At 76.2% G+C, this 56,055-nt stretch carries 46 protein-coding genes, 1 pseudogene and 1 CRISPR repeat array; of the genes and pseudogenes, 26 read left to right on the top strand and 21 right to left on the bottom strand.

What is annotated here, in order from left to right; translation table 11 throughout:
• Positions 1-32 precede the first annotated feature (32 nt).
• Positions 33-610: a CRISPR direct-repeat array (repeat unit 29 nt; unit sequence GGGCTCATCCCCGCGTGCGCGGGGAGCAG).
• 307 nt (positions 611-917) lie between these two features.
• Both NT8_RS05140 and NT8_RS05135 read right to left on the bottom strand, forming a co-directional pair.
• Complete coding sequence (locus NT8_RS05140) at positions 918-1,304, bottom strand: hypothetical protein (RefSeq protein ID WP_067964792.1); 387 nt, start codon at positions 1,302-1,304, stop codon at positions 918-920.
• A 138-nt stretch (positions 1,305-1,442) separates the two neighbouring features.
• Positions 1,443-1,793: a hypothetical protein gene (locus tag NT8_RS05135; RefSeq protein WP_067964790.1), complete on the bottom strand. Its 351-nt coding sequence runs from the start codon at positions 1,791-1,793 to the stop codon at positions 1,443-1,445.
• A 388-nt stretch (positions 1,794-2,181) separates the two neighbouring features.
• Between NT8_RS05135 and NT8_RS05130 the strand changes: the two genes are divergently transcribed.
• Entirely contained in the window at positions 2,182-2,979 is a 798-nt protein-coding gene (locus tag NT8_RS05130; protein ID WP_067964788.1) for a GNAT family N-acetyltransferase, read from the top strand.
• 40 nt (positions 2,980-3,019) lie between these two features.
• Here the strand turns inward: NT8_RS05130 and NT8_RS05125 are convergent, their stop codons facing one another.
• Positions 3,020-3,844 (bottom strand): SAM-dependent methyltransferase, encoded by an 825-nt coding sequence (locus NT8_RS05125; RefSeq protein ID WP_067964786.1) that lies wholly within the window; start codon positions 3,842-3,844, stop codon positions 3,020-3,022.
• A gap of 786 nt (positions 3,845-4,630) precedes the next feature.
• On the opposite strand from NT8_RS05125, the gene NT8_RS29770 reads away from it, so the two are divergent.
• The 3 genes from NT8_RS29770 to NT8_RS05110 all read left to right on the top strand — a co-directional run bounded on the left by NT8_RS29770 (position 4,631) and on the right by NT8_RS05110 (position 12,584).
• The gene (locus NT8_RS29770) at positions 4,631-9,070 is read left to right on the top strand and encodes an ATP-binding protein (protein WP_067964784.1); all 4,440 of its coding nucleotides are present in this window, start codon (positions 4,631-4,633) and stop codon (positions 9,068-9,070) included.
• Positions 9,067-10,143: an ATP-binding protein gene (locus NT8_RS31205; RefSeq protein ID WP_067964782.1), complete on the top strand. Its 1,077-nt coding sequence runs from the start codon at positions 9,067-9,069 to the stop codon at positions 10,141-10,143. Before NT8_RS29770 ends, NT8_RS31205 begins: the two co-directional genes overlap by 4 nt.
• Before the next feature lie 293 nt (positions 10,144-10,436).
• Positions 10,437-12,584 (top strand): prolyl oligopeptidase family serine peptidase, encoded by a 2,148-nt coding sequence (locus tag NT8_RS05110; RefSeq protein ID WP_067964780.1) that lies wholly within the window; start codon positions 10,437-10,439, stop codon positions 12,582-12,584.
• Between the two features lie 22 nt (positions 12,585-12,606).
• Here NT8_RS05110 and guaD read toward each other — a convergent pair whose 3' ends face one another.
• Both guaD and NT8_RS05100 read right to left on the bottom strand, forming a co-directional pair.
• Positions 12,607-14,925, bottom strand: coding sequence for a guanine deaminase (guaD, locus tag NT8_RS30360; protein ID WP_217999069.1), 2,319 nt, complete (start codon positions 14,923-14,925; stop codon positions 12,607-12,609).
• A gap of 192 nt (positions 14,926-15,117) precedes the next feature.
• On the bottom strand, positions 15,118-15,786 hold the full coding sequence (locus NT8_RS05100) for an AIM24 family protein (protein ID WP_067964778.1): 669 nt from the start codon (positions 15,784-15,786) through the stop codon (positions 15,118-15,120).
• A 286-nt stretch (positions 15,787-16,072) separates the two neighbouring features.
• Between NT8_RS05100 and NT8_RS05095 the strand changes: the two genes are divergently transcribed.
• Positions 16,073-17,482 carry an FAD-binding oxidoreductase gene (locus NT8_RS05095; protein WP_067964776.1) on the top strand — a complete coding sequence of 470 codons (1,410 nt, stop codon included), beginning with the start codon at positions 16,073-16,075 and terminating at the stop codon, positions 17,480-17,482.
• 10 nt (positions 17,483-17,492) lie between these two features.
• Here the strand turns inward: NT8_RS05095 and nrfD are convergent, their stop codons facing one another.
• From nrfD to fdh, 3 genes are all read right to left on the bottom strand, one after another.
• Entirely contained in the window at positions 17,493-18,629 is a 1,137-nt protein-coding gene (gene nrfD, locus NT8_RS05090) for an NrfD/PsrC family molybdoenzyme membrane anchor subunit (protein ID WP_067964774.1), read from the bottom strand.
• Positions 18,626-19,474 (bottom strand): 4Fe-4S dicluster domain-containing protein, encoded by an 849-nt coding sequence (locus NT8_RS05085; protein WP_067964799.1) that lies wholly within the window; start codon positions 19,472-19,474, stop codon positions 18,626-18,628. The genes nrfD and NT8_RS05085 overlap by 4 nt, the downstream gene beginning before the upstream one ends.
• A gap of 71 nt (positions 19,475-19,545) precedes the next feature.
• Entirely contained in the window at positions 19,546-22,794 is a 3,249-nt protein-coding gene (fdh, locus tag NT8_RS05080) for a formate dehydrogenase (RefSeq protein WP_067964772.1), read from the bottom strand.
• A gap of 336 nt (positions 22,795-23,130) precedes the next feature.
• Here fdh and NT8_RS05075 point away from each other — a divergent pair, with 336 nt between their 5' ends.
• Positions 23,131-23,526, top strand: coding sequence for a hypothetical protein (locus NT8_RS05075; protein ID WP_067964770.1), 396 nt, complete (start codon positions 23,131-23,133; stop codon positions 23,524-23,526).
• A 3-nt stretch (positions 23,527-23,529) separates the two neighbouring features.
• Positions 23,530-24,273: a class F sortase gene (locus NT8_RS05070; RefSeq protein ID WP_067964768.1), complete on the top strand. Its 744-nt coding sequence runs from the start codon at positions 23,530-23,532 to the stop codon at positions 24,271-24,273.
• Positions 24,274-24,311: 38 nt separating this feature from the next.
• Here the strand turns inward: NT8_RS05070 and NT8_RS05065 are convergent, their stop codons facing one another.
• Positions 24,312-25,727: a glycoside hydrolase family 16 protein gene (locus tag NT8_RS05065; protein WP_067964766.1), complete on the bottom strand. Its 1,416-nt coding sequence runs from the start codon at positions 25,725-25,727 to the stop codon at positions 24,312-24,314.
• A gap of 187 nt (positions 25,728-25,914) precedes the next feature.
• Between NT8_RS05065 and NT8_RS05060 the strand changes: the two genes are divergently transcribed.
• Positions 25,915-26,904, top strand: a complete 990-nt coding sequence (locus NT8_RS05060) for a LacI family DNA-binding transcriptional regulator (protein WP_067964764.1) — start codon at positions 25,915-25,917, stop codon at positions 26,902-26,904.
• A gap of 133 nt (positions 26,905-27,037) precedes the next feature.
• Here NT8_RS05060 and NT8_RS05055 read toward each other — a convergent pair whose 3' ends face one another.
• From NT8_RS05055 to NT8_RS05030, 6 genes are all read right to left on the bottom strand, one after another.
• On the bottom strand, positions 27,038-28,660 hold the full coding sequence (locus NT8_RS05055) for a solute symporter family protein (RefSeq protein WP_067964762.1): 1,623 nt from the start codon (positions 28,658-28,660) through the stop codon (positions 27,038-27,040).
• The gene (locus tag NT8_RS05050; RefSeq protein ID WP_067964760.1) at positions 28,657-29,001 is read right to left on the bottom strand and encodes a DUF485 domain-containing protein; all 345 of its coding nucleotides are present in this window, start codon (positions 28,999-29,001) and stop codon (positions 28,657-28,659) included. The genes NT8_RS05055 and NT8_RS05050 overlap by 4 nt, the downstream gene beginning before the upstream one ends.
• A 158-nt stretch (positions 29,002-29,159) precedes the next feature.
• On the bottom strand, positions 29,160-30,857 hold the full coding sequence (locus NT8_RS05045) for a sodium/solute symporter (protein WP_067964757.1): 1,698 nt from the start codon (positions 30,855-30,857) through the stop codon (positions 29,160-29,162).
• On the bottom strand, positions 30,857-31,207 hold the full coding sequence (locus NT8_RS05040; RefSeq protein ID WP_067964755.1) for a hypothetical protein: 351 nt from the start codon (positions 31,205-31,207) through the stop codon (positions 30,857-30,859). Before NT8_RS05040 ends, NT8_RS05045 begins: the two co-directional genes overlap by 1 nt.
• Positions 31,204-31,995, bottom strand: a complete 792-nt coding sequence (locus tag NT8_RS05035) for a LytR/AlgR family response regulator transcription factor (RefSeq protein ID WP_067964754.1) — start codon at positions 31,993-31,995, stop codon at positions 31,204-31,206. The genes NT8_RS05040 and NT8_RS05035 overlap by 4 nt, the downstream gene beginning before the upstream one ends.
• A complete protein-coding gene (locus NT8_RS05030; protein ID WP_394326566.1) occupies positions 31,995-32,993 on the bottom strand; it encodes a sensor histidine kinase in 999 nt (332 codons plus the stop codon). Before NT8_RS05030 ends, NT8_RS05035 begins: the two co-directional genes overlap by 1 nt.
• Positions 32,994-33,284: 291 nt before the next feature.
• Here NT8_RS05030 and acs point away from each other — a divergent pair.
• From acs to NT8_RS04990, 6 genes and pseudogenes are all read left to right on the top strand, one after another.
• A pseudogene (acs, locus tag NT8_RS28340) lies at positions 33,285-35,240 on the top strand (acetate--CoA ligase); the annotation flags it as partial.
• Between the two features lie 73 nt (positions 35,241-35,313).
• The gene (locus NT8_RS05010; protein ID WP_067964747.1) at positions 35,314-35,880 is read left to right on the top strand and encodes a hemerythrin domain-containing protein; all 567 of its coding nucleotides are present in this window, start codon (positions 35,314-35,316) and stop codon (positions 35,878-35,880) included.
• Positions 35,881-35,986: 106 nt separating this feature from the next.
• Positions 35,987-36,451 (top strand): hypothetical protein, encoded by a 465-nt coding sequence (locus tag NT8_RS05005; protein ID WP_157515533.1) that lies wholly within the window; start codon positions 35,987-35,989, stop codon positions 36,449-36,451.
• A complete protein-coding gene (locus tag NT8_RS05000) occupies positions 36,448-37,677 on the top strand; it encodes an NRAMP family divalent metal transporter (protein WP_067964743.1) in 1,230 nt (409 codons plus the stop codon). Before NT8_RS05005 ends, NT8_RS05000 begins: the two co-directional genes overlap by 4 nt.
• Positions 37,674-38,090 carry a hypothetical protein gene (locus NT8_RS04995; RefSeq protein ID WP_245646034.1) on the top strand — a complete coding sequence of 139 codons (417 nt, stop codon included), beginning with the start codon at positions 37,674-37,676 and terminating at the stop codon, positions 38,088-38,090. The genes NT8_RS05000 and NT8_RS04995 overlap by 4 nt, the downstream gene beginning before the upstream one ends.
• Positions 38,068-38,406 (top strand): PRC-barrel domain-containing protein, encoded by a 339-nt coding sequence (locus NT8_RS04990; RefSeq protein WP_067964741.1) that lies wholly within the window; start codon positions 38,068-38,070, stop codon positions 38,404-38,406. The genes NT8_RS04995 and NT8_RS04990 overlap by 23 nt, the downstream gene beginning before the upstream one ends.
• Before the next feature lie 89 nt (positions 38,407-38,495).
• Here NT8_RS04990 and NT8_RS04985 read toward each other — a convergent pair whose 3' ends face one another.
• Positions 38,496-39,578 (bottom strand): peptidoglycan recognition protein family protein, encoded by a 1,083-nt coding sequence (locus tag NT8_RS04985; RefSeq protein ID WP_067964739.1) that lies wholly within the window; start codon positions 39,576-39,578, stop codon positions 38,496-38,498.
• Positions 39,579-39,794: 216 nt separating this feature from the next.
• Between NT8_RS04985 and NT8_RS04980 the strand changes: the two genes are divergently transcribed.
• Entirely contained in the window at positions 39,795-40,283 is a 489-nt protein-coding gene (locus NT8_RS04980) for an inorganic diphosphatase (protein ID WP_067964738.1), read from the top strand.
• A 45-nt stretch (positions 40,284-40,328) separates the two neighbouring features.
• Here NT8_RS04980 and NT8_RS04975 read toward each other — a convergent pair whose 3' ends face one another.
• Complete coding sequence (locus NT8_RS04975) at positions 40,329-41,819, bottom strand: carboxylesterase/lipase family protein (protein WP_067964736.1); 1,491 nt, start codon at positions 41,817-41,819, stop codon at positions 40,329-40,331.
• Positions 41,820-41,976: 157 nt separating this feature from the next.
• Between NT8_RS04975 and NT8_RS04970 the strand changes: the two genes are divergently transcribed.
• Positions 41,977-42,852 (top strand): SCO6745 family protein, encoded by an 876-nt coding sequence (locus NT8_RS04970; protein ID WP_067964735.1) that lies wholly within the window; start codon positions 41,977-41,979, stop codon positions 42,850-42,852.
• A 187-nt stretch (positions 42,853-43,039) separates the two neighbouring features.
• On the opposite strand, the gene NT8_RS04965 is transcribed toward NT8_RS04970, so the two are convergent.
• The gene (locus NT8_RS04965; RefSeq protein ID WP_067964733.1) at positions 43,040-43,624 is read right to left on the bottom strand and encodes a TetR/AcrR family transcriptional regulator; all 585 of its coding nucleotides are present in this window, start codon (positions 43,622-43,624) and stop codon (positions 43,040-43,042) included.
• A gap of 17 nt (positions 43,625-43,641) precedes the next feature.
• On the opposite strand from NT8_RS04965, the gene NT8_RS04960 reads away from it, so the two are divergent.
• Complete coding sequence (locus NT8_RS04960; protein WP_245646033.1) at positions 43,642-45,273, top strand: FAD-binding oxidoreductase; 1,632 nt, start codon at positions 43,642-43,644, stop codon at positions 45,271-45,273.
• 164 nt (positions 45,274-45,437) lie between these two features.
• Here NT8_RS04960 and NT8_RS04955 read toward each other — a convergent pair whose 3' ends face one another.
• Entirely contained in the window at positions 45,438-45,662 is a 225-nt protein-coding gene (locus NT8_RS04955) for a hypothetical protein (protein ID WP_067964728.1), read from the bottom strand.
• 197 nt (positions 45,663-45,859) lie between these two features.
• On the opposite strand from NT8_RS04955, the gene NT8_RS04950 reads away from it, so the two are divergent.
• The 4 genes from NT8_RS04950 to NT8_RS04935 all read left to right on the top strand — a co-directional run bounded on the left by NT8_RS04950 (position 45,860) and on the right by NT8_RS04935 (position 49,283).
• Positions 45,860-46,441 (top strand): sugar O-acetyltransferase, encoded by a 582-nt coding sequence (locus NT8_RS04950; protein WP_067964794.1) that lies wholly within the window; start codon positions 45,860-45,862, stop codon positions 46,439-46,441.
• A 58-nt stretch (positions 46,442-46,499) separates the two neighbouring features.
• A complete protein-coding gene (locus NT8_RS04945; RefSeq protein ID WP_067964727.1) occupies positions 46,500-47,345 on the top strand; it encodes a protein phosphatase 2C domain-containing protein in 846 nt (281 codons plus the stop codon).
• A gap of 37 nt (positions 47,346-47,382) precedes the next feature.
• On the top strand, positions 47,383-48,192 hold the full coding sequence (locus NT8_RS04940) for an enoyl-CoA hydratase-related protein (protein WP_067964725.1): 810 nt from the start codon (positions 47,383-47,385) through the stop codon (positions 48,190-48,192).
• A gap of 134 nt (positions 48,193-48,326) precedes the next feature.
• Positions 48,327-49,283 (top strand): quinone oxidoreductase family protein, encoded by a 957-nt coding sequence (locus NT8_RS04935; RefSeq protein WP_067964723.1) that lies wholly within the window; start codon positions 48,327-48,329, stop codon positions 49,281-49,283.
• A 27-nt stretch (positions 49,284-49,310) separates the two neighbouring features.
• Here NT8_RS04935 and NT8_RS04930 read toward each other — a convergent pair whose 3' ends face one another.
• Positions 49,311-50,147 (bottom strand): hypothetical protein, encoded by an 837-nt coding sequence (locus NT8_RS04930; protein ID WP_067964721.1) that lies wholly within the window; start codon positions 50,145-50,147, stop codon positions 49,311-49,313.
• 40 nt (positions 50,148-50,187) lie between these two features.
• Positions 50,188-50,883 (bottom strand): hypothetical protein, encoded by a 696-nt coding sequence (locus NT8_RS04925; protein WP_157515531.1) that lies wholly within the window; start codon positions 50,881-50,883, stop codon positions 50,188-50,190.
• A 392-nt stretch (positions 50,884-51,275) separates the two neighbouring features.
• On the opposite strand from NT8_RS04925, the gene NT8_RS29155 reads away from it, so the two are divergent.
• The 5 genes from NT8_RS29155 (at position 51,276) to kdpC (ending at position 56,001) form a co-directional block, all read left to right on the top strand.
• Complete coding sequence (locus NT8_RS29155) at positions 51,276-51,443, top strand: hypothetical protein (RefSeq protein ID WP_157515529.1); 168 nt, start codon at positions 51,276-51,278, stop codon at positions 51,441-51,443.
• 85 nt (positions 51,444-51,528) lie between these two features.
• On the top strand, positions 51,529-51,624 hold the full coding sequence (locus NT8_RS30645; protein WP_157515527.1) for a potassium-transporting ATPase subunit F: 96 nt from the start codon (positions 51,529-51,531) through the stop codon (positions 51,622-51,624).
• Positions 51,625-53,307 (top strand): potassium-transporting ATPase subunit KdpA, encoded by a 1,683-nt coding sequence (kdpA, locus tag NT8_RS04920; RefSeq protein ID WP_067964716.1) that lies wholly within the window; start codon positions 51,625-51,627, stop codon positions 53,305-53,307.
• Between the two features lies 1 nt (position 53,308).
• Complete coding sequence (kdpB, locus tag NT8_RS04915; protein ID WP_067964714.1) at positions 53,309-55,402, top strand: potassium-transporting ATPase subunit KdpB; 2,094 nt, start codon at positions 53,309-53,311, stop codon at positions 55,400-55,402.
• Positions 55,402-56,001: a potassium-transporting ATPase subunit KdpC gene (kdpC, locus tag NT8_RS04910; RefSeq protein WP_067964712.1), complete on the top strand. Its 600-nt coding sequence runs from the start codon at positions 55,402-55,404 to the stop codon at positions 55,999-56,001. Before kdpB ends, kdpC begins: the two co-directional genes overlap by 1 nt.
• The last annotated feature ends 54 nt before the right edge of the window (positions 56,002-56,055 follow it).

Below are 56,055 nucleotides of genomic sequence, written 5' to 3'. Positions count from 1 at the left end.
CTGGAAGACGGCGTCGCTGAACTCGTGTTGTCGGGCTCATCCCCGCGTGCGCGGGGAGCAGGTCGCCGGCGTCAGCGCCGAGCAGATCGCGGAGGGCTCATCCCCGCGTGCGCGGGGAGCAGGCGGCTGTGGTGGGCATCGTGGCCTACGCCTGGGGCTCATCCCCGCGTGCGCGGGGAGCAGCAGACCAAGGGGGCGCCGGCGCCCGCCCGCCCGGGCTCATCCCCGCGTGCGCGGGGAGCAGGTGCAGTCCAAGCGCAAGGAGCTGGCCAGCGCGGGCTCATCCCCGCGTGCGCGGGGAGCAGACCACGCCCGAGACCGAGGCTGTCATTGCGGAGGGCTCATCCCCGCGTGCGCGGGGAGCAGTGCTGGCCCTGGAGCAGGAGCGCACGGAAGCGGGGCTCATCCCCGCGTGCGCGGGGAGCAGTAGGAGTATCGCCGAATCCCGGCACTGAAATAGGGCTCATCCCCGCGTGCGCGGGGAGCAGACACTCTCCTTTGATTTACTGCTGCATATAGAGGGCTCATCCCCGCGTGCGCGGGGAGCAGGTGTCCTCGGCCAAGTCGGTCTCGATGGTGATGGGCTCATCCCCGCGTGCGCGGGGAGCAGTCTTGATGACCTGGGGCTTCACCTTACGACATCCCGGTTTTTGACCACTTCTTTCGAATGGGGCAAACGGCACAAAGACCTCAAATGGTGGCGGACGCATGCCGACATGACACCGTGCCCTGCTAGAGCCGTGGCCGAGCCTGAACGGCCTGTGGACAGGGGCATCCGGGGAGAAGCCGACGGGCACCTGACGTTCGAGGGCGGGTGCATGCGTGAGCGTCCGGCGTCGGAGGGTGGGCGCGGGCGTCCGGCCGTCCGGCGTCCGGCGTCCGGTGGCCGTGCGTCGTGCGGGCTCGGGGGCGCCCGGTCACCTCTTCGTGATGGGTGAGATGCCGCCCGCCGCGAGGGTGAAAAGCCGGGCGAGCGCCGTGCGGACGTCGGGGTCGCGGTCGATCCGCTCCAAGGCCGCGAACCTGGCCGGGGCGACGTCGATGGTGGCGATCCTTCCGCCGCTGTCCTCGGCGGACGCGAAGAGGGCGAGGCACCGGTAGGCCCGCACCTCCCCGCCCCGCTCCTCGCGCAGCAGCGACCGGAGGAGGACGCTCCCCTCCTTGACCTGGCCGCGCAGCGCGTCCGACGAGGACCACCGGGTCGCCCAGCCCCGCTCCTCCGCCTCCGCCTGGATGTCGAGCAGCGTCGCGAAGTCGATCCGGCAGACGCGGAAGTCGGGGTCGGACGAACGGATCACCGACATCGGAGCACTCATCCCCTTCCTGGACGTCGATACGGATCTGCGTGCCCGGATCGATGCGCCGATCCCCTACCATGGCCGCCCCCGCTGCGTGCCCCCAGCCGCCGCCGGGCGTCGCGGCGCTGGGATTCCGCTCCGTCGTCAACGGAGGAAGAAGGCGCGCGCTCTGGGCCGCAGGAGGAGGACGAGGATCGCCACGGGCAGGATGAGTTGGCCCAGACGCCCGTCGCCGCCGAGCGAGAGGAGGGCGTAGAGGGCGATCAGGACCTCCACGCCGAGGATGGACCAGAACACCACGCGCCCGTTGCGGCGGATGAACACCGCCAGCAGGATCTGGACGACCCCGGGCAGCGACGCCACCGCGTTGTAGCCGAGTTCGTAGGCGGAGACCCCGGTCAGCATCAGCATGGACACCGCGATCGGCAGCGTCAGCCCACCGGAGACGTAGAGGAGGGCGCGCAGCCAGCGCACGGACGCGGGGAGTTCGGTCACGACGTGTTCTCTCCTGGGCAGGGGCGCTGCCCTACCGGTGAGGTGCACGTGCCGTGTCCACGGTAGTAGAAGGGCTCCGGAATCCCCGAGGGCTGACCGTTCTCGGCTACAGCCGGACCGATCTGCCGATCTGCTGTTTCCTCCCCGGCTCGCTCCGCGCTCCGCCGCCCCGGACGGCCCCTGCGGACCGGGCCGGGTATGGGGCCTGCGCGTTCTCTCCATGGGTGCGCGGCCGGGTCCGCCCGGTCGTCCGGAGCCCCGACCGCCGTCCGGGTCGGCGGCAGGGGGACGGGGGGTGCGGCGGATCGCCGGACAGCGGGGCGCGGGAGGCGGCATACTCGGACGCGCTCGGTTCTGCGCCCGTTCGACCGTGTAAGGGGTTGCGACGATGGGACACCCGGAATCCGTCGAATCGGTGGAGCAGCTCGCCACGGTCTGGCGGGCCATGGTGCTCGACCGCGATCCCGGCGCCGACGTGCGGGACCTTCCGGGGATCGCCGTGCGCTGGGCCGACTGCCGGTTCCCGTTCTGGAACTGCGTCACCCTCACCACCGACGGCGTGGGCCCCGACACCCTGGCTCGGGACCTGGCCCGGGCGGCGGACATCATGCGCGCGAAGCGCCACCCCGGTTTCCTGTGGCTGTTCGAGGACCTGCTCGACGGCGACGCCCGGGCCGCGCTGCACCCGGCCGCCGAGCGCGCCGGGCTCGCCTACGCCTTCCCCGGCACCGGGATGGCCGGCGACCTGCCGCCCCTCCCCGAGCCGACCCACCCCGACCTCGTCTTCGCGCGGGTGGCGACCGACGACCAGGTGCTCGCCTACGCCGACCTCAACTCGCGCGCCTACGGGTTCGCCCTGGAGGACGGCCGCGACGGACTCGCCGGCTCGCGCCTGTGGAGGACCCGGGTCCACGCCTACCTGGGCCTGCGCGAGGGCGAACCGGTGACCTGCGCCGCCGCCGTGGAGGCGGACGGCCGCCTGTTCGTGGCCCTCGTCGCCACCGACCCGCGCTGGCAGCGCCGGGGCTACGGCGAGGCGGTCACGCGCAAGGCGCTGTACGAGGGCGGCCGGGGCACCGGGCTGACCCGCGCGACCCTGCACGCCACCGCCGCCGGAGCGCCGGTGTACCCCCGTATCGGCTTCACCCCGAACTCCCCGATCCACTTCCTCGCCCTGCGCGGGTGACCCCGCCGCGCCCCGGGCGCCGCCCTCCGGTGGGTGGGTGTCAGCCGACGCGGCCGACGCCGCCGAAGAGGTAGACCTCGGCGGGGGCGCCGATGTCGGTGGTCTCGGGGCGCCAGCGGGAGCAGGAGACCACGCCCGGCGGGAGGAGTTCGGTGCCGTCGAAGTAGCGTTCGATCTCCTTGCGGCTGCGGGCCGTGATGGGGGTGCCGCCGCGCTCGTTCATCTCGCGCATGACCTCCAGCATCGGCTCGCCGTGGACCTCGGCCGTGGAGTGGGTGAGCACCAGGTGGCTGCCCGGGGGCAGGGCGTCGACGAGCCGGGACACCACGGCGAGCGACTGCTCGGTGTCCACGAGGTGGTTGACCACGCCCAGGAGCATGAGGCCGATAGGCCGGTCGAAGTCGAGCGTCGCGGCGCTCGCCGCCAGGATGGCCTCCGGGTCGCGCAGGTCGGCCTCGATGTAGTTGGTGGCGCCCTCGTCGCTGCTGGTCAGCAGGGCGCGGGCGTGCACCATGACGAGCGGGTCGTTGTCGACGTAGACGACGCGGGACTCGGGCGCGAGCCGCTGGGCCACCTCGTGCGTGTTGTTCATGGTCGGCAGCCCGGTGCCGATGTCGAGGAACTGCCGGATGCCCGCCTCCTCCACCAGGTGGTGGATGACGCGGACGAGGAACGCCCGTTCGGCCCGGGCGCCGTCGGCGATGTCGGGCAGCGTGCGCAGCACCTCGTCGCCGGCCGCGCGGTCGGCCGCGTAGTTGTCCTTGCCACCCAGCCAGTAGTTCCACACCCGCGCCGAGTGCGGCACCGAGAGGTCGAGGGCGTCGGCGGCGCTCTGCGGGTCGCCGGAAGCGGCGGGCTGGCTCATAGAAGGCTCCAAGGGGGGTTCGGCGCGGCTGCGGGCGCGCGGTGCGGCGCGGGCGGGCGGGCCGCCGGGCTCGGGGACGCCCCGCCGTCGGACTGATGTGTCCGAGAATACTGAGGTTTGTGGTTCGGTTCGCCTTTGGTGCGCCGGAGGGGGTGGGTGGGGGGAACGGTGGGGTTCGAGGCGACGGGCACCATCGGGCCGACGCCGACAGCCTGCCGGAGGCGGCGCGCCGTCGCCCACGGGAGCCGGCGGCGCCGCCGTTCTACCGGTAGGGCGGACCGTGGCCGGCAGGACGCGGACGCCACCGCGCCTTGACCGGCCGACCCCGCCGCGCGGGCGGCCGCCGGAGAGGCGGCGCGCCGTCGCCCACGGGAGCCGGCGGCGCCGCCGCTCTACCGCTAGGGCGGACCGCGACCGCCAGGGGGCAGGTACCACCGCTCCTTGGCCGGCCGGTCCGACCCTCGCGTGGACGGGCGGGGGCAGGCCTGGCCTCCACTGTGGGTCGGCGGCTCCGGGGCCGGTGGCGGAAGGGCCGAAGGGGCCGGAGGGGCCGGAGGGGCCGGAGTGCACGTTCGGTTCGGGGGATTTCGTATATCCGAGGACTGGGGAAAAATGCTCGCGATTCCCCTCTGCCGGGAATGGCAACATTCCGCTACCGAGAATGCCAATCCGCCGCCGCAGAGGCGGAAAGACCCTATTCTGAAGGCTTGCCGGTTTCACGGCATGGGCGGGCCGCCGGCGCCGGTGATTCGTGGTGGAGGGTGCCGCCCCGAGTGGGGGAGGGGAATGGACGCGCAGTTCATCCAGTCCGCGGGGGCGGTCGGCGACCGGTTGGAGATCACCCTCGTCACGGGCGCCACCCATACCGGCGTGCTGGAGGAACTGACCCTCCAGCGGCTGCTCCTGCGCCGCGACGACGGCACCCCGGTGGCCGTCGCCCTGCCCGCGGTGGTGAGCGCGCTCCCCGCCGGCCCGGCCGCGGGGAACGCCGCCGCGCCGGTCGACGCGGCCGCCCCGGCGGCCGCGGGGGTCCCGGCCGTACCGGACAACGCCGCCGCGCCGGCCACGGCGGGCGCCACGGCTCCGATCGGGCGCCATGGCACAACGGACGTCCCGACCGACGCCGGACGAGACGCCGGCGCCGCCGCCGAGGCCGCGCCCGCCCCGGCCGCCGCCACGCCGGAGCCGGAGCCCCCCGCGCCCGACCCCCCGCCTCCCGCGGACCCCGCCGAGCAGGCCGCCGCCCTCGCGGAGGTCGGCGCGCTGCCGGTGCTGCCGGTCGACTTCGACATCTGGGTGGCCCCCGAGCACCGCAACCAGCTCCTCCAGATCCGCAACTCCTACGAGTACGCCGAGCGCGTCAAGGAGCTGGACCCGCGCTTCGGCCGCATCGGCGCGCTGCACTCGCGCACGCTCGTCCTGTGGAACGCCGACCAGTCCAACGCCGAACTGCTCCGCCTGCTCGGGGTGTTCACCCTGCTCAAGGGCGATCTCACCGTGGCGCACCGCAGGGCCGCCGCGGCCGTCGAGGACGGCGACCCCCCGGCGATGCGGCTGCAGGCCGTCACCTCCGCCCGGCTCGGCGACCCCACCGCCGCCGCCACCGCGCTGCTGCGCTTCTTCACCGAGGTGCCGCCCGCGGACGACCCCGCCGCGTGGCGGTCGCTGGTGCGGCTGCTCGACGCGCACGGCACCCGGTCGCGGCTGGGCGTGCTGCTGGACTCCCCCCGGCACGACGCCGCCGCCCTGGCCCCGGTCCGCGAGGCGCTCGCCGGCACCCGGCCCGACACCACCCCGCTGCCCCCGCCGGCGGCGCCGGCCGCCTACGGCCCGGTGCCCCGCGAGCCCGACCCCGCGCCGGCGCCGGCCCGGCCCGGCGGACCGCCCGGCACCCCCGGCGCCCTCGCCACCCCCGGCGCCTCCGCGCCGGCGGCCCGCTCCCCGCAGCTCGACCGCACCCTCCGGCGCGACCCCTACCAGCGCGCCAAGTACCTGGAGCACCGCGTCAAGGACCTCGTCGGCGCCAAGGCCGCCTACCGGAAGGCGATCCGCCAGGGCGGCCCCAAGCGCGAGAGCGCCATCAAGGACCTCGCCTGGATCACCCGGCGCACCGACGGCCCCGAGGCGGCGCTGCGGGTGCTGGAGGTGGAGTACCCCGACAGCCTCGCCCCCGGCAACGCGCGCGACAACATCCTCATCGACTTCCTCACCGGCGCCCGCCGCTACACCGAGGCGCTGCAGGTGCTCGACCGGCAGCGCGCCCGCCGCGACCTCACCGACCAGCGGCGCCTGGACCTGCACCACCAGATCGCCTACGTCAAGCTCGCCGACGGCCAGGACTCCATCGCCGACTGGGAGCTGCTCTACCGGCAGACGCCGCACCAGACGGGAATCCAGCGCGGCCTGGCGATGGCGCTCATCCAGCGGGGCACCTCCGACGACCTCGCGCGCGCCGAGCAGCTGATCACCGCGCACGACGACGACCGCGCCGCCGACATCCGCAAGCAGATCGAGGACCTGCGCCTGGGCCGGCGCAACTCGCCGGAGTGGGTCCCCACCCTGCTGGAGAAGCCGGAGAACGCCCCCATCCCGCCCCTCGTCGACTACATCATGCGCACCTACTCCGAGCACGCCGACCGGGTCCGGCGCCAGCTCGACACCGAGGACCGGGTCGTCAGCAGCCGCCACATCAAGACCCTCGCCAACCTCGCCCGGCAGTCGGAGTTCGGCGACCCGGAGAACAGCGCGAAGTACTACGTGTCGGCGGCCGTCCTCGCCCAGGACTTCAACCAGCCCGACCCCAACACCCACCTGTACCGGGGGCTGACCCAGCTCGCCGGCATCATGCTCAGCCGGCAGGCGCCCGAGGCCGCTCGCGACCTCTACTGCGCCGCGCTGGTCGCCTACGACGAGCGCGACGAGCGCGACGAGGACGACGAGGCCCCCGGCATCCGCTCGGCGCTGGTGGGGTTCCTGACCCTGCTCGACGGCCCCGGCGGCCGCAAGCGGCGCAAGAGCGAGCAGGACGAGTCGTCGATCCGCGCCTCCGACGTGTCGCGGCTGCTGCGCAAGGGCCTGAGCAAGCACGGCCGCGGACTGTTCGAACTGCTGCCCGTGCTCATCGCCACGACCGTCGCGGCCCGCGACCTGGTCCTGGAGGCGCTGTGCTCCGACACCAGCCTGCTCGCCGAGTCGAGCCGGTTCCTGCGGTGCGCCGAGGACGACGCGCGGACGGTCCGCTCCGCCTGGGGGCAGCGGGCCCAGCAGTGGATGCGCCAGGAGCGCCGGCTGGTCCACACCCTGGAGGAGCTGCCGCAGGTCACCGCCAAGGAGGCGGCCATCGGCGCGGCGCTGGACCGGGTGCGCGAGCACTCCCGGCAGGCCGACCCACGGCTCGCGGAGAGCCTGCACCGGATCACCGAGTCGCTCGACGAGATCCGCCGCTTCCTCAACGAGGAGTCCTTCGAGGCGCGGGAGCGGAGCCTGCAGCGGGTGGCGCGCAGCATGAAGGAGCAGCTGGCCGAGATCAACCGGGCGCCCACCGCGCTGGCCGTGGAGATCGTGGAGCCGACGGTGCGCCGCCTCCAGGAGATCACCGCCGAGGCGCAGCGCGACCTCATCGAGGGCGCGCCCCCGGTGCCGCGGCTCTCCCTGGCGCTGGAGCGCAGCAGCGGCGTGCAGAACGGGGTGGTCACCGTGCAGATCAAGGTGGCCAACCTGTCGGGCGCGCCCATCGAGTCGGCGGAGCTGACCGTCGGCGGCGACGACACCACGCTGTTCTCGGTGGTCGGCCCCCGCTCCGGCGCCCCGATCGCGCTCAAGAGCGCGGTGCCGAGCGGGGAGCACCGCATCGAGGCGATTCGGTTGCACGTCACCGAGCAGGGTCTGCGCGACGGCGCGTTCTCGCTGCCGGTGAAGCTGCGCTACCTGCCCCGGTCGAGCGAGGACCCGACCGAGTTCGGGGCGACGCTGCCCGTGCAGCTCGCCCGCGACGAGGAGTTCCAGCCGATCGCCAACCCCTACACCGACGGCGCCACGGGCCGACCGGTGGAGGACCCGGAGATGTTCTTCGGCCGGGAGGAGGTACTCGACCGCATCCGCGACCGGCTGCGCGGCGCGTCCTCCCCGGGGGTGGGGGTGGCGGTGTTCGGGCAGAAGCGCGCCGGGAAGTCGTCCATCCGGCTGCACCTGACCCAGCAGCTCCGCTACGACGACCACCTGCCCGTGGTCGACGTGCGCAACATCGGGGACATGACCCCCGATCCGACGGACCCGACCGGCATCCGGCTGATCCGGCTGCTGGTGTGGCGCATCCTGGAGGGCGCGAGCGCGGCGCTGCTGCCGCTGGCGCCGCCGGGCAGCGCCCCGCTGCTGCCGCCCGGCCTGACCCGCGACGCCTTCCTGGCCACGCCCGAGCCGGTGCAGGACTACGCCCGGCTGTACGAGGAGTACCGCGCCCGCACCCCGGGGCCGCACCCGCCGGTGGTGGTGCTGATCGACGAGTTCCAGTACTTCGACCGGTGGATCCGCGAGGGCCTGCTGTCGCCGTCGTTCATGCAGACGTTCAAGGCCATCATCGAGCGGCGCCTGTTCCACCTGGTGATCGTCGGGCAGGCGGCGCTGGACCGGCTGATCAAGGACGACCCGAACTCGTTCGGGGTGTTCTCCGCCGAGCGGGTCACCTACCTGAGCGACTACCACGCCCGGCGGCTCATCACGGAGCCCATCTGGATCGGCGGCGCGGAGTCCCGGATCAGCAGGTACCGCGAGCGGGCGTCGGACCGCATCCTCGACCTGACCGGCGGCAGCGCGTTCTACATCCAGCGCTTCTGCTACGAGATGGTCGAGTACATGAACGCCGAGCGCGTCCCGTTCGTCACCGAGGCCGACGTCGAACGGGTCCGCGACACCTTCCTCACCTCCCTGGAGGAGAAGGACTTCGACAACCTGGAGTCCCCCGGCTACACCGACCCGCAGGCCCCGTCGCGCGCCGAGTACCAGCAGGTCCTGCTCGCGGTGGCGCGGGCCTCGCGGCACCGCGCGGCGACCATCGACGCCATCCGCGCGCAGTACGCGGGCGGCACCCGGCTGCACGACCTGCTGGAGGACCTGGTCACCCGCGACGTGGTGCGCCGCGAGCAGGGGACGTACCGGATCGTGGTCCGCATCTACCAGGACTGGCTGCTGAAGTACTTCGGTTCGGCGGCCGAGGCGGGGGCGCCGTGACGGCCGGCGCGGAGCGGACGGCCGCCAACCCCTACCGCCTGGTGGGGCAGGTGGCCGGCGGGGACCGGTTCGTCGGGCGCGCCGACCTGGTCGAGCGCGTCCAGCGCACCTGGCGCGACCCGCGGCGGCCGATGAACCTGCGGATCGTCGGCCACCACCGCGTGGGCAAGACGAGCCTGGTGCGCCAGGCGGTGCGCACCTGCCCGGCCGACCGCGACGACCTGGTGCACGTGTGGCTCAACGTCGGCTCCTACGAGGCGGGTACCGACCTGTTCCGCGTGCTGTCGCGGCGCCTGCTCCAGCGGCTGCCGCAGCGGCGCCGCGACGCGGTCGGCCCCCTGGACGAGGTGATCCAGACGGCCCCGGAGTGGTACCGGCTGAACGAGGCCGTGCGCGACCTGCTCCGCGTGCTGCGGGAGGACGGCACCTACGTGCTGCTGGTGCTGGACGAGTTCGACCGGGCGTCGGTGACGTTCAGCGGGCTGGCCCAGTTCCAGCTGCTGCGGGACCTGGCGAGCGACGACGAGTACCCGCTGGGGCTGGTCACCGTCTCGCGCCGGCACATCGAGAAGATCGAGACCGACACCGCCGGCGGCTCGATCCTCGGCGGCGTGGTGCCCGACACCTGCCACGTCGGCATGTTCACCGACCCCGAGGTCGACGAGCTGCTGGCCCGGGGTGCCGCCGCGGGCGCCGACCTCGCCCCGCTGCGCGGCGCGATCCTGGAGCGGACCGGCGCCCACCCCTTCCTGCTGGAGCTGCTCTGCAACCGGCTGGTCGACCGGCACCTGGCGGGTGACCTCCTCGACGTCGGCGACGCCTACCGGCGCGAGGAGCACGCCATCGCCGGGTACTTCGACCGGATGCTGCGCACCATCGCCGACGACCTCGGCCCGCGCGGGGTGGCGGTGCTGCGCCGGGTGGCCGAGGGGGCGGGCCCGGTGCCGGAGTCGCGCGAGCTGGCCTGGCTGGCGCACACGGGGGTGGTGCTGCGGAGGGGGGAGCGCGCGGCCCTCTTCTCGCCCGCGTTCGGCCGTGCGGTCCTGGCGGCGGCCGGGCCCGACCCCGGCTGAGCCGCCGGAGCGGGGGCCGGGCGCCGATCCGGGGGGATTCGGGGAACCGGTTGCGGACCCTAGGCTCGGCCGATAACGTCGTGTAACGCAATGACCCCGAAGCGTTATCGGAGGATGCCATGAACGAGCTTCCCGGCCTGCCCATCGGCCTGCTGGCCGACGAGGTGGTCGAGGTCGAGGCCTGGCGCCTGGAGCTGGCCGAGGGCGACCACAACTAGCGGCCGCCCGACGTGCCACCCGGGCCCTCCGCCCGCCGGCGGGGGGCCCGTCCGTGTATCCGGAGGGAGACGCCCATGGACGCCACCGCGATCGCGGCCACCGCGCGCCGCGACCCCACGACCGACCTGCTGCACGGGTGCGCCGTGCCCGACCCCTACCGGTGGCTGGAGGACGGCGACGCGACGGCGTGCGCCGCCTGGCTGGCCGGGCAGGACGCCGCGTTCACCGCCGCCGCCCGCGCCTGGCCGGGCCGGGACGCGTTCCGCGCGCTCCTGGCCGACGCGGCCGGGGCCGGCGGGGCCGCCACCCCGGTGGCGTCGCCCCCGGTGTGGCGGCGGGGCCGGCGGTTCGCGCTGCGCCGCGCGCCCGGCCAGCGCCTGCCCGTCCTGGTGACCGCGCCGCCCGGCGGCGCCGAGCGCGTCCTGCTCGACCCGCTCGCCCTGGACCCCTCCGGGGCGGCCACCCTCGACTCCTGGCGCCCCTCCCCCTCCGGCCGCCTGCTCGCCTACCAGGTGAGCCGCGGCGGCGACGAGCGCCCGCTGCTGCGGGTCCTCGACACCGCGCGCGGCACCGCCGTCGGCGGCACGCTGGCGCCCGGCCGCGTCACCGCGGTCGCCTGGCTGCCCGACGACTCCGGGTTCTACTACGTCGACACGCCCGGCCACGTCCCGGGCCGCCGCCTGCGCCTGCACCGGGTGGGCGCCGACCCCGCCGCCGACCCCGTCCTGCTCACCACCGACCTGCCGCAGATGTCGGTCACCACCGCGCCCGGCGGCCGCCACGTCATGGTCAGCGCCGCGCCCGGGGCCACCTCGGGCAACCTGCTATGGCTGGCCGAGCACCCGCGCGCCCCGGCGGCGGGGCTGCGTCCGGTCCTCGTCCACGACGGCACCGCCGACGGCTCCCGGGCGGTGCTGCGGTTCGCGCCGGGCGGCCGCGTCTACGCGGTCACCGACTCCGGCGCCCCGTTCGGCCGGCTCTGCGCCGTCGACCCCGCGCGCCCGGGGTCCGCGCACTGGCGCGAGGTCGTGGCCGAGGACCCCGGCGCGGTCCTCGGCGACTGCGCCCCCCTGACCGACCCCGCCACCGGCGCGCCCGTCCTGCTCCTGCTGCTGTCCCGCGAGGGCGCGGGGGCGCTCCGCGTGCACACGGCCGACGGCGCCCTGATCGCGGACATCCCCGCCCCGGGGCCGGGCGGCGTGTCCCGGCTGACCGCGCCGCCCGACGGCGGGCCCGCCGCCTGGTGCGCCTACTCCGACTTCACCACCCCGCCCGCCGTGTACCGGGTCGACCTCGGCGCGCGCCGCTGCGTCCCCGATCCCGGCGGCCCGCCCGGCGCCCGCGGCCCCGCCCGGCCCGGCGGCCCGCGGCGGGCCGACCCGCCCGCCGGGGCGCGGCGGCCGGAGGTGCGGGCGCTCGACTACCCGTCGCACGACGGCGTCCCGGTGCGGCTGCACCTGGTCGCCCCGTCCGGCGCCGACGGCCCCCTGCCCACGCTGCTCACCGCCTACGGCGGGTTCGGCGCGTCCACCCCGCCCGCCTACTCCCCCGCCGCCGCGGCGTGGGTGCGGGCGGGCGGCGCGTACGCGGTGGCGCACGTGCGCGGCGGCGGCGAGCGCGGCACCGGCTGGCACGCCGCGGGCCGGGGCGCCGCCAAGCCCGTCGCCATCGACGACTTCACCGCCGCCGCCCAGTGGCTGGTCGAGCAGCGGTGGACCGCCCCCGACCGGCTCGCCGTGCGCGGCGCCTCGCACAGCGGGCTGCTGGTGGCGGCGGCGGTCACCCGCCGCCCCGACCTGTACGCGGCGGCGGTGTGCTCCGACGCCGTCACCGACATGCTCCGTTACCACCGGTTCGGCCAGGGCCGGCTGTGGACCGAGGAGTTCGGCACCGCCGACGACCCCGGCATGTTCGCCACCCTGCTCGGCTACTCGCCGTACCACCGGGTGCGGCCGGGCACCCCCTACCCGGCGGTCCTGCTGACCTGCGCCCGCACCGACCCCCGCGTCGACTCCCTGCACACCCGCAAGCTGGCGGCCGCCCTCCAGCACGCCACGGCGTCCGGGGCCGACCGCCCGGTGCTGCTGCGCTGCGAGGACGGGGTCGGCCACGGGCTGCGGTCGCTCGACCGGTGGCTCGCGCTGCAGACCGACGTGCTGGCGTTCTGCGCCGCGCACACGGGGCTGCGGCCGCCCGACGGCGCGGCGGCCGAGGCCGGCTGAGCGGGCGCGCGGCGCGTCCCGGTCACCACCCGTCGCGGCACAGGAACGCGTACAGCAGCCCGTGGTAGGGGGTGATGGACACCCCGGTTTCGGGCCCGTCCGGGCGGATCTCCGGGATCGGGGCGGGCCTCGTCCACACCGGCAGGTCGGCGCCCTGCCGCGCCCACCACGTCTCGCGGGGCGCCACGGCGCCCGTGGCGTAGAGCAGCCCGTTGTAGTGGCAGATCCGGACGGTGTGCGTGCCGGCGCTTCCGGGGATGGTCCGGTAGGGCCACCACCCCGGCCTCGGCACCTCCTCGGGGTCGTAGGCGGTCCACAGCACGTCGCCGCCCCCGGCCGGGACGACGGCGGCGTAGAGCCGGCCGGCGTAGGCCGCGATACTCGCACCACCGCGGATCTCCACCTCGGGATCGGGCAGGTGCCCCAGGTCGGCCCAGCCGTCCTCGGAGTGGCGGGCGAGCCAGGCCAGTCGGCCGTCGTCGTCGTGCACCACCACGTGCAGCCGGTCGGCGAAGGCGGTGGCGGCCGGGGCGTGCCCGGTCTCGGGCGCGCCCCGGACGTGCTCCGGCGGCGACCACCGCGATTCCGGGTCGTCGTCGTGCGTCAGGTAGCGCACCATGCGGTTCTTGTCGGCGAAGACGCAGTACAGGAGGTCGTGGTAGGGCGCGAGGGCGGGGGCGGTCGTGGTGAAGGTCTGCGTCGTCGCCACCGGACCCCACTCCCCTTCGCCGTCGTCCTGCCGCCGGTAGTACACCGAGCGGAGCATGTCGTCGGAGTGGGCGTACACGCAGTACAGGAGGCCGGCGTACGCCTCGGCCGCGGGCGTGCGGTGGGTGAGGTTGCGGAGCGGGCTGGTCTTCTCCCAGGTGCCGGACGCCCAGTCGAACCGGGACCACGCGACGCCGCGCGGGATGCGCGGCGGGTTCGGGTCATCCTTCTTCTGCTGCCGCCGGTGGACGGCCCGCCCGGCGACGTAGGTGGCCTCGACGGCGCGGTCGTCGCCGAGGAGCGCCAGCGTGAACAGCGCGTCGCCGATGGAGCCGTCGCCCGCCTCGACGCGCTTGGCCATGGCGGGGGTGGCCCGGGGGTCGAGCACGACGAAGTCGGCCTCGTGGCCCGCGGCGAGCGACCCCACCTGCCGCTCCATGCGCAGGGCCCGCGCCCCGGCGCGGGTGGCCAGGTGGAACAGGCGGAACCCGTCGACGGCGTGCCGGTCGAGCGCGGCCACTTTGTAGGCCTCGTTCATGGTGGAGAGCAGCGACAGGCTGGTGCCGCCGCCGACGTCGGTGCCCAGCGCCACCTCGACCGGGCGCGCCGGGAGCTTGGCGTCGCGCAGCCGGAACAGGCCGCTGCCGAGGAACAGGTTGGAGGTGGGGCAGTGGGCGACCGCCGACCGGGTGGTGCGGCAGAGGGCGAGTTCGCGGTCGGTCAGGTGTACGCCGTGGCCGAGGACCATCCCGCGGCCGAGCAGGCCGTGCGCGCGGTAGACGTCGAGGTAGCCGGAGCACTCGGGGAACCGCTTGCGGACCTCCAGCACCTCGTCGGCGTTCTCGGCGATGTGGGTCTGCATCAGCAGGTCCGGCCGCTCCCGCCACAGCGACCCGGCCGCCGTGAGCATGTCCCGCGAGCAGGCGAGCGCGAACCGGGGCGAGACGGCGTAGACGGTCCGGCCGCCCCGGGGGCGGTGCCACCGCTCGATCAGCCGCCGCGTCGCGGCCATGGCCGTGCCCACATCGGGGTCGAGCAGCCCCACGGGCGCGTCGCGGTCCATGAGGACCTTGCCGGCCGCCAGGCGCATGCCGCGCTCGGCCGCGCGGGCGAACACCGCCTCGGTGGAGTGCGCGAAGACGGAGGTGTAGGCGAGCGCGGTGGTGGTGCCGTTGCGCAGCAGGTCGCGGACGAACAGCTCGGCGCCGGTCTCGGCGTAGTCCCGGGACCGGTAGCGCAGCTCCTCCGGGTAGACGTGGCGCTGGAGCCAGTTGAGCAGGGTCTCGCCGTAGGACGCGAGCATGCCGATCTGCACCGAGTGGACGTGGGCGTCCACGAACCCGGGGGTGATGACGCGGTCCCGGTGGTCGGTCACCGGCAGGCCCTCGGCCGCTTCGGGGGTGTAGGGGCCCGAGTAGGTGATGAGGCCGTCACGGCAGACGAGCAGGCCGTCGGGCTCGTAGCGCACGGCGCGGTCGGTGCCCACCAGGAACGGGTCGTCGCGGAACCAGAGGAGCCGGCCGCGGACGGCGGCCGGCGGGGCTCCGGGGGTCGGGACGGCGGGGTGGCCGCAGTCCGGGTTCGGGTCGTCGTCGGCCGTGTACGGCGCCGCGGCGCCTTCCTGGCGGTCCACCGGTCCTCCTGGGTCAGCGGGTGCGGAAAGGAGCGCGCCGACGCGGATCGCGGTCGATCCGCGCCCGCACGCGTCCTCGGGTCCGGCTATCCGGGTCCGCGCACCGGCAACCATCCGCCGGGGAATCTCCCGCCCATGGAACCCAAGATCATCCCCCGCCACCGCCCCCTCCGCGGCGGCGGGGGACGGCGGCTACCCGGCCTGGACGGGCTGCGGGGCGCCCTCGGACGCCTGGACGAGGACGAAGCCCTGGCCCTCGAACGCCAGCTGGACGGCCTCGCCGCTGCCGCGGCCGATGAGCGCGCCCGCCTTCACGGTGCGGCGCACGCCGGTGCTCAGCGAGGAGGACCACGCCACCGCGGACTGGGTGTCGACGAACGTGGGCTGGTCGACGGTGAGGAGGGCGGGCTGGCCGTGGCAGGCGATGGCGATGCGGCCCTGGCCGCTGAAGACCGTGTTGAACAGGCCGCCGGCGGCGATGCCCGCGCCCTCGACGCGGCGGATGTCCCACTGCAGGCCGGGTTCGAACGCCAGCACGTTCTCGCCGTTGACCGTGACGGAGTCGCCGCCGCCCTCCAGGTCGATGACGTGCACGTCCCAGGCGTCGCGGGCGAGGAACACGTCGCCGCGCCCGGTGACCTTCATCAGCGGCATCCCCTCGCCGGTCAGGGCCTTCTTGAAGAACTTGCCGACCCCGCCGGCGCCCTGGTAGGCGAAGTCGACCTCGCCCTGGTAGGCGACCATGGCGCCCTGCCGGGCGAAGAACTCGCCGGCGAAGTTGACCCGGAGCATCCGGGGGTTCTGCAGGCTCATCCCGGGCTGGGTGTTCTCGCGGGCCTGCTCGAACAGGTGGCTGCGCATGGGGGTCCCCTCGTCGTTTCGTGGCTCTCCCTTATACAGACGTCCCCGGGGCCGGACGGTTCCCGCGACACCCGGCCGAGTGCCGGGAATGCCGCCGCCGGGCGCCGCGGTCCACTACCCTGACACTCGGGGTGACAGCGTGGTCACCCTCTGCGTCCGCGCGGCCGGGCCCTCCGGCTCGCGGGCCCGCCGCCCGGACGCCCGTCGCCCGGCCCTGACCCCGCCGCGGCGCCGGCCCCTCCGGGCGCCGTCCCGCGTCCGGCCCCGTCGCGAGGCAGGAGCCGTGGTGAACCCCGTCGCAGCGCAGCCCCCCGGTAGGACGCCCGTCCGCCGCACGCCCGATCCGGCCGCGTGGGCGGACCTGCGCGCCGAGGTCGCCGGCGAGGTCGTCCTTCCCGGCGACCCCGGCTACGACGCGGTCCGCGGCGCCGCCGACCCCCGGTTCCGGTTCGCCCGCCCGCGCGGTGTGGTGCGCTGCGCCGGTCCCGCCGACGTCCGGGCCGCGCTCGCGTTCGCCCGGCGGCACCGCCTCACCCCGCACCCGCGCTCCGGCGGCCACTGCCGCCTGGGCTCCAGCACCGGCCCGGGACTGGTCGTCGACGTCTCCGCCCTGGACGCGGTCGAGGTCGACGGCGACACCGCCCGCGTGGGCGCGGGGGCGCGCAGCGGGGCGGTCGCCCGCGTGCTGGCCGACCACGGCCGGATGCTGCCGCTGGGCGCCTCCCCGCACGCCGGGATCGCGGGGGCCGCCCTGGGCGGCGGTATGGGCGCCGTGGGCCGCCGCTACGGCCTCACCCTCGACAACCTGGTCGGCGCCGAGGTGGTGCTGGCCGACGGCCGCACCGTGGAGTGCGGCCCCGACTCCCACACCGAGCTGCTGTGGGCGCTGCGCGGGGCGGGCGCGGGCAACTTCGGCGTGGTCACCCGGTTCACCTTCCGCACGTACCCGGCGCCGCGGGTGCACGCCTTCGTGCTGGGGTGGCCGCTGGAGCACGCGGCCGAGGTGGTGTCGGCGTGGCAGTCCTGGGCGCTCACCCTGCCCGACCGGCTCTCCTCGCAGGTGGCGGTCCGCCCGGCGCACGGCGACGCCGTGGTCGGCGGCGCCTGGCTGGGCTCGGCGGACGAGGCCGCACCGCTGCTGGCCCGGCTCTCCGGCGCGGTGGGCCGTCCGCCCGCGGCCACCGGCACCACCACCGGCGGCCACCCCGACGCGGTCGACTTCCTGTGGGAGCGGCTGGCCCCGGCGCCCGGCCCCGGCGGCCCGTGCGTGTTCCGCCGGGGCGACCTGCTCGGCCGCCCGCTGCCGCCCGAGGCGGTGGGCCCGATGGTGCGCCGACTCGCCGGCGGCCCGCCCGCCGCCGGGGTCCCGTTCCTCACGATCGTCCACCTGGGCGGGGCGTGCGGCGGCGACCCCGCCACCGCGTGGGCGCACCGGGCGTGCCTGTTCGACGTGCGCTACTCGGCGGCCCCCGCGCCGGGCGCCGGGATCGCCGACGCGGTCGCCGCCCGCGACTGGCTCGCCGGGGTCGAGGCCGAGCTGCGCCCGTGGACGTCGGGCGGCTGCGCCCCGGACCGCCCCGCCGCCACCCGGGCCGACTGGGCGCGGTCCCACTACGGCGACCGGCTGCGGCGGCTGCGCCGCGCCAAGGACGTGTACGACCCCGACCGCCTGTTCCGCCGCGTCCAGGGGTTGTGACCGCCCGCCCTCAGGCGGACGCGCGGGGCACGGGGATGTCGGCGGCGCCGGCATCCCCGGCCGCGGAGCCCCCGGCGCCGGCCGCGCGGTCGGCGTCCGCCGCGTCGATCCGGGCGCGCTGCGGCGCCACGGTGTACTTGGGGTCGGCGGCCGACGCCGTTCCGGCGTGGAAGACGCCGAACCGGGTGCACGCCGACCCGGCGAGCAGCGCCGCGCCGGCGGCGGCCGCGGCGGCGCGGCTGCGCCGCCCCAGCAGGGCGCCGGTGAGCGCGCCGGCGGTGGTCAGCGCGGTGGCGGCGCGCATCAGCCGGCCCGCCCGGCCGGTGCGGTAGGTCTCGCCGACCATGCCCATGCGGCGGCGCATGCGCGCGGCCGCGGCCAGCTCCAGGCCGGCGCCCAGGACGGCGGCGGCGCGCGCCGGGCCGGCCTGCGCGACCGGCGCGGCGGCCATGCCCAGGCCACCCGCCGCCGCGGCTGCGGAGCCGACGAAGACGAACGGCATCTCGCGGTAGCCCTCGTGCCAGGCGGGCACGGCGGTGTCGCACAGGAGCGGCGCCGTGTAGGTGGCGACGGCCGGCCCGAGGAGGGCCGCGCCGACGGTGGCGGCCCGCCCGGGTCCCCGGAGGGCGCGGCCGAGGGCCGCGGCCCGGCCCGGCCCGCGCAGCCGCCCCGCGAGGTGGGCGGCCGCCGCGGCCCCGGCCAGCGGCCCGTACCCGGCGAGCAGCCACGAGCCGACGCTCATCGGGGAGGTCGGTTTGACCATCCGCAGCATGTTGAGGAACCGCTCGGGGCGGCCGAGGTCGTGCACGAGCGCGGCGACCGACCCGCCGATGGCGACGAGCGCCCCGGCCTTGAGGGGGCCGGCGAGGCCGGGCCGCCCGGTGAACTCGGCGCCGGCCGCCAGGACGGACGACGCGCCGGCCAGGCCGCCGAGGAACAGGTAGCCCGCGATGTCGTAGTCGGCCCACACGACCTGGTTGAGGACCGGCCGGCCGTAGTAGGAGCGGAAGTCGGCGTCGGGCACCATGAGCCGCTCGCCGCGGCCGCGCCCCTTGCGGCGGCCCGGCGCCCGCCGGCCGCCGGTCACCGCGTCGCGGCCGGGGCGCTCGCCGCGCACGCCCTGCCGGGTCACCTCGGAGGTGGTCACCGGGTCCTCCCCAGGATCGTCGCCGCGACGCCGCCCGCCAGGAGAGTGAGGGCGGCGAGTCCGGCGTGCTTCCACATGTCGGGCAGGTCGCGGGTGGTCACGACCGGGTCGGGCGGCAGCCCGTACACCTCGGGCTCGTCCAGCAGCAGGAAGAAGGCGCCGGCGCCGCCGACCCCGTCGTCGGGGTCGGCGCCGTAGAGGCGGGCGGAGGACACGCCCTCGCCGTGCAGGCGCTCGACGCGCGCGGCGGCGCGCCCCCGCAGCTCGTCGAGTTCGCCGAACTGGATGGAGTCGGTGGGGCACGCCTTGGCGCAGGCGGGTTCGAGGCCGTCGCCGATGCGGTCGTAGCACAGGGTGCACTTCCACACCCGGCCGTCGTCCTCGCGCTTGTCGATGACGCCGTAGGGGCAGGCGGGCACGCAGTACCCGCACCCGTTGCAGACGTCCTCCTGGACGACGACGGTGCCGAACTCGGTGCGGAACAGGGCGCCGGTGGGGCACACGTCGAGGCAGGCGGCGTGCGTGCAGTGCTTGCACACGTCGGAGGACATGAGCCAGCGGAAGTCGCCGAGCGTGGCGGGGTCGGGGTCGTCGCCGGGCCGGCCGACCGCGGGCATGCCCAGGTCGACGGGGGCGCGTCCGGCGCCGGTCTCCTGCGCGCCCAGGGGGCGCCGCTGCTCGATGAAGGCGACGTGCCGCCAGGTGTCGGCGCCCAGCCCGGTGGTGTTGTCGTAGGACATGCCGGTGAAGTCGAGTCCGTCCTCGGGGACGGCGTTCCACTCCTTGCACGCGACCTCGCACGCCTTGCAGCCGATGCAGACGCTGGTGTCGGTGAAGAAGCCCATGCGGGGCCGCTGCTCCCCGCTGCCGTGCTGCGGCGCGGCGTCCGCGGTCCCGCGGCTGTCGACGGCCACGCTCACACCTCCGTTCCGGTCAGGTCGGTGACGCCCGCGCGGGCCTGGTAGTCGCGCACCAGGGCGTCGCGCCGGGCGCCGCGCGGCCGGCGGCCCGGCCGGATGTCCGCGGTGAACGCCTTGACCTCCTGGATGTGCGAGTTGGGGTCGAGGCTGATGGACGACAGCTCGTTGGCGGCGTCGCCGGTGGAGTACCCGTTGGGCCCCCAGTGGTAGGGCAGCCCGATCTGGTGCAGGACGCGGCCGTCGACGCGCAGCGGGGCGACGCGGTCGGTGACGAGGACCCGGGCCTCGATCGCGCCGCGCGCGGTGACGATGGTGGCCCACCCGGTGTGGGTGAGCCCGCGCTCGGCGGCGAGTTCGGGCGACACCTCGCAGAAGAACTCGGGTTGGAGTTCGGCCAGGTAGGGCAGCCACCGGGTCATGCCGCCGGCGGTGAAGTGCTCGGTGAGCCGGTAGGTGGTGACGACGTAGGGGTAGACGTCGGCGCCGGGGCCGTCGGCGTCGGGGTGGTACCGGTTGAACTCGTGCGGGTAGACGAGCCGGGCCGGGGACCGCTGCTGCCCGTAGAGCGGGTTGGGGAACGGGGAGTCCTGCGGCTCGTAGTGGGTGGGCAGCGGGCCGTCGGTCAGCCCCGAGGGGGCGTACAGCCAGCCCTTGCCGTCGGCCTGCATGATGAACGCGTCGGTGCCGCTGAGGGCGGCGACCCCCCGGGCGTCCCGGGCGGGGCGGTAGTCGGGGCGCTTGTCGGCCTCGAAGTCGGGGACGTCGTGGCCGACCCAGCGGCCCACGTCCTCCGACCACCACACCAGGGCCTTGCGTTCGCTCCACGGGCGGCCGTCGGCGTCGGCGGACGCCCGGTTGTACAGGGTGCGGCGGTTGTCCGGCCAGGCCCAGCCCCATTCGGCGGAGATCCAGTCCTGCTCGGTGTGGGGTTTGCGGCGGGCCGCCTGGTTGACGCCGTCGGCGTAGACGCCGCAGTAGATCCAGCAGCCGCACGAGGTGGAGCCGTCGTCGCGGAGCTGGGTGGAGGCGCTGAGCGGGCGGCCGTCGGCGTCGCGGCCGTTGATCTCGGCGAGGACGGCCTCGGCGCTGGGCTCGTCGCCGTGGTCCATGGGGTAGTCCCAGGCGAGGTCGAGGATGGGGCGGTCCATGGGGTCGGTCGAGCCGGCCAGCTTCTCGCGGACGATGCGGCCGAGGTGGTAGGCGAACCAGAGGTCGCTGCGGGCGTCGCCCTTGGGCGGGACGGCCTCGCGGTGCCACTGGAGCACCCGGTTGGTGTTGGTGAAGCTGCCCGACTTCTCGGTGTGGGAGGCGGCGGGGAAGAAGAACACTTCGGTGGCGATGTCCTCGGTGCGCAGCTCCCCCGACTCGATCTCGGGGCCGTCCTTCCACCAGGTGGCGCTCTCGATGCGGGAGAAGTCGCGGACGACGAGCCACTCCAGGTTGGCCATGCCCATGCGCTGCGCCTTGGCGTTGGCCGACCCCACGGCCGGGTTCTCGCCCATGAGGAAGTAGCCCTTGACCTCGCCGGCGATCTGGGCGAGCACGGTGTCGTAGGTGCTGTGCGACCCGGTGATGCGCGGCAGGTGGTCGAAGCAGAAGTCGTTGTCGGCGGTGGCGTTGTCGCCGTAGTAGGCCTTGAGCAGGCTGACCGCGTAGGACTTCATGTGCGACCAGAACCCGGTGTCGGCGGCGTCGGTGCGGACGAACGCGTCGAGGTCCTGGTGGTGGTGGGCGTGCGGCATCGGGATGTAGCCCGGCAGCAGGTTGAACAGGGTGGGGATGTCGCTGGAGCCCTGGATGCTGGCGTGCCCGCGCAGCGCCTGGATGCCGCCGCCGGGGCGGCCGATGTTGCCGAGGAGCAGCTGGAGCACGGAGGCGGCGCGGATGAACTGCGACCCCATGGAGTGCTGGGTCCAGCCGACGGCGTAGCAGAAGGCGCTGGTGCGGTCGCGCCCGGAGTTCTCGGTCAGGTACCGGCAGACGCGGTGGAACGTCGCGGGCGGGATGCCGCAGACGCGCTCGACCATCTCGGGGGTGTAGCGGGCGTAGTGCCGCTTGAGGATCTGGAAGACGCACTTGGGGTCGGTGAGCGTGTCGTCGCGGCGGGGCCACTCGCCCTCGATGGCGGCGCCGCCCGCGCCCTGCTGCTCGGAGCGGCCGGACTCCTTGGTGTCGTGGTGGGTGCCGCGCCCGGCGAACTGGTCGCGGTCGCCGGAGGCCGCGGCGGTCTGCATGCCCTCGTACTGCCAGGTCATGACGTCGTAGCTGCGCTGCTCGGGGTCGAACCCGGAGAACAGGCCGTCGAGGTCCTCGGTGTCGGCGAAGTCCTCGCCGACGATGGTCGCCGCGTTGGTGAAGGTGAGCAGGTACTCGCGGAAGTATTCGTCCTCGCTCAGCACGTGGTTGATGATGCCGCCGAGGAAGGCGATGTCGCTGCCCGCGCGGATGGGCACGTGCAGGTCGGCGAGGGCGCTGGTGCGGGTGAACCGCGGGTCGACGTGGATGACCGCGGCGCCGCGCGCCTTGGCCTCCATGACCCATTGGAAGCCCACCGGGTGCGCCTCGGCGTAGTTGGAGCCCTCGATGACGATGCAGTCGGCGTGCTGGAGGTCCTGCATGAACGTGGTGGCGCCGCCGCGCCCGAACGAGGTGCCCAGGCCCGAGACGGTGGAGCTGTGGCAGACCCGCGCCTGGTTCTCGACCTGGACCACCCCGAGCCCGGTGAGGAGCTTCTTGATGAGGTAGTTCTCCTCGTTGTCGAGGGTGGCCCCGCCGAGGCTCGCGATGCCCATGGTGCGGTTGACGGTGGCGCCCTCGTGCTCCCACTGCCAGGAGCGGCGCCGCGCGTCGATCACCCGGTCCGCCACCATGTCCATGGCGGTGTCCAGGTCGAGTTCGGTCCAGTCGGCGGCGTGCGGCGCCCGGTAGAGGACCGTGTGCTCGCGGGTGGGGCCGGTGGTGAGCTGGAGGGTGGCCGAGCCCTTGGGGCAGAGGCGGCCGCGGCTGATGGGTGAGCCGGGGTCGCCCTCGATCTGCACGACCTCGCCGTCGCGGACGTAGACCTGCTGGCCGCAGCCCACCGCGCAGTAGGGGCAGACGGAGGGGACGACGTCGTCGGCCTCGGCGGTGCGGGGGCGCAGGGCGGCGGTCCGGGCCGACGTGGCGGCCGACCCCCGTCCCAGCGGGTCGTCGCCCGTCAACTGCCGGTAGACCGGCCATCCGCCGATCCAGCTTCGGACCCCCATCGCCACTCCCCTCCGGAGCCGCCGGTGTGCGCCGCCGGCCCGGTCGCGCGTGCGGTCGGCCGCGCGGCCGACCCGCCGCCCGGTCGCCGATGCCGCCCCGGCTACCCGGCGCACCGCCGCGGAAACCGCGCGGCCGCCGCGGATCGCGGCGCGCCGCCGGGGCGGCCGGCGCCCCACCCGAGAAGGACCGTCACTGCGCGCACATGTTTTGCCACTCATGGTAGCGGGCATGCGACCCGGCGCGGCAGGTGGGGCGGACGTCCTGGCGGGGCCCGGCCCGGTCCGCCGATACGTGCGGCCGCCGGGCCGGTCCCGCCGCGAACAGGGGAGTGCACCATGAATCCAGCCCGAACCGCGGCGCGCGCCGCCGCGGCACTGGCCTGCGGCGCGGTGGTCGCCGTGGCCCCGGCACCGCCGGCGGCCGCCGGCGACGGGGTACCGCTGCGGGCCGTGGTGTCCGCCGCCGACTGCACGCGGGACACCGGCACCGGGTGCGGGGCGGAGGGCGGCGTGCCGTCCCCCGACCCGTCGCCGCGGCCGACACCGATCCCGTCCCCCGACCCGTCGGGGGTGCCCGGCGGTGACGGCGCCGCACCGGTCGGCGGCGTCGACGCCGGGGGCGGCGGCACGGCGGGCGGCGGGCAGGGGGCGGCCCTGGTCGGCGCGGGCGGCGCCCTGCTGGTGGCGGCCGCGGCCGTCCTGGCGGCCCGCCTGCCGCGCCGGAGCGGGTAGCGCGTGGGCCGGCACGAGCGGCCGCGCGAGCGCCGGGGCGAGGTCGCCCCGGCGCTCGCGGTCGCCTGCGCGGTCATGGGGGCCGCGCTGATCACCACCGGCCTGGCGGACGGGCGCCCGCCGGCACCGGGCGGGCCGGAGCCCGCGCCGTCGGCGGCGGCGGACGGCCCGGCGGCCGCCCCCGGTGGCGCCGCCGCCGCACCCGACGCCGCGGCGGCGGCCCTCCCCGCGCTCGGCGGCCGCGCGCCGGCGCCCATGCCCCGCGCCGAACCGGTGGGTCTGCGCGTCCCGGCGATCGGGCTGCACACCGACCGGCTGCTCGGTCTGGGGCTGACGGTGGAGCGCCGGCTGGAGGCGCCGGGCCCGTGGGAGGCGGTGGGCTGGTACGCCGACGGCGCGGCACCGGGGCAGGAGGGCACCGCGATCCTCGCCGGCCACGTCGACTCCGACGCCGGTCCGGCGGTGTTCCACGGCCTGCACGCGCTGCGCCCCGGCGACGAGGTGGCGGTCGACCGCGCCGACGGCACGGCGGCGCTCTTCACGGTCTACGCGGTGGAGAGCTACCGCAAGGACGCGTTCCCCAGCGCGGCGGTCTACGGCGCGGAGCACGGCCGCGCCGAACTGCGGCTGATCACCTGCGCGGGACGGTTCGACACCGCGACCCGGCACTACGACGACAACCTGGTCGTCTACGCCCGGCACACCGGCGCCGAAGGCCCACCGGACACGGGCGTCCGCGCCGGGTGACCGCGGGCGCCCCGGCGGGGCGCCCGCGGCGGGGCCGGTCAGGGGGTGGCGAAGGTGAAGTGGTTGAGGTTGACGAAGTCGGCGGGCTGGCCGCTGGCGAACGTCAGGTAGACGTCGTGGGTGCCGGTGGTGGGGCTGATGTCGGCGGGCACGGTGCGCCAGGACTGCCAGCCGCCGGTGGAGCCGACGGAGAAGTCGCCGATGGGCGGTGCCGTGGGGCTGCCGAGCCGGATCTGCACGAGCCCGCTGACTCCCCCGGCGGCGCCGGAGGCGACCCGGGCCCGGAACTGGCGGGCGGGGGTGTCGCCGAACGCGATGTCGTCGTAGCGGAGCACGTCGCCGTTGCTGATCCGGGAGACGTTGGACCCGCCCCCGGTGTCGGTGGTGGCCTCGGTGCCGGTGCCGGTCTGGAACTGGTGGTCCTCGGCCTGGATGGTGGAGCGGGCGTCGCGGACGCCGGGCCCGGGTTCGCCGCCGCCCTCGCCGGTGGCCCACACCGCGACGTAGTCGACGACCATCGGCACGCCGGGCCGGGTGGCGGCGGTGGGCGTGCGCGACCCCTGGACGCCGTCGGGGAAGGCGCCGCCCATGGCGACGTTGAGCAGCAGGAAGTACCCGGCGTGGGCGGTCATGTTCTGCCAGGTGGTGGCGTCGAACTGGGATTCGCTGACGCTGTGGAACCGCTGTCCGTCGACCGTCCAGCGGAACGACTCGACGGCGCCGGTGCGGTCCCACTCGAAGGCGTAGGTGTGGAAGCCGGACTGGCAGGTCGACCCGGGGCAGGGGGTGCTCGCGCCGAGGCCGCTGGTCTCGTTGCACGGCCCGCCGGGGTTGACCCCGCAGTGCAGGACGCCCCACACGGAGTTGATGCCGTTGACGTTCTCCATGACGTCGAACTCGCCGATCGCCGGCCAGTTCCAGTAGTTGCCCCGGTAGGGCGAGCCGAGCGCCCAGAACGCGGGCCAGTAGCCGAGGGCGGCCTCACCGGTGATGTTCGGCATCTGCAGGCGGCCCTCGATGCGCAGCGACTGGCCCTCGGCGGGCTTGAAGTCGGCGCGGCGGGTCTCGATGCGGCCGGAGGTCCACTGGCCGGACGCGTCGCGCCGGGGGGTGATCCGCAGGTTGCCGGTGCCGTCGAGGCTGAGGTTGGCGGGGTCGCTGGTGTAGGTCTGCACCTCGCCGGTGCCCCAGTTGGCGGGGCCGCCGGGGTAGGAGGTGCCGGTGTCGATGATCCACCGGTCGGCGGCGGGCAGGCTGCCGGCGGCCCCGTTGAAGTCGTCGCTCCAGACGAGGTCCCAGCCGGCGGGCGGGGGCGGGACATCGGCCTGGGCCGCGGGCGCGGTGGCGGCCCCGGCGGCGAGCGCCGGGACGAGGGCGGCGCACCAGGCGGCGAGCAGGCGCCGGCGGCCGGGGGGTCGGTGGGGGCGGGGTCGGTGGGGGCGGGGGATGTCCATGGCGACCTCGTTCGGTGGGGTCGAAGGAAGGCGAGAGAGCGCTCTCTCACGCGCCGAATATGACATGCGACACACCGTTCGGGCAAGGGCTTCCCGGCGTTCCGGCCCCTTCGGAGCGTCGGCCGCGCGCACTAGGGTGTCCGGCACGCGGTCCCGGAGCGGCCCGCACGGCAGACGAGGGGGCACGATGCGACGTCCGACGCTGGAGGCGGTCGCGGCGCGGGCCGGGGTCTCCCGGGCGACCGTGTCGCGGGTGGTGAACGGGCGGACGACCGTCGACCCCGAGATCCGCGACGCCGTGCTGCGCGCGGTCGACGAGCTGGGCTACGTGCCCAACTCCGCGGCCCGCAGCCTGGTCACACAGCGGACCGACTCGATCGCCCTGGTGGTCTCCGAGCCCCCCACGCGGGTGTTCTCCGACGACCCGCTGTTCTCCCTGGTGGTGCGCACCGCGGGCAGCGAACTGGAGAAGGCCGGCAAGCAGGTGGTGCTGATGCTGGCCAGCTCCACCCCCGCGCAGGAGCGCGTCGAGCGCTACGTCGCCGGCGGCCACGTCGACGGCGTGATGTTCGTGTCCATGCACGGCGGCGACGCGCTGCCCGCCGCGATCATGCGGCTGGGCGTGCCCGTGGTCTCCTACGGCCGGCCTGCCGTGGCGGTCGACCTACCGCACGCCGACAACGACAACCGGGGCGGCGCCGCCCAGGCGGTACGCCACCTGCGCGCCACCGGCCGCCGCCGGATCGCCACCATCGCCGGGCCGGGCGACATGATCGGCGGCCAGGACCGCCTCGCGGGGTACCGCGACGCGCTGGAGGGCGGCCCCGAGCTGGTGGCCGAGGGCGACTTCACCCGGGCGTCGGGGGCCGACGCGATGGAGCGGCTGCTGGCGGCCGACCCCGGCCTGGACGCCGTGTTCGCCGCCAACGACCTCATGGCCATCGGGGCGCTGCGGGCGCTGCGCCGGGCGGGCCGCCGGGTGCCCGACGACGTCGCCGTGGTCGGGTTCGACGACATCGAGGCGGCGCGGTTCACCGAGCCGCCGCTGACCACGGTCCGCCACCCGGTGGTCGAGCAGGCCACCGCCATGGTGCGGCTGCTGCTGACCCCGCCGCGCGAGCGCGGCGCCGACCGCGTGGTGCTGCCGACCGAGCTGGTCGTCCGCGACTCCGGCTGACCGCGCGCCGCCGCCTCCGCGCACCCCGCGAACGGACGGCCCCGGCGGCGGATGCCGCCGGGGCCGCGTTGGACGGCCGTCCCGGGCAAGGGGAGGAGTGGAGAGCCGGAACGGCCGCCGCCGGGGTGAGGGGTCAGTGCGCGGTCGCCTTCTCCGCCCCTACACCGGTGAGCGAGCGGACCTCCATCTCGGCCTGCTTCGCCCGGTCACCCGGCTTGCTCAGCACCGTACCGAGCCAGCCGAGCAGGAACGACAGCGGGATGGAGACCAGGCCCGGATTCTCCAGCGGGAACCAGGAGAAGTCCACCCCCTTGATCATCGAGGTCTCGGCCCCGGACACCGCCGGGGAGAACACGATGAGGGTGATGGTGACGGCCAGGCCGCCGTAGATGCTCCACAGGGCGCCGGCCGTGTTGAAGCGCCGCCAGAACAGCGAGTACAGGATCGTCGGCAGGTTGGCCGAGGCCGCGACCGCGAAGGCGAGCGCCACCAGGAACGCCACGTTCTGCTCGCGGGCCAGGATGCCACCGACGATCGACACCGCGCCGATCACCAGGGCGGTCACCCGGGCCACCCGCACCTCGGCGTTCTTGTCGTCGACCTTGCCCTTCTTGATGACGTTGGCGTAGACGTCGTGGGCGAAGGACGCGGACGCGGTGATGGTGAGCCCGGCGACGACCGCGAGGATGGTCGCGAACGCCACCGCCGCGATGAACCCGAGGAGCACCGGGCCGCCCAGTTGGAGCGCGAGCAGGGGTGCCGCCGAGTTCACTCCACCGGGTGCCGAGGTGATGCGCTCGGCCCCCACCAGCGCGCCCGCACCGTACCCGAGGACCAGGGTGAACAGGTAGAACACGCCGATGAGGCCGATGGCCCACACGACCGAGCGGCGGGCCTCCTTGGCCGTGGGCACGGTGTAGAAGCGCATCAGCACGTGCGGCAGGCCCGCGGTGCCCAGCACCAGGGCGATGCCCAGCGAGAGGAAGTTGAGCTTGGTGATCTCGCTGACGCCGTACTGGGCGCCGGGCGCCAGCAGCGCCTCGCCCTTGCCGCCCTCCATGGCCACCGCGTCGGCGAGCAGGTCGGACAGGTTGAACCCGTAGAGGGCGAGCACCCACACCGTCATCGCGAACGCGCCGCTGATGAGCAGCACGGCCTTGATGATCTGCACCCAGGTGGTGCCCTTCATACCGCCGATGAGCACGTAGAGGATCATGACGACGCCGACGGCGGCGATCACGGCGGCCTGCCCCGCGGCGCCGGTGATCCCGAGCAGCAGGTTGACCAGGCTGCCGCCGCCCGCCATCTGCGCGAGCAGGTAGAAGAAGGAGACGGCGAGCGTGGAGATGGCGGCCGCGGCCCGCACCGGGCGCTGCCGCATCCGGAAGGCGAGCACGTCGCCCATGGTGAACTTGCCGGTGTTGCGGAGCAGTTCGGCGACGAGCAGCAGGGCCACCAGCCAGGCGACCAGGAACCCGATGGAGTAGAGGAACCCGTCGTAGCCGTTGAGGGCGATGGCGCCGCAGATACCGAGGAAGGACGCCGCCGACAGGTAGTCGCCCGCGATGGCGATGCCGTTCTGCGGGCCGCTGAAGGCGCGCCCGGCCGCGTAGTAGTCCGACGCCGTCTTGGTGTTGCGGCTGGCGCGGAACACGATGATGAGGGTGATCGCCACGAAGGCGCCGAAGATGGCCATGTTCAGGCCCGGGTTGATGCCCTCGATCGCGGTCTGGGCCAGGTTCGTCCCGCCGTTCATTCGCCGCTCCCCTCGAGCCGCTCGCGGATGCCGGCGGCCAGCGGGTCGAGCCGGCGGTTGGCGTAGCGCACGTACAGGCCGGTGATGACGAACGTCGACACGAACTGGAGCAGGCCGAAGACCAGGCCGACGTTGATGTTGCCGACGAGCTTGATGGCCATGAAGTCGTGGGCGTAGTCGGCGACCAGGACGTAGAGCAGGTACCAGCCGAGGAAGAACGCGGTCATCGGGAAGACGAAGACCCGGAGCCGGCGGCGCAGCTCGGTGAACTCGGGGCTCGCCTGCACCGCCTCCCAGTCCTCGCCGGGCGGATTCCCGACGTCCCTTTCCGTACTCGTCACAGCAGAACCTCCGCGGGGGCGTTCGGTGTGTCCGGGGACACATGTGTTCCACGCCACAGTAGGGAGGAGGCGGGCCGGAGGACAGCCCGGCGGGGCCGGAACCGCGCGCGGCGCGACGAACGGGCGACGAACGGCGCCCCCGCCGCGACGAGCGGCGCTCAGCCGGGCCGGCGCCCGGTGCCGCGGGCGCGGGTGTCCTCGTCGAGGTGGAGCCGGAGCAGGGCGGCGCGCGACCACGGCGCGGGGCGGCCGCACAGCGACACGGCCGCGGTGGCGGCGAACGCCAGGGGCACCGACCACGGCGCCGGGCGGGTCACGAGCAGCCCCCACACCCCGTCGACGGGCGGCCCGAACAGCGCCACGGCGATCGCGCCGCAGGAGGCGAGCAGCCCGGTCAGCACCCCGGTGATCGCGCCGGCGGTGGTCAGCCGCGGCCACCATATCCCGAGCACCAGCAGCGGGCAGAAGGTGGAGGCCGCGACGGTGAACCCCCAGGTCACCAGGGTGCCCGCGTCGATGGCGGCCGCCTGGAGCGCGAGCAGCACGGTGACGGCGGCGACCGGCACGACCGTGATCCGCAGTCCGCGCAGCCCGCCGGGCAGCAGGTCGTGGGCGATGGCGCCCGACATCACCAGCAGCAGGCCGAGGGAGGTGGCGAGGAACGCGGCGAAGGCGCCCATGGTGAGCAGCGACGTCATCACCGTGCCGCCCCACCCGGGGTCGACCCGGCTGGGCAGCGCCACCACCACGGTGTCGGTCGCCCCGGACAGGTACAGCTCCGGCACCAGCACCCGGCCCAGGGCCCCGTAGACGCCGGGGAACAGGTAGAACACGCCGAGCAGGGCGACGGTGATCGCGGCGGTGCGCCGGGCGGCGCGGCCGTCGGGGCTGGTGTGGAACCGCATGAGCACGTGCGGCAGGCCCATGGTGCCCAGGGCGGTGGCGATGAGCACCGCCCAGGTGCCCAGCACCGGGTGCCCGGTGTCGTTCGGGTCGAGCAGCGGCCGCGCCCAGTCGTCGCCGCCGGGCGGGGGCCCGCCGCCGGTCTCGGGGACCGCCGCGCCCTCGGGGAACACCAGGACGGTGCCGGCCGCCACGGCGTGCCGGCCGGACGTCAGCACGTCGGCGGTCCCGTCGGGGCGGTGCACCGGGGTGGGCTCGTCGACCAGCAGCACCGCGTCGGTCTGGAAGGACACCGGGGTGTCGGCGGCGAAGCGGGTGAACTCCACCGGGTGCAGGGCGGCGGTCCGCACCTCCGGCCCGGCCTGCGCCACCAGCCAGACCGCGGGGACGATGAACAGCAGCAGCTTGAGCCCGAACTGGAAGGCCTGCACGTAGGTCGCGGCCCGCATCCCGCCGAGCGCGAGGGTGACGCTGACCGCCGCCCCGGCGATCACCACCCCCGCCCAGTAGGGCCAGGTGGTGACCGCGGCGAGCACCTGCCCGGCCGCGCTGAACTGCGGCACCGCGTACAGGCCGCCGATGACCAGCACGACGACCGCGGTGATCCGCCGCAGCGCGGGCGAGGCGAGGCGGGCCTCGGCGAAGTCGGGGACGGTGAGCGCGCCCGTGCGCCGCATCGGCGCGGCCACGAGGACGAGCATGGCGACGTACCCGGCGGTGAACCCCACCGGGTACCACAGGGCGCCCACCCCGTCCTTGACGAACAGCCCGGCGACCCCGAGGAACGACGCCGCCGACAGGTACTCGCCGGACACTGCGGCCGAGTTCAGCAGCGGCGACACCCGGCGCGAGGCCACCAGGAAGTCGGAGGTGGTGCGCAGCGCCGCCACCCCGCGCACCCCGATGAGCAGGGTGCCCAGGACCACCAGGGCGACGGCGGCGAGGGCCGCCATCACCGCCGCCGCTCCGCGCGCTCGGCGGCGCGGAGCTGGGCGAAGGCCAGCAGCGCCATGGCCGGGTAGGGCAGCACGGCCAGCAGCAGCCACGACACCGGGACGCCGAGCAGCCGCACGGTGTCGAGCGCCGGCCAGGCGGTGAACACCAGCGGCAGCCCCAGCAGCAGACCGGCGAGGGCGAGCAGCACCGGCAGGCCGATGGCCCGCTGCCGGCGGTACAGGGCGGCGGCGCGCTCGGCGTCGCCGGGGTCGAGCGCCGGCACCCGCCACCGGCCGCGCGCCCGGCCGCGCGCGTGGGCGAGCCGGGTCTGCGGACTCGACACGGCGACCCGGCGCACGCGGGTCATCCGGGCCGCCCCGGTCCGGCGCCGTCGAACTCGCCGCTGCGGGCGGCGCTCAGCAGCCGTTCGCGCAGCTCGCGGGCGTGCCGCCGGCTGACCGGCACGTCGCCCAGGTCGGTGTGGGCCAGCAGGCCGCCGACGGAGTCGCTGCGCAGCTCCCGGACGGCGGCCAGCGCGACCAGGTAGCCGCGGTGCACCCGGAGGAACCCGGCGGGCGCCCAGTACTCCTCCAGCCGGGAGATGGGCATGCGCACCAGGTGCGCGCCCGAGGCGGTGTGCAGCCGCACGTAGTCGCCGTTGGCCTCGGCGAAGCGGACGTCACCGCGGCGCACGTAGCGGGTGCGGCCGGCGGCCTCCACGGCGATGACCGGCATGGTCTCGGGGCGGTCGGCGCCGGGCCCGGCGGCGGAGCGGGTGCCAGCCATGCGGACGACCTTGGTCAGCGCGGTGGCCAGCCGCTCGGCGCGCACCGGCTTGAGCAGGTAGTCGACGGCGCCGATGCCGTAGGCGGTGACGGCGTGCTCCTCGTGCGCGGTCACGAACACGATGACCGGCGGCTCGCTCAGCTTGGCCAGCAGCGACGCCAGCTCGATGCCGTCCAGGCCGGGCATGGAGATGTCCAGGAACACCGCGTCGAACCGGTCGCCCTGGAGGGAGCGGAGCGCGTCGAGGGGGTCGGCGGCGCCGACGACCTCGGCCACCTCGGGGGCGCGGCGCAGCAGCCGGCAGAGTTCGTCGAGGGCCGGGCGGACGTCGTCGACGGCCAGCACCCGCAGCCCCGGGGCGGACGGCATCACGGCATCACTCCCGGCTGGAATCGGGGCACGCGCACCACGACCCGGGTGCCCGCGCCGACCTGGGTCTCGACCACCAGCCCGTACCAGGCGCCGTAGACGTGCCGCAGGCGGCGGTCGACGTTGGCCAGGCCGACGCTGCCCGCGCTGCCGCGCCCGGCGAGGACGGCCTCGGCGGCGGCGGGGTCCATGCCGACGCCGTCGTCCTCGACCGCGATGACGCAGTCGCCGCCCTCGGCCTCGCCCGACACCTGCACCAGCCCGGGGGCGCCGGCGCGGGGTTCGATGCCGTGCCGCACGGCGTTCTCGACCAGGGGCTGCAGCACCAGGTAGGGCACCGCGACGCCCAGCACCTCGGGGGCGACGCGGACCTGCACGCGCAGCCGGTCGCCGAGCACGGCCCGCTGCAGCGCCAGGTAGGTCTCGATGGCGTGGAACTCGTCGGAGAGGGTGGTGTACTCGCCGTGCCGGGCCAGGCTGTAGCGGGTGTAGTCGGCGAAGTCGACCATCAGCTCGCGGGCGCGGTCGGGGTCGGAGCTGACCAGCGACGCGATGACGGTCAGCGCGTTGTAGACGAAGTGCGGGGAGATCTCGGCGCGCAGGGCCCGCAGTTCGGCGCGGGCGGCCTGCTCGGCCGACGCCTCCAGCCGGGCGCGGCGCAGCGCGTCGGTGACCCAGGCGGCGGCCTCGCGCACCACCGCGCCGCGGACGCGGCCGGTGACGGCGAGGACCCCGGCGAGCTGGTCGTCGACGTGCAGCGGCACCACGGTCAGCGCGGGGCCGCCGCGGGGGGCCTCGGCGTGCAGGACCTCCTCGACCAGCGGGGCGGCGGTGGTGGCGGGCGCCGGGCGGCCGGCCCACTGCAGTCGGCCGGACAGGTCGGCGACGGCCAGCCCGGGGACGCCGAGCAGCCGCCGCAGCCGTCGCACCGCGCGGTGGGCGCCCGCCCCGGCGAGCCCGTCCTTGAGGTCGTCGGCGACGCCGCGGGCGGTGCGCAGCGCGGCCAGCGGGTCGGGGCGCGACCGCGGCCGCCACCCCGTGGTCGGGCGGCGGCGGTGCCGGTCCGGGTGCCGGTCCGGCGGCTGCATGGGGGTTCTCATCATCACTGGCCGGGGGATGCGGATGGGGCGGTGTGGTGGTGGACACGCGTCGGGCGACCGTTCGTCGCGCCCGCCGCGCCGTCCGTCGCGGAAACGCTACTGGTGGCCGTGCGGCCCGTGTCCTGCCGGGCCCCTTGATCCTACGGTGGTCGCCGAAGGTCGTGGGCATCACGTACGTCAGGAGTTGACATGGGCGAGGAAGTGTTGTCGAACCTGATGGGCGAGGGCCGGTCGTTCCCGCCGAGCGCCGACTTCGCCGCGAAGGCCAACGCGACGGCGGCGCTGTACGACGAGGCCGACGCCGACCGCGAGGCCTTCTGGGCCGAGCAGGCGCGCCGACTGGAGTGGGCGACCCCGTTCACCCGGGTCCTCGACTGGTCGAACGCCCCCTACGCCGAGTGGTTCGCCGACGGCCGGCTCAACGTGGCCCGCAACTGCGTCGACCGGCACGTCGAGGACGGCCACGGCGACCAGGTCGCCCTGCACTGGGTGGGCGAGCCGGGCGACACCCGCGACATCACCTACGCCGAGCTGCGCGACGAGGTCTGCCGGGCCGCCAACGCGCTGGCGTCGCTGGGCCTGGAGGCCGGCGACCGGGTGGCGATCCAGCTGCCGATGGTGCCCGAGGCGATCGTGGCGATGCTGGCGTGCGCCCGGCTGGGGCTGACCCACAGCGTGGTGTTCGGCGGCTTCTCCCCCGCCGCGCTGCGGTCGCGGGTGGACGACGCCGCGGCGCGGGTGGTCATCACCTCCGACGGCCAGTACCGGCGCGGCGCGGCGGCGCCGATGAAGGCCAACGTGGACGAGGCGCTGGAGGGCGCCGCGAGCGTCGAGAAGGTCGTCGTGGTGCGCCGCACCGGCACCGACGTGCCGTGGACCGAGGGCCGCGACGTGTGGTGGCACGACCTGCTGGAGGGGCGGCCGACCGAGCACGCGGCGGAGGCGTTCCCCGCCGAGCACCCGCTGTTCATCCTGTACACGTCCGGTACCACCGGCCGGCCGAAGGGCATCCTGCACACGTCGGGCGGCTACCTGACCCAGGCGGCCTACACCCACCGGGTGGTGTTCGACCACCGCCCCGGCGAGGACGTGTACTGGTGCACGGCCGACATCGGCTGGATCACCGGGCACACCTACATCGTGTACGGGCCGCTGGCCAACCGGGCGACCCAGGTCGTCTACGAGGGCACCCCCAACACCCCGCACGAGGGGCGTCACTGGGAGATCGTGCAGCGCTACGGGGTGTCGGTGTACTACACGGCGCCGACCCTCATCCGCACGTTCATGAAGTGGGGCGCCGAGATCCCGGCCCGCTACGACCTGTCGTCGCTGCGGGTCCTGGGCAGCGTGGGCGAGCCCATCAACCCCGAGGCGTGGCTGTGGTACCGGGAGAACATCGGCGGCGGCACGGCGCCGGTGGTCGACACCTGGTGGCAGACCGAGACCGGGGCGATCATGGTCTCCCCGCTGCCGGGGGTGACGGCGGCCAAGCCGGGGTCGGCGCAGCGGGCGCTGCCGGGCATCGGGGTGAAGGTGGTCGACGGCGACGGCGCCGAGGTGGGCCGCGGCTCCGGCGGCTACCTGGTGCTGGACCGGCCGTGGCCGGCGATGCTGCGCGGGGTGTGGGGCGACGACGCCCGCTTCCGCGACACCTACTGGTCGCGCTTCGCCGACCAGGGGTTCTACTTCGCGGGCGACGGCGCCAAGTACGACGCCGACGGCGACGTGTGGCTGCTGGGCCGGGTGGACGACGTCATGAACGTGTCGGGGCACCGCATCTCCACCACCGAGGTGGAGTCGGCGCTGGTGTCGCACCCGACCGTCGCCGAGGCGGCGGTGGTGGGCGCCAGCGACCCGACCACCGGGCAGGCCATCGTCGCGTTCGTGATCCTGCGCGGCGGCGCCGCGCGGGAGGAGGGCGCGGGCGGCGCCGAGGCCGTGGCGGCGCTGCGCGCGCACGTCGCGCGGGAGATCGGGCCGATCGCCAAGCCGCGGCAGATCCTCGTCGTGCCGGAGCTGCCCAAGACCCGCTCCGGCAAGATCATGCGCCGGCTGCTGCGGGACGTGGCGGAGAACCGGGAGGTCGGCGACGTGACGACGCTGGCGGACTCCTCGGTGATGGAGTCGATCTCCGCCGGCCTGCGCCCGCGCGCCGTGTTCGGCGCGCGCGCTTTCGGGCAGTCGTGGGGGTCCACGTCCGCGAGAGCGAGGAAGTGCCATGACCACCGCGCAGAACGCCCCCGATCTGATCGACGTGATCGTCAGCGACCACCGCGAGGTCGAGCGGATCTTCACCGAGCTGGAGTCGGCGGGGCTGACCGCCGAGCGCCGCCGCGACCTGGTCGACCACGTCGTGGCCGAGCTGGTCCGCCACTCGGTGGCGGAGGAGCAGTACATGTACCCCGCCGCGCGCAAGGTGCTGCCCGACGGCGACGAGATCGTGGACCACGAGCTGGAGGAGCACGCCGAGGCCGAGCAGGTCATGCGGGACATCACCCGGCTCGACCCCGGCGACCCCGCCTACGACGAGCGGGTGCGGGCCCTCATCGCCGACATCCGGCACCACATCCAGGACGAGGAGCGCGACCTGCTCCCCCGGCTGCGCTCGGCCTGCGACACCACGGAGCTGCGCGAGCTGGGCCGCAAGGTCCTCCAGGCGAAGAAGTCCGCGCCCACCCGGCCGCACCCGGCCGCGCCGGACACCCCGCCGCTGAACAAGGTGCTGGACCCGGGCGCGGGCCTGGTCGACCGGATGCGCGACGCGCTGACCGGCCGCGACGTCTGACCGCCGACCCGCCGCGCCCCGCCCGGCGACACGCCGCGGCGGCGGTTGAGTCCACCGGCCCGCGGTAGTAGACCGGCTTCGAGGCCGACGGGCGGGGGTGGCGCTGATGGCGGTGGCCGGGCGGGTGCGGCGGGCGGCGGCGGCCGCGCTGGTGCTGCTGGCCGCCGGGGGGTGCGTCCCGGGCCCGGCGCTGACCGCCGCCGCCTACCGGGAGCACGCCGCGCAGAGCGCGACGGGGCTGCTGTCGGCGGTGCGCACCGGGCTCATCGCCGGCGGGCTCGCCGCCGATGACCGCGCCCTGCCCACCGTGGTGGACACCGCCGTGAGCGAGGCCGAGGACGACGCCCGCTCCATCGCCGACTCCTTCGGCACCCGGCAGCCGCCGCACCCGGCCTCGGACCTGCTGCGGACCCGCGTCGCCGCGCTCGCCGCCGACGCCGAGGACGGCCTGACCGAACTGCGGATCGCCCTGCGCCGCGGCGACGCCGACCGCGCCGGGACCGCGCGGCGCGGGCTCACCGCGACCGCCGCGGAGCTGGAGTCGGTCGTCGGCGAGGAGACCGCGGGGTGAGGCGGTTGCTCGGGTTCACGCTGGGGTTCCTCACCGCGATCGGCGGGTTCCTCGACATCGGCGACCTCGTCGCGAACTCGCTGGTGGGCGCCCGCTTCGGGATGTCCCTGGCGTGGGTGGTGCCGGTCGGGGTGGTCGGCGTGATGCTGTTCAGCGAGATGTCGGGGCGGGTGGCGGCCGTCAGCGGCCGGGCGACGTTCGACCTGGTGCGGGAGCGGATGGGCGCCCGCGCGGGGCTGGTCAACCTCCTCGCGTCCTACGTCATCACCCTGCTGACCCTGGCCGCCGAGATCGGCGGCGTCGCCCTCGCCCTGGAGCTGGCGAGCAGCGTCCACCACCTGCTGTGGGTGCCGGTGGTGGCGGTCCTGGTGTGGGTGGTCGTCTGGCGGCTGCCGTTCTCCTGGATGGAGCAGACCTACGGGCTGCTGGGGCTGGCGCTGGTGGCGTTCGCCGTGGCGCTGTGGGCGCTCGGGCCCGACTGGGGCGCCCTGCTCAGCGGGGCGCTGCACCCGGCGCCGCCGCCCGGGGAGGCGTGGTCGGCGTGGTGGTACTACGCCATCGCGGTGTTCGGCGCCGCCATGACCCCCTACACGGTGCTGTTCTTCTCGTCCAGCGGCGTCGAGGAGGGGTGGACCGCGCGGGACCTGGCGCGGTCGCGGCTCAACGTGTTCATCGGGTTCCCGCTGGGCGGCCTGCTGGCGCTGGCGATCATGGGCTGCGCGGCGGTGCTGTTCCAGCCGGCCGGGGTGCGAGTGGAGCACCTGTCGCAGGTCACCCTGCCGGTCGCGGCGGCCCTGGGCCGCATCGGGCTGGTGGTGGTGCTCGTGGGCGTGTTCGCGGCGACGTTCGGCGCCGCCCTGGAGGCCGCGCTGGCCGGCGGCTACGGGGTCGCCCAGTACTTCGGGTGGGCGTGGGGGAAGAACCGCGCCCCGGCGTCGGCGCCCCGGTTCCACGCGGTGTTGCTGACGACCCTGCTGCTGGCGACCGCCCTGATCCTCACCTCGCTCGACCCCATCGCGGTGACCGAGTACTCCATCGTGCTGTCGGCGGCCGCGCTGCCGCTGACCTACCTGCCCATCCTCGTCGTGGCCAACGACCGCGACTACCTGGGCGACCGGGTGAACTCGCGGTTCACCAACATCCTGGCGACGGCCTACCTGGCGCTGGTGCTGGTGGTCTCCGTCGTCACCATCCCACTGATGGTCTACACGAAGGCGGGGCAGTGACCGTGCCCGACGACGACGCGCGACCGGAGCCGATGCGCCTGGGGTTCACGGCGCTGGACCGGCAGATCTACGACGCCGACGGCCGCAGCGTCGGCAAGGTGGACGACATCGAGCTGTCCTGGGACGGCACCGCGGCCCGCCCGGTGGTGACCGCGCTGCTCACCGGCGGCGCGGCGCTGGGGCCGCGCATCGCCGGGCGGCCGGGCCGGCTCTGGGCGGCGCTGCTGCGCCGGCTCCGGCCGGACGCCCCCGAACCGGTGCGGCTGCCGATCGGCGGCGTCGCCGCGTTCCGCCCGGCCGTGCGGCTGTCGTCGCCGGCCCCGGCGGAGGTGTGGGCGGTCGAGGACTGGCTGCGGGACCACGTGATCGGACGCGTCCCGGGGGCCGGCCGTGCCGACGATAACGGTCGGTGACCTCGTCGGGCGGCGCGTGGTCGACCGGTCGGGCGCGGTGGTCGGCACGGTCCAGGACGTCGTCGTGCGCCGGACCGCGCCGGGGATCTACGAGGTGACGGGGCTGGTCGCCGGGCGCAGCGCCCTGGCCGGGCACTGGGGGTACGGCGGGTCGCTGCGGCCGCCGACCCCGCTGCGCGGCGTGCTGCGGTGGATGCGCCGCCACGAGCGCCACGTGCGCTGGGAGCAGGTGGCCGCGGTGGAGGAGGGGGTGGTCCGGGTGGCGGTCGACGCCGCGACGCTCGACCGGTGGTGGCACGGCCGGGAGCCCGACTAGGACGCGCGCTCGGGTCCCCGCGCGCCCGACGCCGCACGGGGACCCGGCCGGGTGCGGGGGCGGCCGCACGGGCGGCCGCCCCGCGCGGTCTAGGCCAGGCCCTCGGCGACACGGTCGCGGACCACGGTGTCGAACACCTCGGCGAAGGCGTCCCCGGGGCAGGCGGTCGTCAGCCAGTCGCGGTGCCGCCCCAGCGCCGGGCCGGGTGTCACGGCGCCGGTGTCGGGGTGGGTGTAGTCGATCCGGCCGCGCGGGTCCACCCCGGTGACCGCGCACAGCAGGCGCAGCACGGCGACCAGGGCGTCCTGCGCCGCCGCCGTGGGCAGCGTGTCGGTGAAGTCGCCGAGCAGGCAGACGCCGATGTTGCCGTGGTTGACGCCGTAGGCGTGGCCGGCGGTGACCACCCGGGCCCGGCCGGGCGACGGCACCTCGGAGAAGACGGGGACGCGGTCCGCGCCGGAGTGCCGGCCCTCGTAGACCACCCCGCGGGGGTCGATGAGCAGGTGGTAGCCGATGTCGCCCCACGCCTGCTCGACGGCGTGCAGGTGGTAGACGGCGCGCACGTCGGCGGCGTGGTCGCCGGTGGTCGCCATGGCGGTGTGGTGGACGGTGACGGCCTGGACGGGGTGGAACACCGCCGGCCACAGGTCGGTGCCGTCCTCGTCGAAGCGCCAGGACTCGTCGGCGCCCCACCCGGCGCGGGTGCGCAGCCGCAGGGCCGCGACGTCGGCGCCCCCGGCGCCCTCGGCGGACAAGGAGGTCCGCTCGGGGCCGGCGACGCGCAGCGCCTCGCCATCGAACAGGTTCACGGCGGCGGCCTCCCCCTCGATGTCGGCCTGGTAGCCGGTGGCACCCTCCGGGGCCCGGACCAGGGCCGATCCGACGGGGCCGCGGTCGTCGCGGCCCTCGGCGTGCAGGTGCAGGGGCGTCCACTCCCCCGGGCCGGCGGGGCCCTCGAACCGGATGGCGCCCCTGGCGCCGGGGCGGCCGGTGACGGCCACGACGTCGAACGGCCGCTCGGGGCGGACGAGTCCGCCCGCGCGGGCGGACTCCGCCAGGACGCGGGGGGCGGCGGCGTCGGCGTGGGCGGGGCGTCCCGCCGGGAGGGTGGCGCCCAGCCCGGTGAGGCCGACCGCGGCGGTGGCACCGGTGAGGAATGTGCGTCGTCGCATAGGGGGGTTCCGTTTCTGTCCGCTGTGCTGTCCTCCCCTGGCCCCGGGGAGGGGCGACATCCTCGCACACCGATGTGTGCGGATCATGGTGCCCGCCGGGCCGGGCCCGGCGGCGGGGCCGGGCCGGGGGCCGCTACGCTGCGGGGTGGGGCGGCCCCGCCCGGTGCGGCCGCCCGCTGAACGCCATCGCGCTGCGGCGCCGTGAGGGGAGCACCCATGGAGTTCGACATGGTGGTCGAGATCCCGCAGGGGTCGCGCAACAAATACGAGATGGACCACGGGGTGGGCCGCATCCGGCTCGACCGGGCCCTGTTCACCGCCACCACCTACCCGGCCGACTACGGCTACCTGCCGGGCACGCTCGCCGAGGACGGCGACCCGCTGGACGCCATGGTGCCGCTGGACAAGCCGTCGTTCCCCGGGTGCGTGGTGCGGGTGCGGCCCGTCGCCGTGTTCTGGATGCGCGACGAGCGCGGCCCCGACGCCAAGGTGCTGTGCATGCCCGCGGGCGACCCCCGCCTGGAGCACGTCCGCGACCTGCGCAACCTGCCCGAGTTCCAGGTCAACGAGATCACCCACTTCTTCGACATCTACAAGCGGCTGGAGCCGGGCAAGAGTTCGGAGGTGCGCGGCTGGCAGGACCGGGCCGCCGCCGAGGAGACCGTGCGCGACGCCCAGCGCCGCGCGGCCGGGCAGGCCGGCTGACGCCGCTCCGGGCGGTGCCGACCACGCCCCGCGGGTGCGGCCGGGTCAGTCCGCCACGCCGTCCCAGAGGCGGCGGGTGGCGGCGCCGGGGTCGTGGACCACGGCCGACACCGGGGCGGCGAACCGCATGACCGGGCGCCGGTCGGGGTTCCACGGCTCCCACCCGGGGTCGCCGGTGCGGGCGAACCGCACCCAGGCGCCGTGCATCTCGTCGGCGAGGTGCTGCGGCGCGTCCGGGCCGGCGAGGGTGCGCGGGCCGAGCGCGTCGAACACGAAGGGGATCTCCACGGCGTGGCAGGCGCCCAGCCGCCCCTCGAACAGTGGGGACTCCCAGGCGAACTCGTAGCCGTGGACCCGGGCGCCCGTGCGGGAGCGGGCCTCCATCAGCCGCTGGGCGGGGATGCGGAACACCGCGTCGGTGGCCACCGCGGCCACCGCCTCGCCCGGCCCGGCGACGCCCTCGGCCGCGAGGTAGGCGGCGGGCGCTCCGGCGGGCAGGCCGGCGGCGGCGGTCCGGGCGGCCAGGTGCTCCTCGGTGAGCAGCGCGGTGAGCCCGGGCGGGACCAGGTAGAGGCGGAACTCGTCGCGGTTGGTGCCGACGAGCAGGTCCACGTCGGCGCCCTCGCCCGCGCGGACGGCGTCGATCGGGCGGCGCGCCAGCACCTCGCCGTCCACGGCGGGGGCGAACGGGAGCAGCGCGGGGTCGGTGAAGCGGTCGCCCCACACGGCGGGGTCCGGGGTGCCGCCGCGCAGCTCCGCCGAGATGCGGGCCTGTTCGGCGAGCACCCGGTCGGCGGGGACCCCGGCCAGGCCCTCGGCCGTGGGCGGGACGCCGAGCCGGCCGGCGAGCACCCGGGCGACGGCCTCGGCGTCGGCGCGGGGCAGGGCGGTGTGCCCGGCGCCGGACTGGGCGACGGCGCGGCGGAACAGGCCGCGGGTGCGGGGCATCGACAGCAGGGTGACGGTGCTCATCGCGCCGGCGGACTCGCCGAACACCGTGACCTGGCCGGGGTCGCCGCCGAACGCGGCGATGTTGTCGCGCACCCACTCCAGGGCGGCGATCTGGTCGAGCAGGCCCCGGTCGGCGGGCGCGCCGTCGAGCAGGGCGAAGCCGTCGGCGCCGAGGCGGTAGTTGAAGGTGACCGCGACGACGCCGTCGCGGGCGAAGGCGGCGGCGTCGTAGGCGGGTTCGGAGCCGGAGCCGTTGGTGAACGCGCCGCCGTGGATCCACACCATGACGGGCAGCCCGGCGGCCCCGGGGTCGGGGGTCCACACGTTGAGGTTGAGCAGGTCGTCGCCTGGGACGTCGCGCTCGGCGAGCAGGGCGCCGAGGTCGCCGGGGTAGGGCACGCGGGGCGCGGTGGACCCGTGGGCGGTGGCGTCGCGCACCCCGTCCCACGGCTCGGGCGGCCGGGGCGCCCGGAACCGGTCGGGGCCGACGGGGGGCGCGGCGTAGGGGATGCCGAGGAACCTCGCCACCCCGCCGGCGGCACTGCCCCGCACCCGTCCGCTGCGCGTCGCCGCGACGACCTCCATGCGTCCTCCCCTGTGGCCGGTCCCGCCCCCGTTCCTATGCGTACCGACCGGTCGGTGTCAATGGGTGGGGGCGCCCGGCGGACGCGGACGGCCGCCGTCTAGCCTGGCCTCCTCGGCGCGGCCGCGCGCGCACCGACGAACGGAACGGAGTCGTCCCATGACCGCCCAGCCCGTCTCCCCCGATCTCGCCCGCGCCGTGTGGAGCGCGACGGAACCGCTGCACATCGCCGTCTACTTCACCCCCGAGCGGCTGCCCATCTACACCGATGCGGGCCTGGAACCGCAGGTCATGGGGTACTTCGCCACGCGTTCGGCGGCGCTGGGGCCGGTCGGCCCGGAGACCGTGGCCGCGACGTTCTACAACTTCTCCCCGGAGCTGATCCGGTCGGTCATCCCCAAGGCGTGGGAGGCCGCGCCGCCCGCGGCGGTGCTGGCCGCCCGGCTCCGGGCGGCCGACACGGCGCTGCGCGGCGTCCTCGGCGAGGCGGTGGCGTCCCCGGAGATGGCGGAGGCGGCGCGGCTCGCCCGCGCGGCGGCCGAGGACGCGGCGGGGCGGCCCCACGGGCGCCCGCTGTTCGCCGCGCACAGCGGGCTGCCCTGGCCCGAGGAGGACCACTTGGTGCTCTGGCACGCCGCCACGCTGCTGCGCGAGTACCGGGGCGACGGGCACATCGCGGCGCTGCTGCGGGCGGACCTCGGCCCGGTGGAGGCGCTCGTCACGCACGCGGCGGCGGGCACCTACCGGGCGTCCTCGCTGCGCCGGTCGCGCGGCTGGTCGGAGGAGGCGTGGGACGCGGGCGCGGCCGCGCTCGCCGAGCGCGGCCTGGTCGCCGTCGACGCGGAGGGCGGGCTGTCGCTCACCGAGGAGGGGGCGCGGGTCCGCGCGGGGATCGAGGCGGAGACCGACGCGCTGGCGGCGCCCCCGTACGCCGCGATCGGCGCGGACGGGTGCGCCCGTCTGATCGAGCTGGCGACCCCGTTCGCCGAGGCGGTCAAGGCCGCCGGCATCCTCCCGGGCACCCGCCGCCGCTGAACGGGGTGGTGCCGGGCGGTACGCCCCGCGCCGCCCGCCCGGCACCCCGCCGTGCCCCCCCGGCGCCGGGGCGGCCGAGGCCGGCGGCACCGCCCCGGGGCGTCCACCGGGCCGCGCGTCGGACCCGTCGCCGCCCCTGCCCCGGTCGGCGCGGCCCGGCCGGGCGGCGGCGCGGGCGGGCGCGAGGTCAGGCGCCGGCGGGAGCGAGGTAGGCGGCGACGAGGTGGCGGAGTTCGGCGGCGAGCGCGGGGCCGGGCAGGACGTCCTCGGTGAGGCGGCGGGAGGTCGCCGCGGCCTGGGCCGCCACGAGGACCATGCGGGCCAGCGCGTCGGGGTCGCCGGGGCGCACGGAGCCGTCAACCTGGCCGGCCGCGATCTCCGGGCGGATGGCGTCGAGCGCGGCCCGCTGGACCGCGCCCAGCCGGTGGAACGCGTAGGTGGCCAGCAGCTCGGGCTCGGTGTCGACGACCCGGGTGAACAGCGGGTGCCCGAGCAGCGCGGTCACCCCGTCGGCGGTGCGCCGCGCCAGCCGGTCGCGGGCCGTCCCCGTGCCGGGGTCGGGGGCGGCGCCGTCGAGCAGGGCGCGCAGTTCGCGGGTGAGCAGGTCGGCGACCAGGGCGCCGGCGTCGGGCCAGTGCCGGTACACGGTCGGCCTGCTGACCCCGGCGCGGCGGGCGACGTCGGCGAGCGTGGTGCGGCGGACGCCGAACGCCTCGACGCACGCGCGGGCGGCGTCGAGCACCCGGTCCTCGACGGTACGTTCTGACGGCATGTGTAAAACTGTACGCCATGGAACCGCGTCCCGCCCCGATGTCCTGGTACGCGTGGGGCGACCCCGCCCGCGCGACTCCGCTGTCCGACCGGCTGCGCGGCCTGGTCGCGCAGGTGCTCGGCGCCGAACTCCGCGACCTGCCGCCGGTGGCGGAGGCCGACGTGCGGATGCCCGCGTCCGCCCTGCCCCCGGACGCGCACGCGGCGCTGGCCGCGGTGGTGGGCGCCGCCCACGTGCGCACCGATCCGGCCGCCCGGCTGCGGCACGCGGGCGGGCGGAGCACCGTCGACCTGCTGCGCCGCCGCTCCGGCGACGCCGAGGACGCGCCCGACGCCGTCGTGCTGCCCGCCGACCACGACGGGGTGCTCGCCGTCCTGGCCGCCTGCGCCGCGCACGGCGTGGCCGTCGTGCCGTTCGGCGGCGGCACCAGCGTGGTGGGCGGGGTGGAGCCGCTGCGCGGCCGGTTCGGCGCGGTGGTCGCCCTGGACCTGCGGCGGCTGGACCGCCTGGTGGAGTTCGACGCCGAGTCGGGCACCGCCGTCCTCCAGGCGGGGCTGCGCACCCCGGACGCCGACGCGCTGCTCGCCGGGCACGGCCACACGCTCGGCCACCTGCCGCAGAGCTACGAGTACGCGACGATCGGCGGGTACGCGGCGACCCGCTCCAGCGGCCAGGCGTCGTCGGGGTACGGCCGGTTCGAGGACATGGTGCTGGCGCTGCGGGTGGCCACGCCGCGCGGCACGCTCGCGCTCGGCGGCGCCCCCGGGTCGGCGGCGGGTCCGGACCTGCGCCGCCTGTTCCTCGGCTCCGAGGGGGTGTTCGGCGTCGTCACCGAGGTCACGGTGCGGGTGCGCCCGCTGCCCGACGCGCGGCACGACGAGGCGTGGTCGTTCCCCGACCTCCCGGCGGGCGCGGCGTCGCTGCGCCGGCTGGCCCGGCTGCCGGGGCCGCCCACGACGGTGCGGCTGTCCGACGCCACCGAGACGTTCGTGAACGCGGCGCTGGCGGGCGCCGACCGCGCCGACCCGCCGGGCGGCGCGGCACCGCCCCCGGCCGGCTGCCTGGCGGTGGTCGGGTTCGACGGGACCGCTGCGGACGTGTCCGCCCGGCGGGCCGCGGCGGGCGCGGTGCTCGCGGCGGCGGGCGGCACCCCGCTGGGCACCGGCCCGGTGGCCGACTGGCGGCACACCCGGTTCCGCGGCCCCTACCTGCGCGACGCGCTGCTCGCGGCGGGGGTGCTGAGCGAGACGCTGGAGACGGCGACCACCTGGTCGCGGCTGCTCCCGCTGTACGAGGCGGTGGGCGGCGCCGTGCGCGGCGCGCTGGAGGGGCCGGAGGGCGGGGTGCTGGTGCTCTGCCACGTCTCGCACACCTACCCGGAGGGGGCGTCGCTGTACTTCACGGTGGTCGCGCCCGCGGGCGCCGACCCCGTTGCGCGGTGGCGGCGCGCCAAGCGCGCGGCGGGCGACGCGATCGCCGCGCACGGGGCCACCATCACCCACCACCACGCCGTGGGCACCGACCACCTGCCGTGGATGCCGGCCGAGGTCGGCCCTCTCGGGGCGGAGGTCCTGCGGGCGGTGAAGTCCGCGCTCGACCCGGCGGGGGTGCTCAACCCGGGCAAGCTCATCCCGCCCGCCGGGGACTGAACCCGCCCGCCCGCGTGCCGGGCCGATGGGCCGCCCGGCGGTTCGGACGAGGCGGCCGGCGCGTCCGGGACGCGGAGGGGGCGCCCGCCCGGCGGCCGGCGCGTCCGGGACGCGGAGGGGGCGCCCGCCCGGCGGCCGGGGCGGGCGCCCCGTGCGGGTCGCCGCTACCAGCCGCGGTTCTGGCCGTCGACGCCGCGGTCCTGCGCCGGGGCGGGCGCGGGTGCGGGGGTGTCCGGTGCGTTGCACCCGGCGGCCGCGGCGCCGGCGGTCATCCCGCCCGCGCCGGCGGCGCAGAGGGTGTCGGCGGCCGCAGGGGCGGCGGCCGCCGCCAGCGCGCCCAGGATGAGGGTGGCGGCTGCGGCCATCCGGTGGAGGTGGGTCCTGTCCATGGCGTCTCCCCTTTGCCGAGAGTGATTCCCTTACTCCTTATCGTCACCGTTCCAGCGCCGCCCACGCACCTGGACGTCCAGCTTTCTCGGTCCGGCGGCCCCGCCCCCGGTCGCGCTGGGGCGGCCGGGGTGCGCTGGGATGGGCGGGACGCGCCGACCCGAGCGGAGGGGGCCGCGTGGCCACGCAGAAGGAGCGGATGCTCGCCGGCGAGCCGTACCTCGCCGACGACCCCGAGATCGCCGCCGACGTGCTGCGCGCGGAGCGGCTGAGCGCGGAGGTCAACTCCAGCCCGGCGGGCGACCCCGACCGGCGGCGGGCGGCCCTGGCCGCGCTGCTCGGCGGGCTGGGCGAGGGGTCCGAGGTCCGGCCCCCGCTGCGCGTCGACCTCGGCTACCGGACGACCATCGGCCCGCGCTCGTTCGTCGACTTCAACGCGGTGTTCCTTGACGTCGCCCCGATCACCATCGGCGCCGACGTGCTCATCGGCCCCAACGTGCAGCTGCTCACCCCCACACACCCCCTAAACCCGGAGCGGCGGCGCGCCACGTGGGAGGCCGCCGAGCCCATCACCATCGGCGACAACGTGTGGCTCGGCGGCGGGGTGGTCGTCTGCCCCGGCGTCACCATCGGGGCGGACACGGTCGTCGGCGCGGGCGCGGTGGTCACCCGCGACCTGCCGGCGGGCGTGGTCGCGGTCGGCAACCCGGCCCGGGTGGTCCGGAGCGTGGCGGACCCGGCCCCCGGCGCCGCTCCGGCCGGCGGGGAGCCCGCATCCTGAGGCGCGGCCCGCCCGCACCGGGCGGACGGCCGGCGCCGGCCGTGCGTAGGCTGCGGGGGTGCGTATCGGCATCGCGAGTGAGCAGGGGCGGGGCGCGGTCAACGAGGACCGGGCCGGCGCCGGGGCCGACTGGGCGTTCGTGGTCGACGGCGCAACGGCGCCCTCGGGTCTCGACAGCGGGTGCGTGCACGGCGTCCGCTGGTTCGCCGACCGCCTGGCGGCGGGGCTGGCGGCCGGGCTCGCCGCCGAGGAGCGGCGCCCGCTGCCCGACGTGCTGGCCGCCGCCATAGCGTCGGCGCGCCGCGCCCACGGGCCGGGCTGCGACCTGGACCACCCCGACAGCCCCTCCGCCACGGTCGCCGTCGTCCGGGCCGCGCCCGGCGCCGACGATGCGGACGGCGCGGGCGGGGTCGAGTACCTCGTGCTGGGCGACGCCACCGTGCTGCTGCCCACCGCCCCCGGCCCGGGGGGCGGGGTGCGGGCCGTCACCGACGACCGGCTCGACCACCTGCCCGGCGGCCGCCCCTACAGCCGCGAGCTGGTGCGGGCGTCGCGCAACGCGCCGGGCGGCTTCTGGGTGGCCGGGACGTCGGTGGCGGCGGCGTACGAGGCGCTGCACGGCACCGCGCGGACGCCGGGGCGGCGGTTCGCCGCCATGACCGACGGCTGCGCGCGCCTGGCCGAGCTGTTCGGCGCCTCGTGGGCGGAGGTGTGGGAGCTGCTGGTGCGCGCGGGGCCGGAGGAGCTGGTGGCCCGGGTGCGCGCGGCCGAGCGCGCGCACGGGGTGCCGCGCGGCAAGCGGCACGACGACGCCACGGTGGTCGTCGGCGCGTTCGACCCGCCCGCCGGGCCGCCGCCCGGCGCGGCCGCCCCGGGTGGCGGAGGTCACGGTACCGGCTCGTAGGATCGCCGCACCGGCAGCGACCCGACGAGGAGCCGACATGACCGACACCCCCGCGTGGGCCCGGGACCCGGAGACGCAGGTGCTCGCCGAGCGCCGCGGCGGCGTCCTGCTGCTCACTCTCAACCGGCCGGAGCGGCTCAACGCGTGGAACCCCGTGATGGAGCGGCGGTTCTTCGACCTGCTGGCGGAGGCCGACGACGACCCCGGTGTGCGCGCGGTGGTCGTGACCGGCGCCGGGCGCGGGTTCTGCGCGGGCGCCGACATGGCGGCGCTGGCGATGGTCGACGCCGCCGGCTTCCGGCCCGGCGAGCGCCCGCTGTCGTTCGCCACGACCCTGCGCACCCCGGTGATCGCCGCCGTGAACGGGCCGGTGGCCGGGATCGGTCTGGTGCTGGCGCTCTACGCCGACGTGCGGTTCGCCGCCGAGGACGCCAAGTTCACCACGTCGTTCAGCCGGCGCGGGCTGGTGGCGGAGTACGGCGCGGCGTGGCACCTGCCGCGCCTCATCGGCACGGGGCGGGCGCTGGACCTGCTGCTCTCGGCCCGGGTCGTGCTCGGCGACGAGGCGGGGCGCATGGGCCTGGCCGACCGGGTGCTGCCGCGCGCCGAGGTGCTGGACGCGGCCCTGGAGTACGCGCGGACGCTCGCCGAGGAGTGCTCCCCCGCGTCGATGGCGCTGATCAAGGGCCAGGTGTACCGGGCTCTGGAGGGCGGCCTGGCGGACGCGGAGGCGGAGGCGGCGGCGCTGATGCCGGAGGCGTTCGCCGGCCCGGACTTCACCGAGGGGGTCGCGGCCTACCTGGAGAAGCGCCCGGCCCGGTTCGCGGACCTGCCCCCGCGCGCCTGACCTCCAACGGGCGGCGGGTCGGGTGGGCGGGGGCCCGGCCGGGAAGTTACCCTCGGGTACATACCGATCGGTCGGTCGGGTCGGCCGCGCGGCCGACCCGACCGGCCGCCGCCTTCCGCCCGTTCGGAGAGTCCATGCGAGCCATCCAGATCACCGAGTTCGGCGGCCCCGAGGTGCTGCGCCCCGCCGAGGTCGACGACCCCCGCCCCGGCCCCGGCGAGGTCCTCATCGACGTCGCGCACGCCGGGGTCAACTACGCCGACACCCACCAGGCCGAGAACACCTACCTCGCCGAGACCCGGCTGCCGCTGGTGCCCGGCAGCGAGGTCGCCGGGCGCACCGCCGACGGGCGCCGCGTCGTGGCCATGGTCGGCGGCGGCGGGTACGCGGAGCGGGCCGCCGCCCCCGAGGGCATGGTGTTCGCGGTGCCCGACGGCGTGGACGACGTCGCGGCGCTGGCCCTGCTCGTGCAGGGCGCCACCGCCTGGGTGCTGCTGCGCAAGAGCGTCCGCCTGGACCCGGGCGAGTCCGTCGTCGTGCACGCCGCAGCGGGCGGGGTCGGCAGCATCGCCGTCCAGCTCGCCAAGGCGTTCGGCGCGGGGCGGGTCATCGCCACAGCGAGCAGCCCCGAGAAGCGCGAGCTGGCGCTGGAGCTGGGCGCCGACGCGGCCGTCGACTCGCGCGCCGACGATATGACGGCGGCGCTGGTCGAGGCCAACGAGGGGCGGCGCGTCGACGCCGTGCTCGACATGACCGGCGGCCGGGTCACCGACGAGAGTGTGCGCGCCCTTGCCCCGTTCGGCCGGCTGGCGTTCTACGGGATGGCCTCGCGCGAGGAGCCGAGCCCCGTCCGGTTCGGCAACCTGCTGCGGCACTCCACGTCGGTCTCCGGCATGTGGCTGCCGCACGCCTTCGGGCTGCCGGGCGGGGTGGTCCACCGCGCGATGGGCGAGCTGTTCGACCTGGTCACCGCAGGGACGCTGCGCACCGTCACCGGCGGCGTGTACCCGCTGTCGGAGGCCGCCGCGGCGCACGAGGCCCTGCGCTCGCGGGCGACCACCGGCAAGCTCGCCCTCGACACCTCCCGATGAGGTGCGGCGGGCCGCCGGGCGGCGCCGTCAGGCCGCCGGGTGGGTGCGGCCGATCTGCGTCTCGACCGTGCGGGCGATGTCGGCGGCCACGTCGAGCTTGGCGGCGACCGGCATGTCCGCCGGGCCCCGGTAGGTGACCGCCACCCGGAGGTTGGCGGTGCTGAAGTGCGCCTCGGCCCAGGCGTCGAGGCCGTCGACCGCCGGGTTGGGGCTGCGCGGGTCGGCGAAGGAGGCCGCGTACCCGCCCTCGCCCGCGTCGAGGCCGCGCAGCTCCACGTCGGCCACGAGGTCCTCGCCCGCGGCGACCCCGTCGGCGGCGGTGGCGCCGCCGAGGGCGGCCGCCAGCGGGCGGCGGCCGTCCTCCACGCGCCCCCGGGGGACGGCGTAGTCGTCCTCGCGGGTGGCGGCGGCGTAGCGGGCGACGACCACCTGGAACAGCGCCGGCCGCTCCTCGCGGCGGACCGCCGAGCAGTACAGCGACTCCTCGACATCGGGGTCGGCGACCCGGTCGTACTCGCTCGGCCCGCCGTTGAGCGCGTGCCCGTCCGTCCCGGGGACGGCCGCGAACGCGGTCTCGGGGAGCAGGTCGGCGCAGGAGCCGAGCGCGGCGTAGGCCGCGGGCGGGGCGGTGAGCCGCCACACCGCCACCGCGGCGACGGCCACCGCCGCGGCACCGGCCACCGCGATCGCGGAGCGGCGCCGCGCGCGGGCCGGGCGGCGCGGCGCGCCCGCGCCGCCCGGCGCGCGGGACCTACCGGGCGGCACAGCGGGCGGCGCCACCGGCGGTCCCGGGGCGTCCTCGGGGTCGGCGGGCGGGCCGGGCCACGGGTGGCCGGCGGGGTCGGGCGGCGGTCGGCGGGCCATCGCACTCCTCGCGGGGGCGGGACGGGTGGGGGCGGACCGCTCAGGCGGTCTCCATGGTCCGCTGCATGCGGTCGCCGACCAGGGCGGCGATGTCGGCGGCCGCGTCGAGCTTGGCGCCGACCTCGTCCTCGGGCCGCCCCGAGTAGGTGACGACGACGATCACGTTGCGCTCCCAGAACGTCGCCGAGGCCCAGGTGTCCATGGTCCCCGCCGCGAACTCGGCGCGGACGTTGGCGTAGGACACCGCGTGGCCCTGCTCGCCGGTGGTCAGCTCGCGCAGCTCCACGTCGGCGGCGAAGCCCTCGGACACCTCCACCTCGGTGCCGGTGGCGGCGCCGTCGAGCGCGCGGTCGAGCGGGCGGCGGGCCCGCTCGTAGGCCCGCTGGACCTCGGAGTAGTCCTGGTCCTCGGTGGCGGGCGCGAACCGGACGACGCTGAAGCTCAGGACGTCGGTCTGCACCCCCGTCTCGGGGTCCGTGCCGCCGGCGGCCCGGCAGTCGAGGACCGCCTCGGCGGACGGGCCGTAGACCTCGGCGTAGATCTCGTCGGCCGAGGACTCGCCGCCCTCGATGCCCAGCCCCTCGGCGTGCGGGATGCGGTCGAGCTGCTCGGCGGGCATCAGCTCCGCGCAGTCGGCCAGGGAGGTGAACGCGCCGCCGGGCAGGGTCAGCGCCCACACGAGGACCCCGGCGACGGTGACGACCATGGCGGTGCCCCCGGCGACCAGGCCGACCACCAGCCCGCGCCGCCCGGGGGCGGGCCCGGCCGGGCCGGCGGGGCCGTACTGCGGCGGACCGGGCGGCCCCGGCGGCCCGGGCGGCCCGGGGAACCCCGCTCCGGGCGGTACCGCCCCCGGCGGGAACCCGTGGCCGGGCGGCGGCGCGGCGGGTCCGTACGGGCCGGCGGGGCCGTGGGGACCCTGCGGTCCGGGCGGCGGAGGGGGCGGCTGACCGACCATCGGGCGGACTCCTCTGGGCGCGGGGGGGGTGGGGGACGCCTCCCCTCATTGTCCCCCATCCCCGCCCGGCGACCCGGAGTCCCGGCCCGGCGAGACCTGTCTGTTAACGCCCCATCAAGGTCGGTCTGCCCGACATAAGGACAGCGTCAACACGTCCGAAAAAGCGCCGAATGCCCAGTTCAATCGCTGTCGTGCCGCACCGGCGCCGCAGCGGGCCCCCGCCCCGGCCGGTCGCGGCGGAAGGGAGGCGTTCCGTGCTGGACGCCGTCTACGTCGGCCTGACCCTGGCCTGCTTCGCGGTCATCGCCCTGGTCGCCCGAGGGGCGGCCCGGCTGTGAGCGCCCCGACCCGGCCCGCGCACCGCGCCGCCGTCCGCCCCGGAGCGGCCCCCGCCGCTCCGGCCCGCACCGGGGGTGCGGCCCGGTGACCGGCACCCTGCTCGACGCCGCCGCCCTGCCGGCGGCCGCCGCCCTGCTGGTCTACCTCGTGATCGCCCTCGTGCTCCCGGAGAGGTTCTAGGTGTCCGACACCGTGGCGGGGCTGCTCCAGATCGCCCTGCTGACATCCGTCCTCGCGGCCGTGTACGCGCCCTTCGGCGACTACCTGGCCCGTGTCCTCACCGGCGGCCGCCACCTGCGCGCCGAGCACGCGCTGTACCGGCTGTGCGGGGTCGACCCCGACACCGAGCAGCGGTGGCCGGTGTACCTGCGCTCCGTGCTGGTGTTCTCCCTGCTGTCGGTCCTCGTGCTCTACACCCTGCAGCGCGTGCAGCCGTGGCTCCCGCTCAACCAGGGGCGCGCGCCGCTCGACCCCGACCAGGCGTGGAACACCGCCGTCTCGTTCGTCGCCAACACCAACTGGCAGTCCTATTCGGGCGAGGCCGCCATGGGCCACCTCACCCAGATGGCCGGGCTCGCCGTGCAGAACTTCCTGTCGGCCGCGGTCGGCCTGGCCGTCGCGATCGCGTTCGTCCGCGGCCTGCTGCGCGGCCGCACCGACCTCCTCGGCAACTTCTGGGTGGACCTCACCCGGTCGGTGGTCCGCGTCCTGCTCCCGCTGTCGGTCATCGGCGGGCTGGCGCTCGTGGCGGGCGGCGTGGTGCAGAACCTCGCCGCGCCGACCGAGTACGCCACCGTCGCGGGCGGCGCGCAGACGCTGCCGGGCGGCCCGGTGGCCTCCCAGGAGGTCATCAAGGAGCTCGGCACCAACGGCGGCGGCTTCTACAACGCCAACTCCGCGCACCCCTTCGAGGGGCCGGCCGCCTGGGTGAGCCTGTTCCAGATCCTGCTCATCCTGCTCATCCCCGTCTGCCTCACCCGCGCCTACGGCACGCTCGTGGAGCGCTCCGGCGCCGGCACCCGCCGCCACGGGTACGCGGTGCTCGCCGCCATGGGCGTGGTCTTCGCGCTGTCGCTGGCCGCCACCACCGCCGCGGAGGTGCACGCCCAAGGCGCCGCCACCCAGGCGGCCGGGGCCGCCATGGAGGGCAAGGAGGTCCGGTTCGGCACCTGGCTGTCGGCCCTGTTCGCCACCGCCACGACCGGCACCTCCACCGGCGCGGTCAACGCCTTCCACGACTCGTTCACCCCGTTCGGCGGCGGCGTGGTCATGCTCAACATGCTGCTGGGCGAGGTCACCCCCGGCGGGGTGGGGTCGGGCCTGTACGGGATGCTCGTCCTCGCGCTGCTCGCCGTGTTCCTCGGCGGGCTGATGATCGGCCGCACGCCCGAGTACCTGGGCAAGCGGATCGGCCCGCGCGAGGTCAAGCTGGTCTCCCTGTACGTGCTGACCACGCCCGCGCTCGTCCTGACCGGCACCGGGATCGCCATGGCGCTGCCGAGCACGCCCGACTCCATGGCCAACGCCGACGTGCGCCCGCACGGGTTCTCCGAGGTGATGTACGCCTTCGCCTCGGCCGCCAACAACAACGGCAGCGCGTTCGCCGGCCTGTCCGCCGACACCTACGTGTTCAACACCGGCCTCGGCCTGGCGATGATCCTCGGGCGGCTGCTGCCGATCGTGTTCGTGCTCACCCTGGCCGGCGCGCTCGCCGCGCAGCGGCCCGCCCCCGCCACCGCGGGCACCCTGCCCACGCACACGGCCCTGTTCACCACCATGGTCGTCGCCACGACCCTCGTCATCACCGGTCTGACCTTCTTCCCCGCGCTGGCGCTCGGACCGATCGCCGAAGGACTGAACTGACATGCCCGACACCGTCGGCACCGTCGACACCCCCACCCCGCACGGACCCGGCACCGCCGCCCCCGCCGGGCGGCCCGCCGCCCCGCCGAGCGCGTTCTCCGCGCGCTCCCTGATCACCCGGCTGCCCGCTGCGCTGCGCAAACTGGACCCCCGCACGATGGTCCGCCGGCCCGTCATGTTCACCGTCCTCGTCGGATCGGTGGTCACGACCCTGGCCTGCGCCGCCGACCCCAGCGTGTTCTCGGTCGCCGTCACCGCCTGTCTGTGGGCGACCGTGGTGTTCGCCAACCTGGCCGAGGCCGTCGCCGAGGGGCGCGGCCGCGCCCAGGCCGACGCGCTGCGCCGGGCGCGCACCGAGACCACCGCCCGGCTGCTGCGCGACGGCGCCGAGACCACCGTCCCCGCCACCCGGCTCGTCCCGGGCGACCTGGTGGTCTGCGAGGCCGGCGACGTCATCCCCGGCGACGGCGACGTCGTCGAGGGCGTCGCCAGCGTGGACGAGTCCGCCGTCACCGGCGAATCCGCGCCGGTCATCCGGGAGTCCGGCGGCGACCGCAGCGCCGTCACCGGCGGCACCGCCGTCCTCAGCGACCGCGTCGTGGTGCGGATCACCGCCGAGCCCGGCGCCACGTTCCTGGACCGGATGATCGCCCTGGTGGAGGGGGCGCGCCGGCAGAAGACCCCGAACGAGATCGCGCTCGACGCGCTCCTCGCCTCGCTGACGATCGTGTTCCTGCTCGCCGTGGTGACGCTCCAGCCGTTCGCCGTGTGGGCGGGCGGTCCGCAGACGCTCACGGTCCTGGTGGCGCTGCTCGTCTGCCTGATCCCCACCACCATCGGCGCCCTGCTGTCGGCCATCGGCATCGCCGGTATGGACCGGCTGGTGCGCCGCAACGTGCTCGCCATGTCGGGGCGCGCGGTCGAGGCGGCGGGCAACATCACCACCCTGCTGCTCGACAAGACCGGCACCATCACCCACGGCAACCGGCGGGCGCACGACCTCGTCCCGGTGGCCGGGGTGGACCGGGCCGACCTGGCGGCCGCGGCCCGGCTGTCCAGCCTGGCCGACACCACCCCCGAGGGGCGCAGCGTGGTGGAGCTGTGCGGCGGCGCCGGCGGGGCGGCCGAGGCCGCCGCCGAGGCGGTGCCGTTCAGCGCCGAGACGCGGATGAGCGGCATGGACCTCCCCGGCGGGCGCTCCGTCCGCAAGGGCGCCGCGACCGCGGTGGAGGCGTGGGTGCGCCGCGGCGGCGGCGCACCCGCACCGGACGCGGCGGCGGTGGTCGACCGGATCTCCGGCGAGGGCGGCACCCCGCTGCTGGTGGCCGAGTCCGGCCCCGAGGGGGCGCGGGTGCTCGGCGTCGTCCACCTCAAGGACGTGGTCAAGGACGGGCTGCGCGAGCGGTTCGACCGGCTGCGCGCCATGGGCATCCGAACGGTCATGGTGACCGGCGACAACCCGCGGACGGCCGCCGCGATCGCCGCCGAGGCGGGCGTGGACGACGTCCTCGCCGAGGCCACCCCCCAGGACAAGCTCGACCTGATCCGCCGCGCCCAGGAGGGCGGCGACATGGTCGCGATGACCGGCGACGGCACCAACGACGCGCCCGCCCTGGCGCAGGCCGACGTCGGCGTGGCGATGAACTCGGGCACGACCGCCGCCAAGGAGGCCGGCAACATGGTCGACCTGGACTCCGACCCCACCAAGCTCATCGAGATCGTGGAGATCGGCAAGCAGCTGCTGATCACCCGCGGCGCGCTGACGACGTTCTCGATCGCCAACGACGTGGCCAAGTACTTCGCCATCGTGCCCGCCATGTTCGCCGCCATCCCCGGCTACGGCGGCCTGGCGGCGCTCAACGTGATGGGGCTGGCGAGCGCCCAGTCGGCGATCCTGTCCGCCGTCGTCTTCAACGCGGTGGTCATCGTGCTGCTGATCCCGCTGGCCCTGCGGGGCGTGCGCTACCGGCCGATGCCGGCCGCCGCGCTGCTCCGCCGCAACCTGCTGGTGTACGGCCTGGGCGGCCTGGCCGCCCCGTTCATCGGCATCAAACTGATCGACCTCGTGGTCGCCCTGATCCCCGGAATGGCGTGATGGCGGTGCCCTCTCGGCTCCCCGCGCGGCTGCGCCCCTATGGCGCCGCGGCCCGCACCCTGCTCGTGATGACCGTGCTGCTCGGCCTCTGCTACCCGCTCGCGATGACGGGGGTGGCGCAGGTGCTCTTCCCCGACCGCGCCGACGGCTCCCTGCTGCCCGGCCCCGGCGGCGATCCCGCCGGGTCGGCGCTGATCGGGCAGCCGGTCGACGGCCCCGGCTGGTTCCACCCCCGCCCCTCGGCGGCCGGGGAGGACGGCTACGACGGCATGGCCAGCGGCGCGTCCAACCTCGGTCCCAACAGCGAGGAGCTGCGGGCGGCCGTCGAGGAGCGGCGGGCCGCCGTCGCCGCCACCGAGGACGCCGACCCGGCGGACGTGCCGCCGGACGCGGTGACCGCGAGCGGCAGCGGACTGGACCCGCACATCTCCCCCGCCTACGCCGCCCTCCAGGCCGACCGGGTCGCCGCCGAGCGCGGGCTGCCGCGGGCGGAGGTGGACCGGCTGATCGCCGACCACACCGAGGGCCGCGCGCTCGGCTTCATCGGCTCCCCGGCCGTGAACGTGGTCACGCTCAACGCCGCCCTGGCGGCGCGGTGACCCTGCCCGGCGCGGTTCCGGCGGGGGGCGGGCGCCCCCGGCCGGAACCGCCCG

The organism is Nocardiopsis trehalosi NBRC 14201 (assembly GCF_001552555.1).
GTDB classification, from domain to species: Bacteria; Actinomycetota; Actinomycetes; order Streptosporangiales; family Streptosporangiaceae; genus Nocardiopsis_B; species Nocardiopsis_B trehalosi.
This window is presented reverse-complemented; position numbering and strand designations above follow the sequence as displayed.

Bases quoted from the DNA above. Each gene is read 5' to 3' on its own strand.
- NT8_RS04955 (WP_067964728.1), bottom strand. From the start codon at position 45,662: ATGGACAGGACCCACCTCCACCGGATGGCCGCAGCCGCCACCCTCATC.
- NT8_RS05060 (WP_067964764.1), top strand. From the start codon at position 25,915: ATGCGACGTCCGACGCTGGAGGCGGTCGCGGCGCGGGCCGGGGTCTCC.
- NT8_RS05055 (WP_067964762.1), bottom strand. From the start codon at position 28,660: ATGAACGGCGGGACGAACCTGGCCCAGACCGCGATCGAGGGCATCAAC.
- NT8_RS05010 (WP_067964747.1), top strand. From the start codon at position 35,314: ATGACCACCGCGCAGAACGCCCCCGATCTGATCGACGTGATCGTCAGC.
- NT8_RS05075 (WP_067964770.1), top strand. From the start codon at position 23,131: ATGAATCCAGCCCGAACCGCGGCGCGCGCCGCCGCGGCACTGGCCTGC.
- NT8_RS04970 (WP_067964735.1), top strand. From the start codon at position 41,977: ATGACCGCCCAGCCCGTCTCCCCCGATCTCGCCCGCGCCGTGTGGAGC.
- NT8_RS05065 (WP_067964766.1), bottom strand. From the start codon at position 25,727: ATGGACATCCCCCGCCCCCACCGACCCCGCCCCCACCGACCCCCCGGC.
- kdpC (WP_067964712.1), top strand. From the start codon at position 55,402: ATGGCGGTGCCCTCTCGGCTCCCCGCGCGGCTGCGCCCCTATGGCGCC.
- NT8_RS04975 (WP_067964736.1), bottom strand. From the start codon at position 41,819: ATGGAGGTCGTCGCGGCGACGCGCAGCGGACGGGTGCGGGGCAGTGCC.
- NT8_RS05045 (WP_067964757.1), bottom strand. From the start codon at position 30,857: ATGGCGGCCCTCGCCGCCGTCGCCCTGGTGGTCCTGGGCACCCTGCTC.
- NT8_RS05040 (WP_067964755.1), bottom strand. From the start codon at position 31,207: ATGACCCGCGTGCGCCGGGTCGCCGTGTCGAGTCCGCAGACCCGGCTC.
- NT8_RS04935 (WP_067964723.1), top strand. From the start codon at position 48,327: ATGCGAGCCATCCAGATCACCGAGTTCGGCGGCCCCGAGGTGCTGCGC.
- NT8_RS05100 (WP_067964778.1), bottom strand. From the start codon at position 15,786: ATGCGCAGCCACCTGTTCGAGCAGGCCCGCGAGAACACCCAGCCCGGG.
- NT8_RS04965 (WP_067964733.1), bottom strand. From the start codon at position 43,624: ATGCCGTCAGAACGTACCGTCGAGGACCGGGTGCTCGACGCCGCCCGC.
- NT8_RS05085 (WP_067964799.1), bottom strand. From the start codon at position 19,474: ATGGGCTTCTTCACCGACACCAGCGTCTGCATCGGCTGCAAGGCGTGC.
- kdpB (WP_067964714.1), top strand. From the start codon at position 53,309: ATGCCCGACACCGTCGGCACCGTCGACACCCCCACCCCGCACGGACCC.
- NT8_RS05140 (WP_067964792.1), bottom strand. From the start codon at position 1,304: ATGTCGGTGATCCGTTCGTCCGACCCCGACTTCCGCGTCTGCCGGATC.
- NT8_RS04960 (WP_245646033.1), top strand. From the start codon at position 43,642: ATGGAACCGCGTCCCGCCCCGATGTCCTGGTACGCGTGGGGCGACCCC.
- NT8_RS05130 (WP_067964788.1), top strand. From the start codon at position 2,182: ATGGGACACCCGGAATCCGTCGAATCGGTGGAGCAGCTCGCCACGGTC.
- NT8_RS04980 (WP_067964738.1), top strand. From the start codon at position 39,795: ATGGAGTTCGACATGGTGGTCGAGATCCCGCAGGGGTCGCGCAACAAA.
- NT8_RS29770 (WP_067964784.1), top strand. From the start codon at position 4,631: ATGGACGCGCAGTTCATCCAGTCCGCGGGGGCGGTCGGCGACCGGTTG.
- NT8_RS29155 (WP_157515529.1), top strand. From the start codon at position 51,276: ATGCCCAGTTCAATCGCTGTCGTGCCGCACCGGCGCCGCAGCGGGCCC.
- fdh (WP_067964772.1), bottom strand. From the start codon at position 22,794: ATGGGGGTCCGAAGCTGGATCGGCGGATGGCCGGTCTACCGGCAGTTG.
- NT8_RS04930 (WP_067964721.1), bottom strand. From the start codon at position 50,147: ATGGCCCGCCGACCGCCGCCCGACCCCGCCGGCCACCCGTGGCCCGGC.
- NT8_RS05035 (WP_067964754.1), bottom strand. From the start codon at position 31,995: ATGCCGTCCGCCCCGGGGCTGCGGGTGCTGGCCGTCGACGACGTCCGC.
- NT8_RS04950 (WP_067964794.1), top strand. From the start codon at position 45,860: ATGCTCGCCGGCGAGCCGTACCTCGCCGACGACCCCGAGATCGCCGCC.
- NT8_RS05125 (WP_067964786.1), bottom strand. From the start codon at position 3,844: ATGAGCCAGCCCGCCGCTTCCGGCGACCCGCAGAGCGCCGCCGACGCC.
- NT8_RS04940 (WP_067964725.1), top strand. From the start codon at position 47,383: ATGACCGACACCCCCGCGTGGGCCCGGGACCCGGAGACGCAGGTGCTC.
- NT8_RS04985 (WP_067964739.1), bottom strand. From the start codon at position 39,578: ATGCGACGACGCACATTCCTCACCGGTGCCACCGCCGCGGTCGGCCTC.
- NT8_RS05110 (WP_067964780.1), top strand. From the start codon at position 10,437: ATGGACGCCACCGCGATCGCGGCCACCGCGCGCCGCGACCCCACGACC.
- NT8_RS05005 (WP_157515533.1), top strand. From the start codon at position 35,987: ATGGCGGTGGCCGGGCGGGTGCGGCGGGCGGCGGCGGCCGCGCTGGTG.